Origin of the sequence: Caulobacter sp. 1776, from assembly GCF_040545685.1 — a bacterium.
GTDB lineage: Bacteria > Pseudomonadota > Alphaproteobacteria > Caulobacterales > Caulobacteraceae > Caulobacter.
The window spans coordinates 335,407-388,506 of sequence record NZ_JBEPMI010000003.1; the positions used below are offsets into that span (position 1 = coordinate 335,407).

A 53,100-nucleotide genomic window follows, 5' to 3' on the forward strand; every position below is an offset into this window, starting at 1 on the left:
TCGCCGCCGACGGATGCCCCGCCGGGGCGAAGGCGCCGCCGAAGAAGTCGCCCTTCTTCCAGACCGGGCGGGCCGGGGTGTTGGCCAGCTCGCGAGCGATCTCGTAGTTGACCAGCGCGAACTTGGCGGCCGCCTGGTAGTCGATCGGCTGGTTCAGGTCGTCGCCCGGGTGGTGGTAGTTGGTCTTCAGGAAGGTGGTGAAGGCCTTCTCGCCGCCGTTCTGGAAGCCGGTCATCAAAAAGACCGCAGGAACGCCCTGCTCGACGAAGCGGTAGTGGTCCGAGCGGGTGAACAGGCCTTCTTCCGGCAGCGGGTCGCCCGACAGGGCCACGCCCACCCGGCCGGCGGCGTGCTTGACCGCCTCGCCGATGGTCGAGCGGTCGGCGCCGAACGCGATCACGTCGGTGAACGGATACAGCAGCACCGGCATGTCCAGGTTCACGTCGGCGGCGATGTCGGCCTTGGTCACCGTCGGGTTGTTGGCGAAGTAGTCCGAGCCGACCAGGCCCTTCTCTTCGCCGGTGAGGGCCAGCAGGATGATCGAGCGCTTGGGGCGGGCCTTGGTGTTCTTGAAGCCGCGCGCGACCTCCAGCAGGGTCGCTATGCCCGAGGCGTTGTCGAGCGCGCCGTTGTTGATGCGATCCTCGCCGGGCTTGGCGTTGTCCTTGATGCCGATGTGGTCCAGGTGGGCCGACAGGATGACGGTCTGGGCCTTCAGCGTCGGGTCCGAGCCCTCGATCATGCCGACGACGTTGCTGCTCTCGCGCTTCTCGATCTCGGTCTTCAGCACGACATTGGCCTTGGTCGCCAGGGCGAAGCCCTTGACCGCGCCGGCCGGGGTCTCGGCCTCGGCCAGGACCGAAGCCAGCGGCGTCGGCGCGCCGGCGAACAGCTTCTCCGCGCCGGCCAGGCTGAGCGTCACCAGGCTGGGGGCGCCGGGCGCGCGGATGGCGCCGACGTCCTGAGCGTTGCGCCAGATCACCCGCCATTCCTTCATGCCGGCCAGGCCGCGCGCGAACGGGCGGCGCTTCTCGCCGCCGGTGGTCGGCATGATCATCACGCCGACGGCGCCGCGCTTGGCGGCCTCGGCGCGTTTGACATTGGGGTTGCTGAAGTGGGCGCGCTCCTCGGTCTGGATCGCGATCGGGGCGCCGGTCAGCAGGACGACGATCTTGCCCTTGACGTCCAGGCCCGCGTAGTCGTCGCGGCCGCGGCTGGGATCGACGACGCCGAAGCCGGCGAAGACCAGCGGCGCGTTGACGGCCACGTCGGCGGCCTGGGCTTGGGCGCCGGGCAGGTAGTCCTCGCCATATTTCAGAGCGGTGGTCTGGCCGTCGGCGCCGGTGATCGCCACCGAGCCCTCGCCCGCCGGACGGAAGGCGATCAGCGGCACATGCTGCTGATAGGAGACGCCGGTCGCCGTCTTGTCGCCGGCCGGCTTGACGCCCAGCAGGGCGTATTGGGCGGCGACGTAGTTGGCGGCGATGTCGTAGCCGCGCGTGCCGGCCTCGCGCCCTTCCATGGCGTCGTCGGCCAGGAAGGTCATGTGGGCCTTGATGGCCTCGGGCGACGGCGTGAAGTCCGAGACCGCTTTCTTGGTAGCGGCGGTGGCGGGCTTGGCGGGCGCGGCCGCGAGGACCGGCTGCGCGACCATGAGCAGGGCGGCGCTGGCGAGCGCGGCGCGACGCGTGAACGACATATCTTGAGCCTCTTGGGAAAGCGGGCCGCCCCCGGCCCGCGTGTGGCCGAACCATGTCGGTGTGCTGACGGCTTGTCGAGACGGGCCTGTCTGAAGGTTTTGTAATGTTGGGCAGGATTTGTCGCGGAGAACGGCGTTCTCGCAATGGTCGCCCATCGCCTTGCCGGACCAAGGCCAGCACCGGCCTCGCCCGGTTCGGTTAGCGACAGATTCACCCTGTTGGGGCGCGCCAGGCCGGGCCTTCGACATGGTTAACCGACGCTAAAAAAGATGACCAATTCATGAATTTTACCATTTTTGGTTGCATCTCCTTAACCGAGCTGGCGCGAAAACCAACATCAAGAACGCAACGCCAGAGGGGACATCCCATGCAGGCTCTCTCGATCGCCGCCGCCGGAATGATGGCCGCCGCCGACCGGCTGCAAGCCAGCGCCCAACGCGTCGCTTCGGCGGGGGCGCAGGCCGAGCGGGCCGAGACGCTGGGTGATGTCGATTACGTCCAGGAGCGGGCTGGGCAGATCAGCGCCGCCACCGACTTCAAGGCCAATGCGGCGGTGATCCGGACCGCCGACGAGATGACTGGCGCGCTGCTCAACATGAAGGTCTGAGCACCGCCCAACGACGTTAGAGCCTGGCCAGTCGGTTCGGTCTTCCACCGGGCTGAACGGGCTCTAGCCGCCGGACGCTCAATGCGCGCCCCCCTTGCAGCGGGCGTTCGGCAGCCGCCTCCCGCTTTGCCCCCTAGTCTTGCGGGAGGCGGCCCCCAGTTTTTCGTTTCCTTAGTTCCCGCGCGTCGGCGTCTAGGCCTTCTTCGATTTCGCCGCCACGTTGCGCGCCACGGCCGCCTGGAACAGCGCCTTGAACGCCGCCGCGTCGATCTCCGCGCCTTCGGGAAAGTCGATGGCCCGGCGGACATTGCCGTCGAGGCTGGAGTTGAACAGGCCCTTGGGATCGGCGATCGCCGCGCCGTGGGCGAAGGTGGTCTTCACGTGGGCCTTGTAGACCTCGCCGGTGCAGATCAGGCCGTCATGCGACCACACGGGCTTTCCCCACTTCCACTCCTCGACCACGTCGGGATCGGCTTCGTGGATAAGGGCGCGCATGCGGGCCAGGGTCTGGCCGCGCCAGTCGGTGAGCGCGCCGATCGCGCGGTCGATCAGTTGCGAGGCGGGAACGCCGACGTCTTCGGGGGCGGTCTTCTTCATGGTTCGTCCTTGATCACATCTTTTCGCCGGGCAGCCGGCTGGCCTGCTTCACCCAGTCGATGAACTGGCCCTCGTCGAGCGGGGCGTCTTGCGAGACATGCAGATAGCGCACGTCCTTCTGCTTCGAGCCGACCGGCGGCGGCGGGTCCAGCGCCGCGCCGCGGAAGAAGGCCACCTTAACGTACTTGGCGACCACGTGGACGCCCAGGAACCAGCCCAGGCCCTCGACGCCGTACAGCGGCGAGTTCCATTTCACCGCCTTGGCCACGCCGGGGACGGCCGCCGCGATCAGGGCGTCGAGCCGCGCGCCGACGTCGCGCTTCCAGCCGGGCAGGGCCGCGATATAGGCCCGCACCGGCGCGTCGCCGTAGCCCTTGGCGATCTGGGGATTGCCCCCGGAGAGCAGGACCGGCTCGGTCATGGCTTCCTCGCTAGGCGTTGACGCGCCGCGCGGCGCGCCACTTCACGGCGTAGGGCAGCACGAACATGTACAGCCCCGTGGCCAGCAGCAAGATAAGCGGGATCAGCGCGAAAAGGCCAACCCAGTAGGGCGGCTGGCCCTGGGTCATGACGGCGATATAGCCGAGCACGCCGGCCGTGAAGGCGATCGACAGCCAGCGGTGGATCTGGCGGATGGTGTTGCTCATGGCGGTCTCCTCTGGTCGCGGCCGGGTTCAGTCGGCCTTGGCCAGCAGCTGGTCCAGATTGTCCAGGAAGGTCTTCCAGCCGGCGTGGGCGCCGCCGAAGGCCTGCTTCTGGTCGGGGCGGAAACCGGCCTGCTCCATGCGCAGGTGCGTGCCCGTCGGGGTCGGAGTCAGGGTGAAGGTCACCACGCTGGTCAGGTCGTAGGCCGGGTCCTCGTGCTTGAAGTTCCAGGTGTAGGACAGGCGCTTCTGCGGCTCGATGGCCAGCACCTCGCAATCCAGCACCCCGCCCCACTCGCCGCGCAGGTTGAAGCGGTGGCCGACCTGGGGCTTGAAGTCGTTCTTCATCAGCCATTCCTCCATCAGGTGGGGCTGGGTCAGGGCGCGCCAGAGCTTTTCCGGCGCATGGGCGATGTCGCGCTCGACGATGACGGAGCGGGTGGCGGTCGTGGTGTCGGTCATTGATCCATCCTTTTCAAAAGATCCTCGAGCGCGTCGAACCGGCCTTCCCAGAAGCCGGCCATCTGGCTCGTCCAATCGATCAGCGGGGCTAGGGCGCTCAAGTGCGCGCTGTAGTGTGTCTGACGGCCTTCGTGGCGATCGCTCACCAGCCCGGCCGCCTTCAGGACGCCCAGGTGCTTGGAGACCGCCGGCTGCGAGACCCCGGCCTGGGCCGTCAGGGCCCCGACCGTCTGCTCGCCCTGGCGGCACAGGCGCTCGAAGATCGCCCGACGGGTCGGGTCGGCCAGAGTCCTGAAGATGACGTCGTGGGCGTCGGGCATCGAAATCCATAACCTTGTGGCTATGGGTTATCTCATAACTCCAGGGTTATGAATTAGTCAAGCGCGCGCGATGTGAATCCAAACCGGCCCCTCAAACTCATCCGTCATTCCCGCCCTTGTGGCGGGAACCCCTCTGTCCGCCGCAAGGGCAGTGGTGTGGCGGGCTGGCCCGCCAATGCGCTTCACGTGTCAGCTGAACCAGGGGTTCCCGCCACAAGGGCGGGAATGACGGTGCTGGAGGAGGGATTTCGGATACCGGCCCCTAGTGCGCCGCGCGGCCGGCCAGGGCGTGATCGATCACGGCGCGGACCTTCGGCGACAGCTGGCGGGTGGCCGGATAGAGGGCGTAGAGCTCGCGGTCCTCGGCCTTCCAGTCGCCGAAGCTCAGCTCGACCAGGTCCGGGAACCGCATCGCCAGGCCGCGTGGCAGGTAGGCCGCGCCGAGGCCCTGGTTGGCGGCCAGGGCCCCCATCGACAGGTCGTCGACCGAGGTCCCGATCGTGCGGGGCGCCGCCGCATAGGTCTCGCCGCTCGTGTGGACGAACCGCCAGTTCAGGATCGGCGGCGTGACGACGACGGGCAGGCGGGCCAGCCGCCGGGGGTGGTCCAGGCTGGCGGCCTCGGGATGGCGCGCCAGGAAACCCTGGCTGGCGTAAATGCCGTAGAGCGAGGTCCACAGCTTGCGGGCCACGTGCCGGCCCTCGGGCAGCGGGGCCAACTGGAAGGCGACGTCGATCCCTTCCTCGATCAGGTCTGGCGCGCCATTGGTCAGGCGAAGGTCCAGCGTCAGGTCTGGATGCTGGGCGGCGAAGGCCAACAGGTGCGGGGCGAAGGTCTCGTTGCAGACATGATAGGGCGCGGTGACGGTCAGCTTGCCGGACAGGCGCGCGTCGCAGACGTCCAGGCCCCGGGCGGCGGCCTCCAGCTCGTCCATCGCCGCCGCCGCGCGGTCGACGAAGGCGCGGCCGTCCTCGGTCAGGGCCACGGCGCGAGTGGTCCGGCGCAGGAGCTGAGTCTTGTAGCGGTCCTCGAGGGCGGCGACCCGGCGGCTGACCGAGCTGGTCGGCAGGCCCAACGCCTTGGCGGCGGCGACGAAGCTGCCCTCGCGCGCCACCTTCAGGAAGATCGCCACGTCGTCATAGCCCAGCATGGCGCCCTCGCTCGAAATGCCGCGATCGGAGATCGGCGCCGGTCGGGTCCGGCGCAAGGTCGCCGATTGTCCCGGATGCGGAAAACAGAGCTCCCGGAGGCGCGATTGTCCCGTCGGGCGGCGGCCCGCATCTGACGCTCCGGCTCACGGCGACCGTGGGCGGCAAAGGAGTTTTGGCCATGAAAGCGCTCGTTCAGGACCGCATCGGTTCGCCCCTCGACGTCGTGGAGCTGCGGGATATTCCCCAGCCCGAGCCGGGTCCGGGCGAGGCCCTGGTGCGGATGGTCGCCGCCGGCATCCATCCGGGCGACTTCTTCTACACCCAGGCTCAGTATCCCGAGGCCAAGCGGCCCAGCCTGCCGGGCCAGGTGGTCGGCAACCACGGGGTGGGGCGGGTGGTCTCGACCGGCGGTCGCGCGGACCTCTCGCCGGGCCAGTTGGTGGCGTTCAGCGCCACGCGGCTGTGGGCCGAGTTCGTCACGGTCGACCCGGCCTACCTGGTCCCGCTGCCCGACGACTATCCGGTCGAGCGCGCCGCCCAGCTGATGCCGGCGATCACCGCCCGCGACCTGCTGGAGGCCAGCGAGGTCCAGGCGGGCCAGTGGCTGGCCGTGACGGCGGGCCATTCCCTCGTCTCCACCCTGCTTATCCAGATGGCCCGGCGGCGCGGCGTGCGGGTCGTGGCGATCGTGCGCAAGACGGTCGAGGGGCGCGACCTGAAGGCGCTTGGCGCCGAGGCGGTGATCGCGCTTTCGGCGCTGGAGATCCCGCTGGCCGAGGCCGTCCGCAAAGCGATCGGCGGCGCCAATCTCGCCGGCGTGGTCGACGCGATCGGCGGGGCGGTGCTGACCCAGCTGCTGGAGGCCCTGGGCTTCCTGGGCCGCGCGGTGATCGTCGGCGCCTACGATCTGGCGCCGTTCCAGACCAACGCCCTGAAGGTGCTGATGGAGGGCCAAGTCATCCGCGCCTACATCTACCGCTACTTCTTCGACGCGCCGCCGCCGGCGGACGCGGCCTGGCTGAAGAGCGTGCTGGACGAGCTGGCCGATCCCGCGACCGAGGTGCTGATCGCGGGCCGGCGCGGCATCGACGACTTCCGCGCGGCGCTGGAGGACACGGTGCGGGCGCCGGAAAAGGGCAAGCAGGTGCTGGTGTTCGACCAGGCCTGACTCCTTTCGCCCGTCCCATCCGTCTTCCTCGGGCGACGACAAAGGAGTGCGCACATGACCCTGAAGGACAAGACGGTGGTGGTGACGGGCGGATCGCGCGGGCTGGGGCTCGGCGTGGTCGAGGCCGTGGTCGCGGCGGGCGCGAAGGTGACCGTGGTGGCGCGCGACGCCGCGGACCTGGCGGCGGTCGCCGGCCGCTTGGGCGTAGCCACCGAACGCGCCGACATCACCGACGCCGAGGCGGCCGCCGACATTGTCGGGCGGCTGCGACCCGATATTCTGGTGCTGAACGCCGGGGCGGTCCCGCCGATGAAGCCGTTGGACCAGATGACCTGGGACGAGTTCTCGACCACGTGGGAGACCGACGTGAAGGGCGGGCTGTACTGGATCCAGGCCGCGCTGAAGGCTCCGCTGGCGCCGGGCAGCCGGGTGCTGGTCGGCTCCAGCGGGGCGGCGGTGCAGGGTTCGCCGCTATCGGGCGGCTATGCCGGGGCCAAGCGGATGCTGTGGCTGATGGCCAAGTACGCGGGCCGGGTCTCCGACCAGCGGAGCCTCGGCCTACGCTTCCAGGCGATCATTCCCCGTCAGATGATCGGCGGCACCGGGGTCGGCGACGCGGGGGCGGCCGGCTACAGCCGCGCCCAGGGCGTGACGCCGGAAGCGTTCCTGGCCGGCTTCGGCGAGCCGATGCCGCCGCGCCGCTACGGCGAGCTGGTGGTCGGGTTCCTGCAGGACGACGCCCTGGCCTCGGCGCCGGCGGTGACTTTCCGGGGCGACGCCGGGGCCGTCGCGCTGGACGACGCGGCCTAGATGGCCGGGGCGAACGGGGCAGGCGTGGACGAGGCGGCCTTCATGGCCGAAGCGGCCGCCCTGCGCCCGGCCCTTCACCGCTACTGCGCTCGCCTCCTGGGCTCGGTGCTCGACGCCGAGGACGTGGTCCAGGACGCCCTGGTCCGCGCGCTGGTGGCCTTGCGCGGACTGGACGCGCCGCCCGAGCCGCGCGCCTGGCTGTTCCGCATCGCCCACAACCGGGCCCTCGACCTGCTGCGGAGCCGCACCGTGCGCGCGGCCCAGCCGATCGAGGCCGCCGACGACCTGGCCGATCCCGACCATGAGCCGGCCGACGAGACCCTGATGCGCCAGGAGGCCGTCGGGACCGCGCTCGACCGCTTCCAGGGGCTGCCGGTGATCCAGCGCAGCGTGGTGATCCTCAAGGACGTCCTGGGGCAGAGCCTGCAGGAGATCGCGGGCCTGCTGGACCTGACCGTCGACGCGGTCAAGGCGCACCTGGCTCGCGGGCGGGCGCGACTGAGGACGATCAACGCCCAACCGCCGGCCGCCGTCCCACCTGTTCGGCCCGTCTCACCGGCGGTGGCGCGGTACGCGGCCCTGTTCAACGGCCGCGACTGGGAGGCTTTGCGCGCCCTGTTGGTCGACGACGTGCGCCTCGCGCAGTCGAACCTGCCGCCCCGCGTGGGCGCGGCCGATGTCGGGATGTTCTTCGGGGCCTATGCGCGGTTGGAGCCGGTCTTCCTGGCGCCGGCCTGGCTGGAAGGGCGCGAGGTGCTGGCGGTGTTCGCCGCCGAGGGCGACGCGCGGCCGATCTACCTGATGTGGCTGGACTGGCGGGACGGCGGCATCGCCTTCATCCGCGACTACCGCTACGTGCCCTATGTGATCGAGGCGGCGGACCTGAGGCTGGCGCCCTGATCCTCACGCCAGCCGCTCCAGGGTCAGCGGATCCGCCGCGCCGGCGAAGTACTTGTCCAGCGCCTGCTGGAACGCCGGCTCGCCCGGATCGGCTTCGCGGAACAGGGTCAGGCTCGAGCGCAGCTTCAGGTCGTCGGGCGAGCCGAACACCGCGTGGGCGTCGCGGCCGGGCAGGGCGAGGAGGGTCTCGACGGCCTCGACCAGCCGTGGACCCAGCACCGGATGGCCCAGATAGGCGCGGGCCTCGGCCAGGTCGGCGATGGCGTAGAGCCGGGCCGTCGGGCTGTGGCCCAGGCCAGCGATCTGCGGGAAGATGAACCACATCCAGTGACCGGTCTTCTCGCCGCGCCGCAGCTCGGCCAGGGCCGCGTCATAGGTGGCGGTCTGGGCGTCGATGAAACGCGCCAGGGGGCGTTCCGGCGGCGGGTCGAGACGGCGGGGCTGGGCCATGCCGTTCAAACGCGCGAACCGCGCCGAGGCTTCCGATCAAGCGATATCTGTCATCCCGGCCAAGCGCGAAGCGCGCCGAGCCGGGACCGCCGGAAGCGCCGAGCTTCTTGCGGTCCCGGCTCTCCGCTACGCTACGGCCGGGATGACAGAGATTACGCCCCAAACCGCCTCGCCGCCCACTCGATGAACACCCGCACTCGCGGCGAGAGCTGGCGGCTCTTCGGATAAAGCAGCGACACCGGGGTCGGGGTCGGCGGGAAATCGGCCAGCACCTCGACCAGCCGGCCGTCGGCCAGGCAGTCCTCGACCCGGTAACGGGGGATCTGGATCAAGCCCAGGCCCAGCAAGCCCATGGCCACGGTATTCTCGGCCGAGTTGATGACCACGTCGGCCGCCACGGCGATCTGGCGGACCTTGCCCTCGATGGTCAGCTCGAGCGGGTAGGGGTGTCCGGTCCCCGCCTGCAGGAAGCCGACCATGCGGTGAGCGGAAAGGTCGTCGGGCGTCTTCGGCGTTCCATGTCGTTCCAGATAGGCGGGCGAGGCGCAGGTGACCTCGGGCAGCAGGGCCACGCGGCGGGCGACCATGGCGCTGTCGGCCAGGTCGCCGACCCGCAGCACGCAGTCGACGCCCTCGCGCACCAGGTCGACCAGCCGGTCGCCCTCGGTCAGCTGGATCTTCAGCTCCGGATAGCGGGCCAGGAACTCGGGCAGGCCGGGCAGCACGAAGCGGCGCGCCAGGGCGCCCTGGACGTCCACCCGCAGCAGGCCGCGCGGCGTCCGCTCGCGGAACGCCCCCTCGGCCTCCTCCAGGTCGTCCAGCAGGCGCAGGCAGCGTTGGTAGTAGGCCTCGCCGTCCAGGGTGGGGCTGACCTGGCGGGTGGTGCGCTGGAGCAGCCGGACGCCCAGCCGCGCCTCCAGCTGCTGCACCGCCTCGGTGGCGGTCGAGCGGGGCAGGTCGAGGTCGGCGGCGGCTCGGCTGAAGCTGCGGCGGTCCACGATCCGCGCGAACAGCCGCATCGCCTCGAACCGATCCACCCGCCGCGCTCCTATTATTCGGATAAGCGAATAGTCATGTCGCGAATGGCTGAATTATTCAAGTCAGGCGAAGGCGCATGGTCTCCATGCCGACACGAGGTCGGCCCCGAACGCAGGGGAACGGAGACTTCAGATGATTCAAGACAATCCAACCAAGGTGGCGCTGGTGACCGGCGCCTCGGGCGGCATTGGCGCGGAAACGGCCAAGCGTCTGGCCCGCGACGGCTTCGCCGTGATCGTCAACTTCGCCGGAAACGTCGCGCCCGCCGAGGCGGTGGTCCGCGAGATCGAGGCGGCCGGCGGCAAGGCCGTCACGGCCCAGGCCGACGTCTCCGACCCGGCCGCCGTGCGCCGGCTGTTCGACAACGCCGAGACGGCGTTCGGCGGCGTCGACGTTCTGGTCAACAACGCCGGGATCATGAAGCTGGCCAGCCTGGCCGACAGCGACGACGCCCTGTTCGACCAGACCCTCGCGGTGAACCTGAAGGGCGTCTTCAACACCCTGCGCGAGGCCTCGCGCCGCCTGCGCGACGGCGGTCGGATCATCAACCTGTCTTCCAGCGTCGTGGGCCTGCGCCCCGAGACCTATGGCGTCTACACCGCGACCAAGGCGGCGGTCGAGACGATGGGCCAGATCCTGGCCAAGGAACTGCGTGGCCGGAGCATCACGGTCAATGCGATCGCGCCCGGCCCCACCGCGACTAAGCTCTTCCTGGACGGCAAGCCGGCCGAGGTCGTCGACCGCCTCTCCAAGGCCGCGCCGCTGGAGCGCCTGGGCCAGCCCGAGGACATCGCCGGAACCATCGCCTTCCTGGCCGGTCCGGACGGCGCCTGGGTCAACGGCCAGGTCCTGCGCGTCAACGGCGGGATCGTCTGAGCCCGCGCCCCCATCCCCATCATCCGATCAGAAGGAATGTTCCCATGAGCCCGCAAGTCATCCTCGTCACCGGCGCGTCCTCGGGCTTCGGCGCCCTGACCGCCCGCGCGCTCGCCGACGCCGGCCACACCGTCTACGCCTCGATGCGCGAGACCGCCGGCCGCAACGCCCCGCAGGTCGCGGCCGCCGCCGACTATGCCGACAGCCACGGCGTCGACCTGCGCACGGTCGAGCTGGACGTCGGCTCGGACGCTTCGGTCCGGGCCGGGATCGCCGAGATCGTCGCCGCCAACGGCCGCCTGGACGTCATCGTCCACAACGCCGGCCACATGAGCTTCGGCCCGGCCGAGGCCTTCACGCCCGAGCAGTACAGCCAGCTGTTCGACGTGAACGTGCTGTCGACCCAGCGCGTCAATCGCGCCGCCCTGCCGATCCTGCGGAACCAGGGCAAGGGGCTAGTGGTCTGGGTGTCGTCCAGCTCGACCCGGGGCGGAACCCCGCCGTTCCTGGCCCCGTACTTCGCGGCCAAGGCGGCGATGGACAGCCTGGCGGTCTCCTACGCCAGCGAACTGACGCGCTGGGGGATCGAGACCTCGATCATTGTGCCGGGAGCCTTCACCAAGGGCACCAACCACTTCGCCCATGCGGGCAAGCCGGCCGACGCGGCGGTCGCCGCGGCCTATATGGACGGCCCCTACGCCGGGGTCGCCGACGCGGCGCTGGGCGGCCTGGCCGCGCTGGAGCCGGCCGACGCCGACGCGGGGGAGGTGGCGCGGGCCATCGCCCGGGTCGTCGACACGCCGTTCGGCCGGCGTCCGTTCCGGGTTCACATCGACCCGTCGCGGGACGGCGCGGAGATCGTCAACGGCGTGGCCGACCGGGTGCGCGCCGAGATGTTCCGCCGGATCGGGCTGGAGGATCTGCTGAGCCCGGTGGTTCGCTAAATCCCATCACCAAATACCGTGTCATCCCGGGCGGCGAAGCCGACCCGCTGCGGCCGGGATGACACGTCTTTTTGCGAGTTCAATAATTTCAGGGGCTCCTTGAGCCACACGACCCGCATCCCGCTGGCCACGTGGACTCCCGCGAAACCGAGCGACGTTCCGTCGGTTGACTCCCGAAGATACTGTGTGACATACAGTGTGCGTCACACACCATGTGATGCACACTATGTGGCGCACACCCCATGCCGACCGATACGGACATCTTTGAATCGCTCCGCCAGGAGCTGCGGCGGGGGACCCTGATCCTCGCCGTCCTCGCCCAGCTGAGGGAGGAGCGCTACGGCTACAGCCTGCGCCAGGCCCTCTCGACCGTGGGCGTGGAGATCGACGAAGGCGCCCTCTATCCGATGCTGCGCCGGCTGGAGAGCCAAGGGCTCCTGGCCAGCGAATGGCGCGAGGAAGACAAGCGCAAGAAGCGTTTCTACCAGCTGTCGGAAGAGGGCCGGGCCGTGCTGGCCCGCCTGGCCGACGAATGGCGCGCGATCAACGCCGCCCTCGAGCCGCTGCTGTGAGCGCGGCCTCTCACCATTCTCAAGGGGACAAGACCATGAGCGATCTGATCGATCGTTACCTCGCCGCTGTCGCGGCGCTGCTGCCGAAAGCCTCGCGCCAGGATATCATCGCCGAGCTGCGCGACCTGATCATGAACCGCGTCGAGGAGCAGGAGGCCAAGCTGGGCCGTCCGCTCGACAAGCGCGAGACCGAGGCCTTGCTGCGCGACGTCGGTCACCCGATCGCCGTCGCCGGCCGCTATGGCCCGCGCCAGTCGTTGATCGGGCCGGAGATCTATCCGTTCTGGCTATTTGGCGTGAAGGTGCTGCTGGCCATCGCCGCCCTCGCCACGGTGGTCCCGGCCGCCGTGCTGCTGGTCACCGGCCAGGGCAGCCCTCACACCATCACGGGCCTGGTCAGCGATTTCATCCAGACCGCGCTCAGCCTGATCGGCTGCGCCACCCTGATCGGGGCGGCGATCGAGCGCGGCTGGATTAAGGTGGGGGAAATGAGCCAATGGAAGGCCAGCGACCTGCCGCAGATCCCGAGCGGAAGGAAACTGTTCGTGAAGAACCGCTTCGAGGCCGTGTTCGAACTGGTGATGACCGTGGTCTTCATCCTGTGGTGGACCGGCCTGGTGCATTTTCCCCTCGACGGCATTGTCCAGGTGGGGCGGCACGGCGACCGCACGGTCCTGATCATTTCCAAGGTGTTCCAGACCCTGCACCTGCCGATCCTGCTGCTGGCGGTGATGCAGGCGGTTTCGGCCCTGATCATGATCATCAAGCCGGCCTGGGTGCGCGGACGCGCCGCCGCCGAGATCGTCTGCTCGCTGGGCGGCCTGGCGCTGTCGGCGGCGCTGTGGGCCGCGCTTCCCCTGTTTCTTCTCATCCCGGACGCCGGCGACGCGCCGGACTTGGAGGCCCTGCAGCGGACGCTCGACATGACCTTCCAGATCATCCTGGTCGTGACCGTCGCGATCAATGCGACCAAGGTCATCGTCGAAGGGCGACGGCTGGTGGCGGGACGGTAACGCCCCCATCCGCGCTCCCCAGCGAAGGCTGGGGCGCGCGCTTCTCCCGCCCCGTTCGGCCCTCATGGTTAAGGCCAAACGTTAACCTTCGTGTCCTCGTCGAGTAACGATGCGGACTCTTTCAGCTTCCGCCAGGTTCGGTTGAGCACAGCCCTGGCAAGGCTTTCGCGCCGGCAAAAAAACGACGATCGCTCTTGTCGAGCTTTTCGCGAGGATTCAACGCGTTAACAATTTAACTGTGCGACCGTTGCGCACACAGAGCATGTTGCAGCGCAGCAAGTGCTTGCGAGTCGGTCACCGATACGTCATAAGCCGATATCAGCAGGAACTTGGCCACGTCGTGATACGGCCGGTTCCCCGCTCCGAAAGGCTCCCCGCCAGTGCTTTTACCGGGGGAATTCGGGGCGTTTTTGTCGGGGGGCCCGAGCGCCCTCGCCGCGCAGGACACGAGTTTTGTATATCAAGTCGCAGACGCGCGCGGACGCGCGCGGGCTGGTCGGCGCCGTATTGGTCGGATCCATCACGGGTCTGGCCCTGGGCGGCGTTTACCTCATGGGTGGCCTGGCGCAATCGGCCTCCACCCACGCCCGCGTCGCCCGCTTGGCCGACGGCGCCTCGGGGAGTTTCTCCGACGCCGCCCTGGTCAGCGCGGCTACGCGTATGGACCCCGGCGCCCTCGCCGTGGCCAAGCGTCATGATCCTTATCTGTTCGCCGCCGTGGACCAGCGCGACCACCAGTCGCAAATGCTGGCCGCCCGCCTCGAAGGCGCCGGCGCGGCGAACCTGCTTCCCGGACAGAGCGGCCGCAGCGGCCCGCTGATGCTCCGGGCCAGCTTCGGTTCCGCATTCAACGTCGGCGCGCCCTCCTTGTTGCAAGGTGGCCCGTTCCAACTGGGCAACGCTCTGGAGAGCTCGCGCGAGCTCGAATGTCTGGCCGACGCCGTCTATTACGAGGCCCGTGGCGAGACCCCCAGCGGCCAGGCGGCCGTGGCCCAGGTGGTCATGAACCGCGTGCGCCACCCGGCCTTCCCGAAGTCGATCTGCGGCGTCGTGTTCCAGGGCGCCTATCACCGCACCGGCTGTCAGTTCAGCTTCGCCTGCGACGGCTCCATGCGCCGCGCCCGCGACATCGGCGCCTGGGCCCGGGCCCGCAAGGTCGCCGCGCGCGCCCTGGCCGGCACGATGTCCAGCGAGGTCGGTTCGGCCACCCACTTCCACACGATCAACGTGTCGCCCGGCTGGGGTCCGCGCCTGCTGCGCGTCGCCCAGGTCGGCATGCACATCTTCTATCGTTTCGGCCGCCAGGGCGGCGCCTCGAGCTTCTCGCCGTCGCGCCTGCCTACCGCCGACGACATCGCCCCGTCCGAAATCGCCAGCCTGACCGCCGACGGCAAGCCGCCGGTCGTCTATGCCGCCAGCGCGCTCGGCCGGATCGAGCCTGTCTCGCCGATGTCGGGCAATGCGCCCGGCATGGGGGGGCCGGTCGGCGCGGCGGTGACCGAGCCGGCCTCGGCCCCGATCGCCACGGCCGCCAAGGCGAGTTCGCCGGCGACCGACAAGGCGGCCGCCGCCAAGCCGATCCCGGTCTCGTCCGATCGCCAGCCGCTGGAAGGCCTCAAGACGACAGTAGGGGCCGGGAGCGGAGCTGCTTCCTGACGACGCCTGGCATGTGGCTGGTGGCGAAGCGCATCTGCTTCGCCCGCTTGCCCACGAAATAGTGCAGCGCCTTGCCGTGCGCCGCCTCCCAGACCACCTGGGCGGCGTCCTCCACCGGATAGACCTCCAGCCCGCCCTTGCGCAGCGCGTCGGCCATGTTCTCGTTCGTGCCTGAGGCGCCGGCGGTCAGGATCGGCGTTTCGACAAACCACGGCATCACGCAGGCGACGCTGATTCCGCGCCGGGCGTATTCGACGTCCAGCGCCTCGGAGAGGCCGCGCACCGCGAACTTGGTGGCCGAATAGACCGCCAGCTTTGGCGAGCCGTACAGCCCCGCGCACGAGGCGATGTTGATCAGCCGCCCGCCGGCCGCCTCCAGCAGCGGCAAGCTGGCCCGCGCGCCGTTGATCACGCCCTTGATATTGATGTCGATCTGGATGTCGCAGTCGGCGTCCGACAGATCTTCCAGCACTCCGAACCGCGCCACGCCGGCGTTGTTCAGCAGGACATCGGCCTTGCCACCGGTCTCCTTGCCGAAGTCGCCCAGGGCGTTGGCCCAGGCCTCGCGATCACGAACGTCCAGCACGTGGACCGAGCCGTTGGCGGCCCCGATCGCCTCGTGCGCGGCCTTCAGCCCCGCCTTGTCGATGTCGGACAGACCCACGAACCAGCCGCCGCCGGCGAAGCGCTTGGCGCAGGCCAGGCCGATACCGCTGGCGGCGCCGGTGATGAAGATGGATTTGCGACCCTCGGCGGCCATGACGTCCCCTCCCGTATCATTGTTATCAATGATCAGAGACCTGGGAGCGGGGAGGGGTCAAGTTAGATCCTCCCCCGCGCCGCGGGGGAGGTGGCCCAGAGACCGGAGGGGGCTGGCCGAGCCTAGTCCGTTTCGTCGTCGGTCGGCGCGTCCGGGCCGTTCTTCTTGATCGACTCGATGGCGTTCTTGGCCGAGGCTTTCGAGGCATAGCCTTCGGTCCAGAAAATGCTTTCGCCGTTGTAGGTGAAGTAGGCGACGAACTCGCCCGCCTTGTTCTTCTTGATCAGAAACTTGTGGGCCAAGACGCTTCTCCGAAATCAAAGGGTTGCACGATCGTCGGCCCCACCCAACGGCCAAGCCTCGCGCGGCGAGCGCGGGCGTGTCAATCCTAGCGCGTCCGGAGACTCCCATGACCAATAGTGATCGCCTCGACCAACTTTCCCGCGAACTGCTGGATGTCCCCTATGCCGAGCTTACCGACGTCCAGAAAAGCGTCATCGACCTGATCTGCGCCGAAGCGCCCACGGGTTTGAACAAGGCGTTGGTCAGCGACGACAGGACCTTCTGGGATCGATTGGCGGACGGCGTGGCCAAGGTTGGCGGGTCGTGGGCCTTCATCGGCGGGTTCAGCTTGGCCCTCTTGATCTGGACCGGCGTCAACATCGTCCTCAAGCCGATGAACCTGGCCTTCGATCCCTATCCCTTCATCTTCCTGAACCTGATTCTGTCCACGGTCGCGGCGCTGCAGGCGCCGGTGATCATGATGAGCCAGAACCGCCAGGCACTGAAGGATCGCGAGAACGCCGAGCACGACTATGTCGTCAACTTGCGCGCCGAACTGGAAATCATGCACCTGCACGACAAGCTGGACGCCCTGCGCGAGCGGGACATCGTCGAGCTGAGCCGCCAGAACGCCGAGGCCCTGGGTCGGCTCGAGGCGCAGGTGATGGCGCTGGGCGCCAAGCTCGAGGCCAGGGGATAGGTCGCCATGGTCCTGACCGTGGCCACGGCCCAATTCGGGGTCGGCGCCGATGTCGAGACCGGCGCGATCGAGCGTCTGGTGCGGCAAGCGATCGCGGGACCGGACGGCGGTTTAGAGCTTCAGCCCCAGCTTTGGTCCGGCCCAGACCATCGCCGCGTACAGCGCCATGGTCAGACCGCATCCCACGATCAGCGCCGCCCAGAACGGCGCGCCGCGTTTCAGCATCGCGGGGATCAGCAGGAACATCGGCAGCGACGGCAGGACGAACCAGAAGGTGCCCGTCGCGTGATCGGCCAGGCGGATGGGATCGCGCGTGTCGCGCCACAGCCAGATCATGCCCAGCACCGAGACCAGCGGCAGCGAGGCGACAAGGCCGCCCAGGCCCGGATAGCGCTTGGAAATCTCCGCCACGGCGGCGACGATGACGCCCGAGATGGCGGCCTTGATCGCGAGATACAGCATGCCGCCAGCCTGGACCGATCCGGCGGCCAGGCCAAGCGAGGAGGCGGCCATGACCATCCTGGCGATCGAGCACGTGCAGCTGGCCATGCCGGCGGGCGAGGAGGAGAAGGCGCGGGCCTTCTACCGCGACCTGCTGGGCGTCCGCGAGACGCCGAAGCCGCCGCACCTGGCCGCGCGCGGCGGCTGCTGGTTCGAGGACGGGGCGGTGAAGATCCATCTGGGCGTCGAGGCCGACTTCCGTCCGGCGCGAAAGGCCCATCCCGCCCTGGTGGTCGACGACGTCCTGGCGCTGGCCGAACGCCTTAAGGCCGCCGGCGTTCGGGTGGTCGACGACGAGCCGCTGGAGGGCTGGGACCGCGTCTATGCCGACGATCCGTTTGGCAACCGCATTGAGCTGATGACGCCGCGTTCCTAACTAGGGGCGAAGGAGGCTTGGCCATGCGGATCGCGGTGCTGACATTCGACGGTTTCAACGAGCTGGACTCGTTCGTGGCGGCGGCGATCCTCAACCGGCTGAAGGGGCGGGGCTGGAAGGCCGAGATCGCCGCGCCGACGCCGACGGTGACCTCGATGAACGGCGTGACCGTCCAGCGCCAGCAGCCGCTGGAGTTCGCCGCCGAGGCGGACGCGGTGATCATCGGCAGCGGCGTCAAGACGCGCGAGGTGGCGGCCGACGCCGACCTCCTGGCGCGCATCCGCCTGGACCCGTCGCGCCAGCTGATCGCGGCCCAGTGCTCGGGAGCGCTGGTGCTGGCCAAGCTCGGCCTGGTCGGCGACCTGCCGGCCTGCACGGATCTGGTGACCAAGCCCTGGGTGATCGAGGCCGGCGTCCAGGTGCTGGACGCGCCGTTCGTCGCCCACGGCAATGTCGCCACGGCCGGCGGCTGCCTGGCCTCGCAATATCTGGCGGCGTGGATCATCGCGCGACGCGCCGGCCTGGCCGAGGTCGAGGCGGCGATCGGCTATGTCGCCCCGGTCGGCGAGACGGAAACCTATGTCGCCCGGGCGATCGCGGCGGTCTCGCCGTTCCTGCCGGCCAAGACCTTCGAGGCGGCCTGAACCTTAGGAACGCGTGTGGGCGGGGCGGGTTACGCCGAGACCCCCTGCCGTAGGAGCGTCCAATGCCGACCATCAACGCGAACGATCAGGACGAGAAGGCCGAAGAGGCCGTCACCAAGGCCAATACCGATCTGAAGGACCAGGGCGATATCGCCGCCGACGACGCCGGCGGCACGGCCGCGGCCCATCGGGTCGACGAGGCGCTAAGCAAGACGCCGATCGCGCCGGATTGAGGAGGTCCGTCATCCCGGTTCGGCGGGCTACGCGCTTGGCCGGGACGACGGTTCCTACGCTTACCGCCAGGTCCAGTAGCAGACCCGTTCGCGGTGATGATGCCGCCACTCGCGATGGCAGACCTTCACCTTGTGGCCGCGGTGGCGTCCGCGGTCATGGCGGGCGCGATCGTAGCCGCCGCGATCGTATCGGTCGTAGCGATCGTACCGGTCGCGGTCGTACCGGTCGTGAGCGCCGGCGACGGTAGGAACGCTGACCGCCAAGGTGGCGGCCGCCAGGGCCGAGACGCCCAGCACTTTCATGACGGACATGATGTCCTCCAAGGATCGATGTCCCTCGATCCAGGCCACGATCCTTGCGTCATGTGTCCGGACTATGTCTGGATCGTACAGTCCAGCTTCGCGGCGTCGGGTCCGAAGTTCAGCTGGCCTTCGCCGCGCGCCGCAGCGCCTGGGGCGGCTGGCCGAACGCGCGGATGAACGCGCGGCGCATCCGTTCGCTGTCGCCGAAGCCGGTCTCCAGGGCCACGTCCTCGACCTGCAGCGGGCCGCTGTCCAGCAGAGCGCGGGCGGCCTCGACCCGCAGGCGCTCGACGGCCTTGGCCGGGGTGACGCCGGTCTCCTGGGCGAACAGGCGGGCGAAGTTGCGCGGGCTCATGGCGGCGCGGTCGGCCAGCTGCTCGACGCTAAGGGTCTCGGCTAGGTTCTGTCGAGCCCAGGACAGCAGGGCGTCGAACCGGCCGGGGCGCAGGTCGATCAGGGCCGAGAACTGCGACTGGCCGCCGGGGCGGTGGTGGTAGACGACCAGCTGCTGGGCGGTGCGACGCGCCACGGCCTCGCCCTCGTCGGCGCCGATCAAGGCCAGGGCCAGGTCGATGCCGGCGGTGATGCCGGCCGAGCTCCAAATCGCGCCGTCCTGGATCCAGATGCGGTCGGGCTCCAGCTTGACGCCCGGAAAGCGGCGCTGGAAGTCCTGGGTCCGGCTCCAGTGGGTGGTGGCGCGCTTGCCCTCCAACAGGCCAGCGGCGGCTAGGACATAGGTCCCCGAGCAGACCGAGGCCACGCGGCGCGACGACTGGGCGGCCTCGCGGACGAAGGCCAGGGTCTCGGCGCAGGTGGCCGGAACCTTGACCCCGTCGCCGCCCGAGACCAGCAGGGTGTCGAGGCGCGGACAGTCGGCCAGCGCCGTGGTCTGGATCGCCACGCCCGACGAGCTGGGAGTCAAGCCGCCGCGCAGCGACAGGAAGTGCAGGGCATAGGCCCCCGGCGCCAGGCGGCCGGCGATCTCGAAGGCCGCGATGGGGCCCGTGGCGTCCAACAGCTGGAAGCCCGGATAGACCAGGAAACCGATCGTGCGAGGCATGGCTGGAACCGTGGGATCTATGTCATTTCCGCCAGACGGTAATCGAACCATGTTCTCCCCGTCAATCGTGACGGAGACCATCCCATGAGCCAGCCCCTTCAGATCGTCATCGCCCTGTTCCCGGGCGTGACCCACCTGGATTTCACCGGCCCCCACCAGATCCTGTGCCGCCTGCCCGGCGCCAAGGTCACGGTGGCCAGCCTGCTCGGCGGCGAGATCGAGGCCGACGGCCTGGTCTTCGCTCACCTGCCGAAGCTGTCGGACATCGATCGCTGCGACGTGCTGATCGTGCCGGGCGGCTTCGGCGTCACCGAGGCGATGGGCGACATGGACTTCATCGCCGAGATCCGCCGCCTGGCCGACGAGGCGAAATATGTCTGCTCGGTCTGCACGGGCTCTCTGGTGCTGGGCGCGGCGGGCCTGCTGAAGGGCAAGCGCGCGGCCTGCCACTGGGCCTGGCGCGACCAGCTGGAGTATTTCGGCGCGATCCCCGATCCGTCGCGGGTGGCGCGGGACGGGCGCTATATCACCGGCGGCGGCGTGACCGCCGGCATCGACTTCGCCCTGACCGTGGTCGCCGAACTGGCCGGCGACGACATGGCCCAGAGCATCCAGCTGGCCGTCGAATACGCCCCCGCCCCGCCGTTCAACGCCGGCCGGCCGGAGACGGCGCCGGAGCAGGTGCTGCGGCGGGTATCGGCGCTGTATGGCAAGGCGATGGACGAGCGCGTGGCGGCCGCGAAGAAGGCGGCGGAAGTGATGTGACCAAAAGCGCCCCCTCCGTCACGATGCTGCGCATCGCGCCACCTCCCCCGTTTCACGGGTGAGGAGGGTGCGGCTTCCATCCTCCCCCGTGCAACGGGGGAGGTGGCGCGGCGCCGATAGGCGACGTGACGGAGGGGGCGCTTCGCGTGCTCACCCCACCATCACCCCGGTCATCGAAATCGCCGCGAACACGTCGTCGGTGAAGAAGCTCACCGGCTCGCCTTTCGTCTGCGCGCCCAGCACGTACAGCAGCGGCAGGTAGTGCTCGGCGCTGTTGATCGAGGCCTCGGCGTCGGGGCCCAGCGAGCGCCAGTCGATCAGCGGATCATGGTCGCCGGCGATGATCAGCCGCTTGGCCGTCTCGTTGAAGCGATCGGCCCAGGGCAGGGTCTCGGGCCGGCGGAAGTCGATGGCTCGCAGGTTGTGGACGATGTCGCCGCTGCCGACGATCAGCACGCCCTCGTCGCGCAGCGGAGCTAGGCGCCGGCCGGCTTCGTAGTGCCAGCGGTCGGGGCGGCCGCGATCGAGGCTCAGCTGCACCACCGGCACGTCGGCGTCCGGATACATCGGCCGCAGGACGCCCCAGGCGCCGTGGTCGAGGCCGCGCGTCGGATGCTGGACCACTGGATCGGGCGACAGCAGCGCGGCGACCCGCGCCGCCAGGGCCGGATCGCCGGGCGCGTGGTACCGGACGTCGAACAGCGCCTGGGGGAAGCCGCCGAAGTCGTGGATGGTCTCCGGCGCGGCCGAGGCGCTGACCGCCGCGGCGCCGCGCGTCTCCCAGTGGGCGCTGATCATCAGCACCGCCTTCGGGCGCGGCAGCTCGCGGCCCAGGCGCGCCCAGTCGCGGCTCCAGGCATTGTCCTCGATAGCGTTCATCGGCGAGCCGTGGCCGAGGAACAGGACGGGCAGGCGAGACATCGTGATGTCCTATTAGAAACAGTATAAGTTACAGATAGTGGCCGCGACGCCATACCGCAAGACGACCGTCCGCTGACGGCTTTCCCGGGGGCGGCGCCTTTGGTATGCCGCCCGCCGTGACCGTCCCGCTTCCCCAGATTCCTTCGGGTGAGACGCCCGTCGCGGAGCCCGCTTCTCCAGAGCTTGAGGGCTTCCGCCCCGGCAAGGAGGCCGTGCGCGGCGGGGCTCTGGATTTCCTGCGCTTTCTCGCCTCGCTGTTGATCGTCGTCTACCACTACGGCGCCGAGAGCCCGATGCGGATCGAGCGCTTCGGCCAGGTGTTCTCGCGTGGCTTCCTGGCCACCGACTTCTTTCTGATGCTGTCCGGCTACGTGCTGGGCCGGGCCTATGGCGCCTCGACCCTGAGCGGGCGCCTCAGCACGCCGCGCTTCTGGGCCCGCCGGGCGGCGCGGATCTGGCCGGGACACCTGATCGTGCTGGCCATGCTGGCCGGGCTGGTCTTCCTGCTCAACACCGTCGGCACCGACGCCCACAAGCCTAGCCGCTTCGCCTGGGACCAGCTGGTCACCCAGGCCTTGCTGATCCACGCCTGGGGCTTCCCCAGCGACGGTTGGAACCTGCCCAGCTGGTCGCTGTCGGCCCTGATCGTCTGCTACGCCCTGTTCCCGATCTTCTGGCGCGCGGTCAGCAAGGTGCGTCACGCCTGGCTGCTGCCCGCCGGCGCGGCCGTGGTCCTGGGCGTGTTCGAGATCATCGCCCGCAAGGTCTTTCTGCATCCGCTGCCCGACCTGCAGTTCCAGTTCGGCGTCGTGCGCGCCCTACCGCTGTTCGTGCTGGGGGTGTGCCTGGCCCGCGCCGTCGACATGCGCTGGCCGTCCGAGACGATGGCCAAGGTCCTGCTGTGGGGCGGCGTCGCCCTGCTGGTGATCACCCAGCCGCTGGACCGCTACGCCCTGCCGGATCCCTGGCTGTTCGACGCTCCCTCGCTGCTGGCCATCGCCGCCATCGTGCTGGGCGCCGGCCGCCTGCCGGTCAAGAACCCCAAGCCGTGGATCGAGGAGGGCGCCAAGCTGTCGTTCGCCCTGTTCATCACCCACATCTTCGTCGGGGTGATCTATTGGAGCGCGGTGCACAAGCTGATCGAGACCGTGCCGATCGGCATCGGCTGGCAGTGGCTGATGTGGCTGGCCGGCTTCCCGATCGCCTATGGCGCGGCTTGGCTGTTCCACACCTATATCGACCAGCCGATCCAGGATCGCATCCAGCCGCTTTTGAGACGGTAAGGACCCCATGACCCGCCACATCCCCCTCCAAGGCGTCGAGAACTTCCGCGATTTTGGCGACTACGCCGCCGGGGCGGGACGGCTGAAGAAGGGGGTTCTGTTCCGGGCCGCGCACCAGGCCGAGGCGACCGACGCCGACCTCGCGGTCATGGCCGCCCTGGGCATCGTCGCCCTGGTCGACCTGCGCCGTCCCAACGAGCGCGAGCGCTCGCCGTCGCGGCGCTGGACCGGCTTCGCCGCCCGGGTGATCGACAACGACCTGGGCATGACCGGCGAGGACCCCTGGCACACCTTTCTGAAGAGCTCGGACCTCTCGGTCGGTTCAGTCCATGACTACATGGACGCCTACTACCGCCGCGCCCCGTTCAAGGAACGGCACCTCGACCTGTTCGGCCGCTACTTCCAGGCGGTGGCCGAGGGGCGGGGCGCGGTGCTGATCCACTGCGCGGCGGGCAAGGATCGCACCGGCCTTCTGGCGGCCCTGACCCACCACATCGCCGGCGTCGCGGACGACGACATCGTCGACGACTACCTGCTGACCAACGACCCCGGCCGTTTCGAGCGGCGCGGCGCGACGTTCATGACCCACATCGAGGAGCTCACCGGCCGCCGCCCGACCGAAGCCGCCATGCGCGCGGCCATGGGCGTCGAGGCCCGCTACCTCGCGGCCGCCTTCGACGAGATCAAGGGCCAGTACGGGTCGCTGGACGGCTATCTGGAAAACGCCGTGGGGTTGGACGCGGACACGCGCGAACGGGTGCGGGCGCACATCCTGCTGTAGGACTCACCAAATCCGTAAGGTGACAAACGCCCGTTTAAGGTCCAGCCTCGCGTCACGGTCCCGGTAGAGGGCCGAGCGTCATCAGGGTGTGGCATGAGCGAGTTGACGGGCGCGGCTCCGGGCATGAGCGACGTCGCGGGCGATGATGTGCTGGTTCCGCCGCCGAAGACACTCTCCCGAGGCGCGCTCAGTTGGATCCTGCACCAGGGCTCGCGCGACCCCTACGTGATCCTGATCACCATCTACATCTTCGCGCCTTACTTCTCGCGGGTGCTGGTCGGGGATCCGGTGAAGGGCCAGGCGGCCGTCGCCGACATCTCCACCATCTACGGCCTGATCACCGCGATCACCGCGCCGCTGCTGGGCGCCTCGATCGAGCGGTTCGGGCCGCGCAAGCCGCTGCTGGGCCTGATCGTGGCGATCATGGTTCCGGTGCTGTTCGGCCTGTGGCTGGCCAAGCCGGGCGGCCTGCCGGTCTCGATGGTCGGGGCGGCGCTGATCGTGCTGGGCGTCGTCTACAACTGGGGCGACGTGCTCAACAATTCGCTGCTGTCGCGCGCCGCTGGCAAGGGGCAGGAGCCGGTGCTGTCGGGCCTGGGCTACGCGGTGGCCAACGGGCTGTCGGTGTCGCTGCTGATCTTCATGATGTGGGGCTTCGTCCTGCCCGGCGTGGTGCCGTGGTCGTTCGTGCCGGCCGCGCCGCTGTTCGGGATCAACCAGGCCGAATACGAGCCCGCCCGCCTCGCCGGACCGATGGCGGCCAGCGTCATGCTGCTGGGCCCGATCCCGTTCTTCCTGTGGACCCGCGACGCCCCGCGCACCGGCGTCTCCTTTCTGGCCTCGCTGAAGGAGGGCGTGAAGCTGATCGGCGACACCTTCGCCAATCTCAAGGGCCACGCCGACGTCGCCAAGTTCCTGGGCGCGCGGATGCTCTATTGCGACGGCATGACCGCGCTGCTGATCTTCGGCGGCCTGTTCGCGGCCGGGCTGATGAAGTGGGGCGAGCTGGAGATGCTGGCCTATGGCATCTCGCTGTCGATCTTCGGCGTGCTAGGCGGGCTGATCGCCCCGACCCTGGACCGGACGCTGGGGCCCAAGCGCGCGGTCCAGGTCGAGGTCGGGATCTGTGTCCTCATCCTGCTGGGCACCTTGGGCATGGGGCGCGAGAAGATCCTGTTCTTGTGGACCTGGGACGCGGCCACTCACCCCGCCATCTGGAACGGCCCGCTGTTCCGCACCCTGCCCGAGATCGTCTATCTCTGCATGGGCCTGCTGATCGCCGTTTTCGTCACCGCGCAGTACGCCTCGAGCCGCACCCTGCTGGTGCGCCTGGCCCCGCCGGACCGGATGGCGGCCTTCTTCGGACTGTTCTCGCTGTCGGGCACGGCGACCGTGTGGCTGGGCTCGCTGCTGGTCGCCATCGCCACCAAGGTCTTCGCCAGCCAGGTCGCCGGCTTCATCCCGATCGCAGGGCTGCTGGCCCTGGGACTGATTGGGCTGTTCGCGGTGAAGGGCGGCGAGCGGGAGGCGTAGTAGCGCTCCCTCGGGCCCTCCGGGCACCTCCCCGCTTCGCAGGGGAGGTGGGTTTCATCCTCCTCCGTGACACGGGGGAGGGGGACCGCGAAGCGGTGGAGGGGGCGCTGCCGCCCTGCTAAACCCCGTCCCATGCGCCGCGTCGCCATCCTTACCGCCCCCTGGCGCGAGCCGGTCTGGGCGTTGGCCCCGTTCCGGGACGAGCCCCATGCCTGCGCCCTGGTCACCGGCGGGGCGGGGCGGTGGTCGTACCTGTTGCGGGCGCCCGATGAGACCTTCAGCCTTTCCGCCGCGGATCGCGCCGACCCATTCGCGACGCTCGCCGAACTGATCGGGCCGCGCTTGGCGGCCGACCCTGACGGCCCGCCGTTCCAGGGCGGCGTCATCGGCCTGGGCGCCTACGAGCTGGGCGACCGGGTGGAGGCGCTGGGTTTGGGCCGCACCGACTGGCCGGACCTGGTTTGCGCCCGCTATCCGGCCCTGCTGGCCTTCGACCACCACGCGCGCCGGGTGCTGGCCGTGGGGCGGGGCGACACCGAGGGCGAGGCCCGCGCCCGGGCCCGCGCCGCCCTGGCCTGGCTCGACGTCCCCGCCGCCGACCGCCCCGAGCCCACCGGCCCGCTGTGCCCGGACTTGGCCGCCAGCGACGGCGACGCCTACGAGATCGCGGTGGCCGGGGTCGTTGCGCGGATCGTCGACGGCGAGATCTTCCAGGCCAATATCGCCCGCGCCTGGACCGGCCGCCTGGCCGCTGGCGCCGACCCGTTCGACCTGTTCGTTCGCCTGCGAAGCCAGAGCCCCGCGCCGTTCTCGGCCTACTGGCGTCTGCCGGATCGGGCCCTGGTCTCCAACTCGCCGGAGCGCTTTCTGAAGCTGGACCCAAACGGCGCGATCGAGACCAAGCCGATCAAGGGCACGCGGCCGCGCGGCCGCGACGCCGCCGAGGACCGGGCCCTGGCCGCCGAGCTGCTGGCCAGCGACAAGGACCGGGCCGAGAACCTGATGATCGTCGACCTGATGCGCAACGACTTGGCCCGGGTCAGCCCGCCGGGCAGCGTCAAGGCGCCCGAACTGTTCAAGGTCGAGAGCTTCGCCAATGTCCATCATCTTGTTTCAACGGTGACCGCCCAGCTGGGCGGTGGCCGCACCGTCGCCGACCTGCTGCGCGCCAGCTTTCCGCCCGGCTCGATCACCGGGGCGCCCAAGGTCCAGGCCATGAAGGTCATCGCCGGCCTGGAGCCCCCGCGCGGCCCCTATTGCGGCGCGCTGTTCTGGGCCGGCTTCGACGGCGCGTTCGACAGCAGCGTCCTGATCCGCACGGTCGGTCTCGTCGAGGACGGACAGGGCTGGCGGCTCGAGGCGCGGGCCGGGGCGGGGATCGTCGCCGACAGCGATCCGCGCGGCGAACGCCTTGAGACCGAGGCCAAGATCGCGGCGCTGAAAAGGGCCCTGACGGAATGACCCCTGATGACGCCATGCCCTTGGACGACCGGGGCCTGCTCCTGGGCGATGGGCTGTTCGAGACCATGCTCGCGCTCGACGGAACCCTGCCGCACATGGCCGCCCATCTCGACCGGATGGCGGCCGGCTGCGAGGTCCTGAACCTGCCCTTCGCGCGGGACGAGGCCGAGCGATTGGTCCGCGCGGCGGCGCCGGCCGGGGGCCGGTTCGCCGTCCGCCTGACCCTGACCGCCGGCTCGGGCGGGCGCGGCTTGGATCGCCCCGCCGCGACGGTTCCGCGCCTGTTCGCCACGGCCGCGCCGTCGGCGCCGCCCACGACGCCCGCGACCCTGATCGTCGCCGAGACCCGCCGCAACGAGGGCTCGCCAACTGCGCGGCTGAAGACCCTGGCTTATCTCGACAATGTCCTGGCCCGGGCCGAGGCGCGGGCGGCCGGAGCCGACGAGGCGCTGATGCTGAACAACCGCGGCGAGGTCGCTAGCGCGGGCGCGGCCAATCTGTTCTGGATCGAGGGCGGCCGGCTGTTCACCCCGCGCCTCGACTGCGGCGCGCTGGCGGGGATCACCCGCGCGCGGCTGATGGCGCTGCGCCCCGTCGAGGAGCTCGCCGCGGGGCTCGAGGCCTTGGACCGAGCGGAGGCGGTGTTCCTGACCAACAGCCTGATCGGGCTTCGGCCGGTTTCACGGTTGGGAGCGCGGACGTTCGGGGAGCACCCGCTGGTGGAGCAGCTGAGGGCGTTGTTGGATTGCTAGCCAACAGCTCGAAGCCCCCAATTTTGTCTTCCTAGGCCTTGTGCCTAGGATCCATGGTCTGGCTTCCGCTGCGTGGGCCGAGCCTGGCGCCGTCCCTCATGGCTCCCTTTACTCACAGCCTTGCGGCGCCATGGATCCTCGCCACAAGGGCGAGGAAGGCAGTTTGTATTGCTTATAATTGTAGCTCTCGCGCATGCTCCCCTTATGCGCGAGGAACGCTACATCGCCGTCTAAATCATGGCCAACCATCGCCTTGGCACGCTGTACATCGGCGCCAGCGGTTATCTGAATCGCCGGATCTGGGAACATCGCGAAGGTCTGATCCCAGGCTTCACCAAGACATACGGGCTGAAGCGCCTGGTCTGGTACGAGCCGCACGAGGACATGTCCTCGGCCTTCCAGCGCGAACGCAGCCTCAAGCGATGGCCGCGACAATGGAAGATCAACCTGATCGAGCGCGAGAACCCCGACTGGGACGATCTCTCCGCGGGCTTGACCTAGCCTCAGCTGCTCGCGTTCCACAGCACCGCGTCGGACTTGCGCGGTTTCAGATAATAGGTGCGCGAGAAGGTCATGTTGCTGGGCAGCATCAGCTTGATCGGCGAGGTGTAGGCGTAACTGGCTCGGGCCAGGATGACTGTTTGGCTGGCGGGCAGCACGCCGACCGGCACGTCGGTCAACACCGCCCCGGCCGCGGGGCAGGTCGACATGGTGGTCGAGGCCTTGGACCAGACCACGGTGTCCTTGCCGGTGGCGTCCGAGGCGACGCTGGCGACGCACATCTTCAGGGTGGAGGCCGGGAACGGCGCCATGATCGTGTTGCCGATCGTGAAGATGTCGGCGATCTTGAGCGGGCCGGTTTGGGTCCCTTGGGCGACCAGGTCGCCGATCGACGAGGTGATGTTCGACAGGCGCCGCTGGGCCATCATCGCCTGGGTCAGCTCGGCCATGCCGCAGTACATCACGATCAGGATCGGAGCGATCAGGGCGAACTCGACGGCCGACACGCCGCGCCGATCAAGCCAGAAGCCATTCAAGCGGCGGAGGCGGGGGATCCGGCGGCTCATTGTTCGTCGTACGGTTCGTTGGTGAAGGCCGTGGCGGCGTAGATGACCCGTTTGCCGCTCGAGTTCTGCAGGCCGGTTTGCAGCAGGGGCGTGATCAGCGGCCAGGTGTAATAGGCGCGCACCAGCACGATCGACCCGCCGGCGCCCGGGTTCCAGGCCATCGAGGTGGGGACGGTGTTGTTGGTGGCCGAGGTGTTGCTGGTGGCGAAGTCGCTGAAGGTGCGCACGTCGATCTGCAGCGCGCCCGAACAGGTCGTCGCCCCGAGCCAGTTCATCTTGTTGCAGACGGCGGTCTTGAAGCTGGCGGCCGTGCCGCCGGTGGTCTGAACCTGGCCGGTGCGGATCGTGCGGCCCACGTCGATGACGGCGCTCTCCAGGGTCAGGGAGACCAGGAAGACCAGGCCCAGCTCGAGCAGAGCGAAGATCAGCATCAGGAAGGGGATGGCGACGATCGCGAATTCGACCGCGGTGGCGCCCTGCTCGGCGCGCACGAAGCGGCCGGCCATTCGGGCCAGCCGGCGTCGGGCGCGATCGAGGACGAGGCTGTAGACCATGCGGCGGGCGTTCCCTTGGATCCCTGGGTCCCTGGATATCGGGGATCGGCGGCCAACCTAGCCGAACGATCCTAATCACAGGTTAGGGCGCGCCCGCGCGTAGGTGAGCGTCCGTTAGGGCGTGCCGGCCGGCGCGCCCAGGCGCGTGCATTGCGCGGCGCAGGCGTAGTTGCTGGCGGCGGCGCCGCGATAGACGGTGACCGCTCCGCCGCCGTTCTCCGAGACGACGACCTGGCGGTCGGCCAGGGCGCGGCCGCCGGCGCCGAAGGCCAGCAGGCTGGTGACGCCCGGGCGCTTGCCCAGAACCACGAGGGTGCGGTTGTTGACGACACTGACGTCGGCGATGGTTGGGTCGCCGACCACGACGTCGCGCACCGCGCCGGCGAGGTTGACGTAGGAGGCCTGACCGGCGGCGACCGGCAGGTCGGTCGGGGTGTCCACCGGCAGGCTCGCGATCGGAAGCGCTCCCGTGGAGACGGCCCGGGCAGCGGTCTGGGCGCTGGCGGCGCCTCCCGAAAGGGTCAGGGCGGCGGTGATGACGAGCGAAAGGCGGCGCATGAAGGTTTCCGATCCCGGATCCGAACAGCCCCCAGCATCACTTTCTTTGGTCAACAAAAGACTAAAGCGCGGCTGCATGCGGCCAAGCGTCGCTTGAGAAAGTCCTTGATTCAAAAGGGGTTGAGCGAGGTCGAGGTGCTCGTGGTTAAGAATAAATAATGGTAAATACAAATAAACCAAAAGAAAATACGCGAAAACTATTCGCTGTTTACTGGCCATTAAGTGAGTTGGGCGAAATTGATCGTGTTTTCGGGGGTAAGCAAGTCGAACGGCTTGAGAGCCTCAAATCAACTAGCTCTGGTTTTTGGAGACCAAGTCATGACCAAGTTCGTCACTCGCTTCCTGAAGGATGAATCGGGCGCCACGGCCATTGAATACGGCCTGATCGTCGCTCTGATCGCCGTCGTCATCGTGACCGCCGTCACCACGCTGGGCACGAACCTGAACGCCAAGTTCAAGCTCGCCTCGGACAAGGTCGCCGCCGCCGGCACCTGATTTCCGCTGCTCTCTCGAAAAGAAGAGGGTCGAGACTTCGGGTCTCGGCCCTTTTTCTTTGCGTGGCGCCCAGGCTACGGACCGAACGCACGCGCCGCGTAGCCCCGGGGAAACGTTTGCTTCACTCGTCCGCCCCAGAATGGCGTGATCCCGAACGCCCCGGAACAGGAGCAAGAGCGTGCAAGCCATCCAGATCTCGCTGCTGCTGATCTTTCCGGTCCTGGCGATCGTCGGGGCGCTGAAGGACCTGACCAGCTACACGATCCCCAACTGGATTTCGCTGACCCTGATCGCCGCCTTCGTTCCGGCCGCCCTGGCCGTCGGCGCGCCGCTTTCGCAGATCGGCCTCTGCCTGGCCGTCGGCCTCGGCGGCCTGGTGCTGGGCATGGGAATGTTCGCGGCCGGCTGGATCGGCGGCGGCGACGGTAAGCTGTTCGCGGTCTGCGCCTTGTGGCTGGGGTGGCCGGCGGCTCTGCCCTTCATGCTCTATACGGGTCTCGCCGGCGGCGTCCTGACCATGGCGATCCTGACCCTACGATCGGGCTGGTTGGCGCCGGTCGTCGCGGGTGGCCCGGCCTGGATACGCAAATTGGGTACGGACGGCGGCGACCTGCCCTATGGCGTCGCCATCGCCGTGGGCGCCCTGGCGGCCTTCCCACAAGGGGCCTTGGCCCTTGGAATCCTGGGCTAGAGCCCAGCTTCCGCGGCAAGTGGCGCGACAGCCTGTCGCGTATCCCTTCCGTCTCCGCGTTAAAAACTTTTAGCGGGCGTTAACCATGCGCGAGCCAGCATGGAACGCGGCCAGAAAGGCTGACTGACGAATCGTGCGTGCTCGCCGGACGGCGACCGTGCGGCTCCCCATTGAGTTTTCAGCCCGCGCCATGAGCCCCGTACGCCTCCTGATCGTTCTGGTCGCCGCGATTTCGGCTATCGGCCTCGCCGTGGTCCTGCAGCGCGCCTTGGGCGGCAAATCGGCCGCGCCGGCCGCCATGGCCGCGCCCGCGCCGTCGCCGGGCAAGCCGATGACCCAGGTCCTGGTCGCCAAGCGCGACCTGCCGATCGGCACGCGCTTGGTGGCCGCCGACGTCACCTGGCAGGCCTGGCCGTCCGACGCCATCAACGGCGCCTTCATCACCAATGGCGCCGCGCCGCCGAAGCCGGACGGCAAGGTCGACGCCGCCAAGGCCGCCGTCGCCGCCACGGCCGACCAGATGATCGGCGGCGATCCGGCCAAGGTGGTCGAAGGCGCGATCGTTCGCGACCCGATCCTGACCGGCGAACCCATCACCCCGCGCAAGATCGTCCGGGGCGGCGAGGGCGGCTATCTGTCCGTCGTCCTGACTCCCGGCAAGCGGGCCATGGCCGTGCAGGTCACCTCCGACACCGCCGTGGGCGGCTTCATCCTGCCCGGCGACCGCGTCGACGTGCTGATGACCCACGACGTCCAGGCCAGCGGCTCCAGCGACGGCGCCGCCGCGGCCAGTCGCGCCGTGGTCGCCGAGACCGTCCTGCAGAACATCCGCGTCCTGGCCCTGGACCAGAGCACCGCCGCCGAGAAGGACGCCAAGTCCATCGTCGCGGCCACCGCCACCCTCGAGGTCGGCCCGGTCGAGGCCGAGGCCCTGGCCCGCGCCAAGGCGGCCGGCGCCGTCTCCCTGGCCCTGCGCGCCTATACCGATCTCGGCGGCCCGTCGGGCATGACCAGCCCAGTCGCCGCCAATGACACCACCGTCCGCATCAATCGCGGCGGAACCACCACCAGCGTGGCGGTGCGCCCATGAGTCGCCCCCCTAAGCATCGCCCGGTGAACGCTCCCCTGAAAGCCCGCATGTCCCAGACGCGCCGACTCCTGACGGTCCACGTGGCCGCCCTGCTGGGCCTCTCCTGGACCGCCCCGGCGTTCGCCGACGGTCCGGTCGCCGGCTCGCACGTCTATCGCCCCGCCGCCCGGGTCTCGCGCCCGGCCCCGCCGCCCGCGCCGATGGCGTTCGCGCCGCCGGTCAGCGACGTGACGCGGATCGCCCTGACGGCCGACCAGACCGCCACGACCCTGGAGCTGGCCAAGGGCAAGTCGGCGATCATCGAGCTGCCTAGCGACGTCCGCGACCTGCTGGTCACCAACCCGGTCATCGCCGACGCCGTGCTGCGCGACAAGCGCCGCATCTATGTCGTCGGCTTGAGCGAGGGCACGACCGACGCGGCGTTCTTCGACGCCGCCGGCCGCCGCATCCTGTCGCTGGCCATCCGGGTTTCCCAGCCGGTCGATCAGCTGGCCGACACCCTGGTCCGCGTCCTGCCCGACGCCAAGATCCGCGTGCAGCCGATCCGCGACAGCGTCGTGTTGAGCGGCGTCGTGCGGACCGCCGCCGATTCCGAGGCCGCCTCCCGCATCGCCGCGCAGTTCGTCGGCAAGCCGGAGAACGTGCTGAACATGCTCAGCATCGCCGGCAAGGACCAGGTGATGCTGCAGGTCCGCATCGTCGAGGTGCAGCGCAACGTCGTCAAACAGCTGGGCGTGGACCTGAACGCGGTGCTCGGTCAGCTTGGCCGAGACCAGTTCAAGTTCGGCTTCTCGCCGACCTACGGCGTCAACGGCAGCCTGCTGGGCGGCGTGACGGGCGGCTACAACCTGGACACCACCAAGGTCCCGGTGATCAGCCGCGACGTGAAGGTGCCGATCACCACGTGTAGTGCGACCGGCTGTACGACGTCCGAGACGCTGAAGGCCTACGACTTCGTCGATCCGAAAGATCCGCTTTCGACGATCCGGAATTCAGCCGGCAGCACGGGGATGAACCAGGCCAAGAGCATGATTCAGGCTTTCGAGCGCGTCGGTCTGGTGCGCACCCTGGCCGAGCCGAACCTGACGGCCGTATCCGGCGAGGCCGGCCACTTCCTGGTTGGCGGCGAATTCCCGGTTCCGACCGGCAGCGACACCAGCGGCAAGATCTCGATCGAGTTCAAGCCATACGGCGTGGGCCTGGGCTACACCCCGGTCGTGCTGTCGGGCGGCCGCATCTCGCTGAAGATCTCGACCGAGGTCTCCGAACTGTCCAGTCTCGGGGCGTTCACGATCGCCTCCGGTTCGGCGGCGGCCAACCTGACGGTGCCTGGCCTGTCCGTGCGCCGCGCCGAGACGACCGTCGAGATCCCGTCGGGCGGGTCGCTGATGATCGCCGGCCTGTTGCAGCAGACGACCAAGCAGACCATCGATTCGATCCCCGGCATGACCTCGATGCCGATTCTGGGCACGCTGTTCCGTTCGCGCGACTTCCTGAACGGCCAGACCGAGCTGGTGATCATCGTCACCCCGTACATCGTCGACCCGACCCGTCCGCAGGACCTGCAGACCCCGGCCGACGGGCTGGTGTTCGCCAGCGACATGAGCACGGTCCTGCTGGGGCGGCTCAACAAGGTGGTCAAGGCGCCGGCCGGCGCCAACGCGGGGCGCGCGTACCAAGGCCCCGTCGGCTATGTGATCGAGTAGGACGCCGCCATGACGCACAAAAACCTCGTCAAGATCGTCCTGAAGAGCCTGCTGCTGAGCACGGCGGTGGCCGGCCTGGCCGCTTGCGCCTCGGCCCCGCCGGAACAGGCGCCGTCCAGGACCGCCGCCACCGAGACCCAGCAATGGGTCGACAAGATCAAGGTCACCTCGGCCCCCGACGAGATCGTGCTGGCGCCGCACGCCACGGGGCTGTCGACCAACCAGGGCTCGGCCCTGGAGGCCCTGGTCGGCCGCTGGCTGGAAGCCGAGGGCCGCGAACTGGTGGTCACCGCGCCCAACACCGCCGGCGCCATGGCCACCCAGATCCGCGATCGCCTGGTCCTGCTGGGCGCGCCAGGCGCACGCGTGCGGATCGTCGGCTTCAATCCGATCGGCCCGGATGACAACACCATCCGCGTCGGCTTCCTGCGCTACGAGGCCGAGCCGCTGAAGTGCGGGCAGCGCTGGGAGAATCTGACCGCGACCCGCAACAACACCGCCTATGACAACTTCGGCTGCGCCATGGCCGCGAACATCGCCGCCCAGGTCGCCAACCCCGAGGACCTGATCCGACCGCGCGACATGACGCCAGCCGACGCCGGCCGCCGCGACACGGTGTTCGACAAGTATCGCAAGGGTGAAGTGACCAGCTCGGCCAAGGACGACCAATCCAGCGGCGCCATTTCGAAGGCGATCCCGTAATGCGGCCGACCGACAGCGACCCCTTCGATCTGGGCTTCGACGCCGCCGACGAGTTCACGACCGGCGCGTCCGATCCCTGGCGCGCATCCGCCCCGCCGTCGTTGAGCCCGGTGGGCGGCTTCGACGACCCGTTCGCCGAGTTCCCGCCGGCTCGTCCGCGCGAGGAGGCGCCGCGCGCACCGCAACCCCGCGCGCCGCAACCCCTCGCGTCTCAGGCCGCCGCGCCGGCCATCCGGCCGACGCCCCAGGCCCAGGCTCAAGCCGCTCAGCGTCGCGCGCCGCAGCCGGTCGCCGCCGCGCCGGTCGATGACGACCGCGACCTCGACATTCCGGCCGAGGCGCCCGTCGCCGCGGCGCCGACCTATCACGAGCCCATCGCCGACGACGGTCTGGGCGACGCGGCGATCCCGCGCATCACCATCCACGCCTTCTACGCCCGGCCCGAGACGGCCGCGCTGGTCGAGAAGGCCGCCGCCGACCGCCGCATGGCCCGTGCTTCGACCATCGTCCGCGAGGGCGGGCTGGAAGCGGCCGTCGAGTACTACCAGAACCAGCCGACGCCCTCGCTGGTCATGGTCGAGACGACCGACGGCGCCCAGCGCCTGCTGCACCTGCTGGACAGCCTGGCCCAGGTCTGCGACCCGGGCACCAAGGTGGTCGTGGTCGGCCAGACCAACGACATCGCCCTCTATCGCGAGCTGATCCGCCGCGGCGTCAGCGAGTATCTGACCCAGCCCCTGGGCCCCTTGCAGGTGATCCGCGCCGTCGGCGCGCTCTATGCCGACCCGTCGGCGCCGTTCGTCGGCCGCCAGATCGCGTTCGTCGGCGCCAAGGGCGGGGTGGGGGCCTCCACCCTGGCCCACAACTTCGCCTGGTCGATGGCCGAGAAGATGCAGACGGCCACCGTGCTGGCCGACCTGGACCTGGCCTTCGGCACCGCCGGCCTCGACTTCAACCAGGATCCCCTGCAGGGGATGCTGGACGCCCTGACCCAGCCCGACCGTCTGGACCCGGTGCTGATGGACCGCATGATGGTCCGCTGCGGCGACCGCCTCTCGCTGTTCGCCGCCCCGGCCTCGCTGGACGACGACTACGAGATCGACGCCGACGCCTACGAGGAAGTGACCCAGAAGATCCGCGGCGCGGCGCCGTTCGTGGTGCTGGACATCCCGCACGTCTGGAACGCCGCCATCCGCCGCGTGCTGGTCGGCTCGGACGATCTGGTCGTGGTGGCGACGCCGGACCTCGCGTCCCTGCGCAACGCCAAGAACATCATCGACCTGGTCAAGGGTTCTCGGCCCAACGACGTGCCGCCGCGCCTGGTGCTCAATCAGGTCGGCGTGCCCGGCCGTCCCGAGATCCCGGTCAAGGACTTCGGCGAGGCCCTGGGCGTCCAGCCCTCGCTGGTGCTGCCGTTCGATCCCAAGCCCTACGGCCAGGCGGCCAACAACGGCCAGATGCTGGCCGAGGTGGCGCCCAAGTCGAAGGCCGCCGAAGGGCTCGAGCACCTGGCCCGCCTGATCAGCCGCCGCGAACCGCCGGCCGTTCAGAAGTCGTCCATGCTCTCGGGCCTGTTCAAGAAGAAGTAGATGTTCGGCAAGCGCGATCCGTCAGCCTCCGCCGAACAGAAGGCGCCGCCCCCCGCCCCGGCGGGCGGCGCGGCCATCGCCACGCGTCCGCAGCGGGTCGAGCCCGCGGCCGATTCCAGCGTTTCTGGGCCCAAGGCGCCGCCGCCCAAGGTGAGCAGCCCCGCGAAAGGTCCCGCGCCCAAGGCGACGCCGGGCCTGGACCAGCTGCGCGCCGCCCAGGGCTTGGCCGCCGCCCAGACGACCAACATCGTCCGCGAGCAGAGCGACTACTACCACGCCACCAAGACGACGATCTTCAACGCCCTGCTGAACACCATCGACCTGAGCCAGCTGGCCCAGCTCGACGTCAAGGCGGCGGCCGAGGAGATCCGCGACATCGTCGCCGAGCTGGTGGCGATCAAGAACGTCTCGATGTCCGTCGCGGAACAGGAGCACCTGGTCCAGGACATCATCAACGACGTCCTCGGCTACGGTCCGTTGGAGCCCCTGCTGGCCCGCGACGACATCGCCGACATCATGGTCAATGGCGCCCATCGGGTGTTCATCGAAGTGGGCGGCAAGGTCCAGCTGACCAATGTCCGCTTCCGCGACAATCTGCAGCTGATGAACATCTGCCAGCGGATCGTCAGCCAGGTCGGCCGCCGCGTCGACGAAAGCTCGCCGATCTGCGACGCCCGCCTGCCCGACGGCAGCCGCGTCAACGTCATCGCGCCCCCCTTGGCTCTGGACGGTCCGACCCTGACCATCCGGAAGTTCAAGAAGGACAAGCTGACCATGAAGAACCTGGTGGAGTACGCCTCCATCAGCCCCGAAGGGGCGCGGGTTCTGGGCGTCATCGGCGCCTGTCGCTGCAACGTGATCATCTCGGGCGGCACGGGCTCGGGCAAGACGACCCTGCTCAACACCATGACCGCCTTCATCGACCCCACCGAGCGGGTCGTGACCTGCGAGGACGCGGCCGAACTGCAGCTGCAGCAGCCGCACGTGGTGCGCCTGGAAACCCGGCCGCCGAACCTGGAAGGCTCGGGCGCGGTGACCATGCGCGACCTGGTCAAGAACTGTCTGCGGATGCGTCCCGAACGCATCATCGTCGGCGAAGTCCGCGGCCCGGAGGCGTTCGACCTGCTGCAGGCCATGAACACCGGCCACGACGGCTCGATGGGCACGCTGCACGCCAACAGCCCGCGTGAGGCCATCAGCCGCGTCGAGAGCATGATCACCATGGGCGGCTACGGCCTGCCCTCGAAGACCATCAAGGAGATGATCGTCGGCTCGGTCGACGTGATCATCCAGGCGGCCCGCCTGCGCGACGGTTCGCGCCGCATCACCCACATCACCGAGGTCGTGGGCCTGGAAGGCGACGTGATCGTCACCCAGGACCTGTTCGTCTACGAGATCACCGGCGAGGACGAGGCCGGCAAGGTGGTGGGCAAGCACCGCTCGACCGGCATCGCCCGTCCGCGGTTCTGGGATCGCGCGCGCTATTACGGGCTGGAGCGCGAGCTGGCCGAAGCCCTCGACGCGGCGGAGTAGGCGGCCATGCTGTTCATCGTGGCCGGGATCCTGGGCTTCATCACCATCGCCGGTCTCGGCTTCGCCTTCGCCGGCGGCGACGGCGGCTCGGCCAAGGCGGCCAAGCGCGCGCAGATGATCGCCGGCGGCGGCGAGCGCCAGGCCAGCGTCCGCGCCAAGGCCGCGGCCAACACCCCCGACGCCCGTCGCCAGGCCATTCTCAAGTCGCTCAAGGAACAGGAGCGCAAGCAGAAGAAGGCCTCGCTCAGCATCGGCGCGCGGATGCAGGCCGCGGGTCTGGGCGAGAACGTCCGGATGTTCTGGATCATCAGCGGCGTGCTGGGCGTGTTCATCACCCTGATCTTCCTGCTGCTGGGCCAGCAAGCGCTGGTGGCCCTGGGCGCGGGCTTCGCCGCCGGGGCGGGCCTGCCGCGCTGGGTCCTGGGCTTCCTGGCCAAGAGCCGCACCCACAAGTTCACCGAAGCCTTCTCGGACGCCATCGACATCATCGTGCGTGGCATCAAGTCGGGCCTGCCGGTCCATGACTGCCTGAAGATCATCGGCAAGGAGTGCCCCGAGCCCCTGGCCGGCGAGTTCCGCACCCTGACCGAGAACGTCGCCATGGGCGTGCCGATGGATGCGGCCCTGGAGAAGATGTACGAGCGCATGCCGACCAGCGAGCTGCGCTTCTTCGCCATCGTGCTGGCCATCCAGGCCAAGACCGGCGGCAACCTGGCCGAGGCCCTGGGCAACCTCTCCACCGTGCTGCGCGCGCGCAAGCTGATGAAGGAGAAGATCAAGGCGCTGTCGGCCGAAGCCATCGCCTCGGCCTTCATCATCGGCTCGCTGCCGCCCGGCGTCGTCATCCTGATCAGCGTGACCTCGCCCGCCTATATGAAGCCGATGTTCTCCGATCCGCGCGGCCACCTGATGCTGCTGGCGGGCGGGATCTGGATGAGCCTGGGCATCTTCGTCATGCGCCGCATGATCAACTTCAAGTTCTAGGGGGAGGATCGTCATGCGCTCCCTCACCCCGCTCTCCCCGGCGAAAGCCGGGGCCCAGATTCAGCCCGAGCATCTTGGGCAGATGCGTTTGGCCGCGCCGTCCGGCGCTCAAGCGCTCGCGGGTTCGATCTGGATCCCGGCTTTCGCCGGGACGGTCGGTTCTGCACGGGGGAGGTCCGCGTGAAGATCGTCGACACCCTGACCGACCCCACGAACCTGCTGACCGCCTTCATCGCGATGGTGGTGTTCGCCACCATCATCACCCTGGCTTCGCCGGCCCTGCGCGACAACAACCTCGAGGGCCGCCTGAAGTCGGTGGCCAACCGCCGCGAGGAACTGCGCCGCCGCTCGCGGCAGAACATCGCCCAGCGAACCGGCGCCGGCTCGCTGCGCCACCAGGACGAGGGCCTCTACAAGAACGTCGTGGAGCGGCTGCAGCTGTCGCGGCTGCTGGAAGACCCCAAGGTCGTCGACAAGCTGGCCCAGGCCGGCTTCCGCGGTCCGCGCCCGGTGACCACCTTCTACTTCTTCCGCTTCGTGATGCCGTTCGTGTTCGGGGCGGTCGTGGCCTTCTACCTCTATGTCGTGAACGGCTTCGGCCTGCTGCCCGTCCAGAAGATGTGCGCCTGCGTGGCTTTCCTGGCGCTCGGCTACTACGCGCCGAACGTCTACATCACCAACATCGCCCAGAAGCGCCGCGAGTCGATCGTGGCGGCGTTTCCCGACGCGCTGGACCTGCTGCTGATCTGCGTGGAAAGCGGCATGTCGATCGAGGCGGCGATCCAGAAGGTCGGCTCGGAAGTCGGCGCCTCGTCGATGGAACTGGCCGAGGAACTGTCGTTGCTGACCGCCGAGTTGTCGTACCTGCCCGACCGGCGCCTGGCCTATGAGGGTCTGGCCCGCCGGACCAACCACCCGGGCATCAAGTCCGTGGCCACCGCCATGATCCAGGCCGAACGCTACGGCACGCCGCTGGGCGCGGCCTTGCGTGTCATGGCCAAGGAAAACCGCGAACTGCGTCTCTCCGCCGCCGAGAAGAAGGCCGCGGCCCTGCCGGCTCAGCTGACCGTGCCGATGATCCTGTTCTTCCTGCCGGTGCTGTTCACGGTGATCCTGGGTCCGGCGATCATCAAGATCCAGGACGTGCTCGGGAAGCACTGAGACTCGTCTTCTGGCGCCCGTCTTGCGCCGACCGCCCAAGGCATTTTCGTTTTGGGACAGGGCGCGTGGCGGGCAGGCACAGAAAGATCTCGGTCGAGTTCACCGAGGAAGAAAGGGGCGGCGCGGCCCTGGAGATGGCGCTGCTGCTGGGTCTGGCGGCGTTCTTCGCCTTCACCATGAAAAGCCTGCTGGCCATGCCGCTGCTGAGCGGCTTGGTGAGGGCGTCGGAGGTGTTGAGCCGGACGCTGGCGGGGTAGGGCTGGCGGCGGTTGGGATCACCGCCATCCCATCCCAATAACTCCCGTCATTCCCGCCCTTGTGGCGGGAACCCCTGGCTCGTCTGACACGTGAGACGCAGGCGAACCGCTGGCGGTTCGCCCCTCCCGCCCGTGCGGCCGATAGAGGGGTTCCCGCCACGAGGGCGGGAATGACGGGATTTTTTATTCTTGTATTGTTCTCCTTGGAAGAGGAGGACGTTATGGTTCCACGCGAGGCCTGGATTGCTGTCTACATGATGGCCGATCGCTATCGTGGGACACTCTACACCGGCGTCACGGGTCACTTCATCACCCGCATCACCCAGCACCGTGAAGGTCAGTTGAAAGGCTTCACCAAGCGGTACGGTCTCACCCGTCTCGTCTGGTACGAGGAGCACGATCTGATGGTCGAGGCCATCCAGCGGGAGACCTCGATCGAGCGCTGGCCCCGTCAGTGGAAAATCAACCTGATCGAGCGGGACAATCCGCGCTGGGATGACCTCTACGCGGCGATCTTCGAGTGGACGCCGGTTCCTCGCCAGATCTGAATTACTGCCCGCCGCCGCTCTTCAGCGCGTCCCAGCTCCGCCCGCTGCCGGCGTGGCCGATGGCGGCGCGGAGATAGGCTAGGTTGTTGTCGACCTGTTCGGGCGGCAGGTCGGCGCGGGCGAGCTTTTCGGCTTCCGGCAGGCGACCTTGCAGGCCCACGACCAGGGCGAGGTTTTGGCGCACCTGGATCCCGGCCGAGGGCAGGGCGACGGCGCGGCGCAGCTGGGCTTCGGCGCCGGGAAGATCGCCCTTGGCGGCCAGATGCATGGCGTAGTTGGCCAGCGGCGTGGCCTCGGTCGGGGCCAGGGCCAGGGCCTGGCGGTGGGCGGCGTCGGCCTCGTCGTCGCGCTGGGCCTGTTCGTAGGCCACGGCCAGCAGGGTCAGCGGACGCCAGTCCTTCGGCGCCAGGGCGGCGGCCTTGCGGGCCGGCTCGATGGCGTAGAAGCCCTGGCCGCGCGCGACATGAGCGCGGGCCAATTCCAACAGCAGGGTGGTGTCGTCGGGATGGGCGATCAGCGCCTTGGTCGCGGTCTCGACGGCGTCGTCGTTGCGGCCGAGGCCGCGCAGCGCCTGGGCCAGGCCCGCGCCCGCCTCGGCGTCGGCCGGGTCGGTCTCGAACTCGGCGCCCCAAAAGGCCGCGCGGGCCAGCGGGTCCAGCCGCCGCGCCTCGGCGCGCTGCTGTGGCGAGGCCTTGACCGGCTTGGGCGCAACCGCTTCCGGCGCGGGTTTGGGGGCGTCGGCGGCGAAAGCTCCCGACGCCATCAACAGGACGGCCGGGGCGAGAACGGTTGCGACGAGCGCGCGCTTGCGACACATGAAGGCAGGTCTCCCGAAGGTGCGCCCATGATCCGGGCGCGGCCTCAAGGAATCGTTAAGCATAATTTTAAAGGACTCCGCCGATGTCCGACGTGACGCATCCGATCCTGGCCACGGCCGAGGGCGCGGCGATCCCGATCCATCCGCTGACGGAGGGCGAGGTCGAGGGCTTCCTGGCCCAGAAGCGCGCGCCGATAAGGGTTTACGCCGCCGCCAACACGTTCTCGGGCAAGGCCGGACAGGTGCTGGCGGTCCCCGGCGCGAGCGGCGCGGTCGAGCGGGTGCTGCTGGGTCTGGGCTCGGGCCGCGCGGATCTGTCGCTGTTTCGCACCCTGGCGGGTAAGCTGCCGGCCGGCGAGTACGCCCTGACCAAGCTGCCCAAGGGGATCGATCCGTCCGAGGCCGCCCTGGCCTTCGCCCTGGGGACCTACCGCTTCGACCGCTACAAGAAGAAGGGCGAACCGATCGCCCGCCTGGTCGCGCCCAAAGGCGTCGATGCGGCCGCCGTCACCGCTACGGCCCACGCCTGCGCCCTGGCTCGCGACATGGTCAACACCCCCGCCAACGACATGGGGCCGCTGCAGATCGAGACGATCGCCCGCGAGATCGCCGCCAAGTACGGCGCGACGATCGCCGTCGTCACCGGCGATGATCTGCTGGGCCAGAACTATCCGGCCGTCCACGCGGTGGGCCGCGCCGCCGTCCCGGCTCGCGCGCCGCGGATGATCGAGCTCTCGTGGGGCCAGGCCGACCATCCGCTGGTGGCCCTGGTCGGCAAGGGCGTGGTGTTCGACACCGGCGGCCTCGACATCAAGCCGTCCTCGGGCATGCGGCTGATGAAGAAGGACATGGGCGGCGCCGCCCACGCTCTGGCCCTGGGCCGGATGATCATGGAGGCCCGGCTGCCCGTGCGCCTGGCGGTCTTGCTCCCCGTGGTCGAGAACGCCATCGCCGGCGACGCCATGCGACCGGGCGACGTGCTCCAGACCCGGGCCGGGCTTACGGTCGAGGTGGGCAATACCGATGCCGAGGGCCGCTTGATCCTGGCCGACGCTCTGACCCGCGCCGCCGAGCTGAAGCCGGCCCTGACCCTGGACTTCGCCACGCTCACCGGCGCGGCGCGGGTCGCCCTGGGCCCGTTCGTGATCCCGTTCTGGACGAGCGACGACCGGCTGGCCGCCCAGATCGAGGTCGCCGCGTCGTCGGTCGCCGATCCGCTGTGGCGCCTGCCGCTGACCGAGGCCTATCGCGACGCGCTGGACAGCGACATCGCCGACCTGAAGAACGACCCCGACGGCTGGGCCCAAGCGGGCGCCACCACGGCCGCCCTGTTCTTGCAACGCTTCGCGCCGTCTGGTCAGGATATCGGCCCCTGGGCCCACTTCGATGTCTTCGCCTGGAACCCCAAGGGCCGCCCCGGATTCCCCGTGGGGGGCGAGGCGCAGGCCATTCGCGCGGCCTTCGCCATGATCAAGGGCCGTTTCGCATGAGCTTCGACCGTCTTGGGGACCCCCGCGTCACCCTGGCCCGCCCCGACCTCGCCGACCTGCGCCTGGAGGGCCTGGCCCCGGCCGAGCGCTTCGAGGCCAGCGAGGCGATGGTCTGCGCCGTGCCCGCCACGGCGATCCGCGCCACGGCCTCGCGCGACGCCGAGCAGTGGGACCAGCTGTTGTTCGGCGAGGTCTTCCGGGTGCTGGAGGTCAAGGACGGCTTCGCCTGGGGCCAGGCGGCCCGCGATGGCTATGTCGGCTTCGTCGAGGCCTCGGCCCTGATCCCGCAAGGCGCGCCGCCCACCCATGCGGTGAGCGCGATCCGCACCTACGCGTTCAGCAAGCCCGACATCAAGTCGCGGCCCGAGGGCCTCTACAGTCTGAACGCCCTGGTCACGGTCGAGGCTCGCGAGGGCCGCTTCGCCAAGGGCGTCGGGACCGGCTGGTTCGTCGAGGCGCACTTGACCGCCATCGGCCATGGCGAGCGCGACTATGTCGCCGTCGCCGAGCGTTTCCTGGGCGCGCCCTACCAGTGGGGCGGCCGCGAGAGCCTGGGCCTGGACTGCTCGGGCCTTGTTCAGCAGGCGCTCTATGCCTGCGTCCGCGCCTGCCCGCGCGACACCGACATGCAGCGCGGCTTCTTCCCGGAGGTGGCCGAGGCCGAGCGCCGGCGTGGCGACCTGGTGTTCTGGAAGGGCCACGTGGCCGTCCTGCTGGACGCCGAGACCATCCTGCACGCCAACGCTCACCACATGGCCACGGCGATCGAACCCCTGGCGGAGGCGATCGCTCGGATCGAGGCCACGCCGACGGGCGCGCCGCTCGGCTATCGGCGGGTTTCGTGATCGCGCCGGAGATCATCCCGCTGGGCGCGGGCGCGGCCAATGCGCTGAACGGCGTCTGGCCCGACCGGGTCGTCGAGGTCGTTTCGCGCGGCGAGCTGCATGCCTATCGCGTCGCCAAGCCGCTGGGCCGGGTGCTGGTCTGCGCCGGCGGCGGCTATGTCCGGCTGATGTACGACCGCGAGGGCGCCCAGGTCGCCGAATGGCTGAACGGCCTGGGCTACGAGGCCGATGTTCTGGTCCATCGCCTGCCGGGCCAGGCCGACGGCGCTGGCGGCGTCTGGCCCAAGGACGTGGCCCTGACCGACGCGCTGGCGGCGCTTGGCCATATCCCTCGTGATCAGCCGCTGTTCCTGCTGGGCCTGTCATCCGGCGGTCACCTGGCCGGCGCTGTCGCCTGCCAGCCGGGCGTGGACGCCAACGGCCTGCTGATCGCCTACGGGCCGATCAACGCCAACCACAGCCGCTACAAGGCGCCGCCCGGCAAGCCGGACTATCCGCCGCCCCAGAAGCAGGCCTTCTACGACGACTGGCCGATCGGGCTGGCGGCCGAGCCGCACGGCGTGCCGCGCTGCCCGGCCTTCCTGGCCTACGCCCTGCATGACCAGTCGGTGCCGATCGAGCACGCGTTGAACTACATCAGGACCGCCCGCGACCTGGATCTGGACCTCGACGCCCACGTGTTCGGCAAGGCCCCGCACGGCTTCGCCCTGCGCGAACTGGAGGGATCCCAGGCGGCCTGGCCGGACCTGGCCGCGCTGTGGATGGCGCGCAAGGCTTCCCGCTAGCGGCGGCTGGACGGCGCGCACGAAAAAGGCCGCGGAGCCTTCGCTTCGCGGCCTCTTCCATCTCGAACCGCGCGAGGCGGCTTAGGCCTTCGGCGGGGCCGTATTGCCGCCGGCGGCCGGAGCGGCCGGAGCGGCGGCGGCGCCCGCGGCCGGAGCCGTCGTGCCGCCCGGCGCGGCCGGAGCCGCGGCGTCGGCGGCTGGAGCGCCAGCTGCCGGGGCGCCGGCAGCGGGAGCCGCGGCGGCCGGACGCGGCGGCGGCACCGGCAGCTTCGAACCGAGGCTGTGCAGGTAGGCGATCATCGCGATGCGGTCTTCCGGCTTCTTCAGACCCACGAAGGTCATGTTGGTGCCGGGGACGTCCTTACCGGGCGCCTTCAGGAAGGTGTACAGGGCGTCGTAGTCCCACACCGGGGTCTTGCCCGAGAAGTCCTTCATCGCGCCCGAATAGTTGTAGCCCGGGTGCGAAGCCGGCTTGCGGCCCAGCACGTCCCACAGGCCGGGGCCCGTGGCGTTGGCGTTCGAGGCGTCCAGCTTGTGGCAGGCGGCGCACTTGGCCGAGACGGCGGCGCCGGCGGCGACATTGGCCGGGGTCAGGACGGCGGCCCAGTCGGGCGGGGTGTCGGCGGCTTCGCCGCCGCCGGCCGATTCTTCCTGGACCGCGATCTCGTAGCCGGCCTTCTCGACTTCATGCTTCTTGAAGACGATGTCCGACGCTTCACGCAGACCGAAAATAACGAGGCCGGTCAGCAGCACGCCGCCAGCGATCTTGTTGAACGTCAGGTCGCTCATTTCAGCCTAGTCAGCCTCTTGTCGGCCCACCCCAGGGCGGGCTTGAAACCAGCGCATCGGAATCGCGAGAACGAGTCCCCGACGCGCGTCATGTTGCGCTCGCGTCTCTTACACGCTACCGCCCCTCGCGCAACCGGGCAGCAAACAATTGAGGCCGCGAACCTTGCCATGAACCCGATCGTCCTGATCCCCGCGCGGATGGCGGCGACCCGTCTCCCGGGCAAGCCGCTGGCCGGCATCGGCGGCGTCCCGATGATCGTCCGGGTGCTGAACCAGGCGCTGAAGGCCGGGATCGGTCCGGTGGCCGTGGCGGCCGGCGATCCCGAAATCGTCGAGGCGGTTCAAAAGGCTGGCGGTTTGGCGGTGCTGACCGACCCCGACCTGCCCTCCGGCTCGGACCGGATCCTGGCGGCCTTGGCTGAACTCGATCCGGGGTTCGAGCATGACGTCGTGATCAACCTGCAGGGCGACATGCCCTTCGTCGATCCGGCGGTGCTCAGCGATTGCGCGCGCGTACTTAAGGAATTCGAGGACGCCGATATCGCCACCGTCGTGGCGCCCGAGGCCTCTCCGGCCGATCGATCGAACCCCGACGTGGTCAAGGCGGTGCTGGCCATGGAGGACGACGGCCAAAGCGGCCGCGCGCTCTACTTCACCCGCTCGACCCTCTATGGCGACGCGCCGGTCTGGCGCCACATCGGCATCTATGGCTATCGCCGCGAGGCGCTGGTGGTGTTCAACGACGCCGCGCCCTCGCCCCTCGAAAAGCGCGAGAAGCTGGAGCAACTGCGCGCCATGGAGCTGGGTCTGACCATCCGCGCCGCCGTGGCCAGCGAAGCCCCGATCTCCGTCGACAATCCTTCCGATCTCGAAGCGGCCCGCGAGCAGGCCCAGGAATCCCAATGAGCATCCTCAAGAAGATCGCCTTCCAGGGCGAGCCCGGCGCCAACAGCCACGAGGCGTGCCGGACCTATTTCCCGGACTACGAGGCCTATCCCTGCAAGACGTTCGAGGAAGCTTTCGACGCCATCAAGACCGGCGTCGCCGCCCTGGGCATGATCCCGATCGAGAACTCGATCGCCGGCCGGGTCGCCGACGTCCACCACCTGCTGCCGGCCTCGGGCCTGAAGATCATCGGTGAGCGCTTCAAGCCGATCCGCTTCCAGCTGATGGCCAACAAGGGCGTCAAGCTGGAGGATGTGAAGGTGGTCAGCTCGATGCCGATCGCCCTGTCCCAGTGCCGCAACAGCCTCAAGAAGCTGGGCGTCGAGACCGAGGCGGCCGGCGACACGGCCGGCGCCGCCAAGGCCCTGGCCCTGAAGCCCAACCCGACCCACGCCGCGGTCGCCCCGGCCCTGGCCGCCGAGATCTACGGCCTGGACATCCTGGCCCGCGACATCGAGGACGAGCGCCACAACACCACCCGCTTCCTGGTGATGACGGCCGACAAGAGCCCGCCCGCGCCGGACTTCGTGCACCGCTGCGTGACCAGCTTCGTGTTCCGCGTCCGCAACCTGCCCGCGGCCCTCTACAAAGCCCTGGGCGGCTTCGCGACCAACGGCGTCAACATGACCAAGCTGGAAAGCTACATGGAAGGCGGAGCCTTCACCGCGACCTTCTTCTACGCCGAGGTCGACGGCCGGCCCGAGGACCGCTCGCTGGCCCTGGCGCTGGACGAGCTGAAGTTCTTCTCCGAGCGCTTCGAGATCCTGGGCGTCTATCCGGCCGATCCGTTCCGGGACCGGGGGAGCTAGGCTTTGAGGCTGTCATCCCGGCCAAGCGCGTAGCGCGCCGAGCCGGGACCGCCGGAAGCTCTGAGCTTGTTGCGGTCCCGGGTCTCCGCTGCGCTCCGCCCGGGATGACAGGGCTTAAGAATACGCCTTCCCCAAACGTCACCATTTCCGATAACATCGTTCTCTGATTAGCTCCCCGGGTCAAACGAGAGTCCCGGGGAGGGAACCGATGCAGAGTTCGATGGTCGCGCCGGTCATGGCGCTGGTGGCGTGGTCGCTGGTGATATGGCTCTGGATGTACATCCAGCGGATCCCGGCGATGCAGAAGGCGGGGGTCAAGCCGCAGGACGCGCGGTTCCCGGGCTCGCTGGACATCCTGCCCGCCACGGCCCGCCAGGCGGCCGACAACTACAACCATCTAATGGAGCAGCCGACCATCTTCTACGCGGCGGCCCTGGCCATCGCGGTCGCCGGACACGCGGACCCGCTGGCCGTGCATTTCGCCTGGGTCTATGTCGGGGTGCGCGTTCTGCACAGCCTGCTGCAGGTCAGCATCAATCTGGTGCCGCTGCGGTTCCTGCTGTTCGTGATCTCGACCGGCGTGCTGGCGGCGATGGTGGCGCGCGAGCTGATGAAACTCTTCTAGTTCCAAAATCCGTGTCATCCCGGCTGCAGCGAAGCGGAGAGCCGGGATGACACGTCATTTGCGAGGGAGCTGGCCTTGCCGCTAGGCGGCGTCCAGCCCGATATCCAGCACCGGCGCCGAGTGGGTCAGGGCGCCGACGCTGATCACGTCCACCCCCGTCTCGGCGATGGCTCGGACAGTGGTCAGGTTCACGCCGCCCGAGGCTTCCAGCACCGCCTTGCCCTTGGCCAGGCGTACGGCCGTGCGCAGGTCGTCGAGGCTGAAATTGTCCAGCATCACCACGTCGGGCCCATGCTTGAGGGCCTCGTCCAACTGGTCCAGGCCGTCGACCTCGACCTCGACCTTGACCAGGTGGCCGGCGTGGGCGCGCGCCCGGCGGACGGCCTCGCCGACCCCGCCGCAGGCGACGACGTGGTTGTCCTTGATCAGGATGGCGTCATCCAGGCCGAAGCGGTGATTGACCCCGCCGCCGCAGCGGACGGCGTATTTCTCGAGCGCCCGCAGGCCCGGCGTGGTCTTGCGGGTGTCGACGATCGTCGCGGCCGTGCCCTCGACCAGGCGGACATAGGCGCGGGTCAGGGTGGCGATCCCCGACAAGCGGCCCAGTAGGTTGAGGCCCGTGCGCTCGGCGATCAGCACGGCGCGGGCGTCGCCTTCGGCCCTGGCTAGGACCGCGCCCGGCAAGACGTTGGAGCCGTCCGGCGTCACCACCTCGAAGCAGGCGGTCGGGTCCAGGGCGGCCAGGGCCAAGCGGGCGCAGGACAGGCCCGAGACGCGGCCGTCCTGGCGGCTGACCCAGGCCACCGACAGGCGGGCGTCCGGATCGATACAGGCCTGGCCGGTGATGTCGCCGGCTCGCCCCAGGTCCTCGGCCAGGGCGAGATCGACGATCGGACGGACGAGCAGGTCGTCCAGAGGCTGAATGGTCATTCGGCGGCGTAGCGGACGGCGGCGTCCGCGCTCTCCAAGGTCACGAAGGTGCGGGTCGGCTCGGCGGTCGCCGGGAAGTCCGAGCGGAAGTGGCCGCCCCGGCTTTCGCGACGGGCCAGGGCCGCCTCGACGATCAGCCGCGCGGCGACAATCGTGGGGCAGGGGCCGTAGGCCGGCTCCAGCGCCTCGATCTGGCTCAGCAGACGGGCCAGGCCCCAGGCGTCGCGGATCACCCCGGCGTCGCGGCTCATGGCCTTACGCAGGGTCTGCAGCGCCGCGTCGGGCAGGTCGGGCAGGGGCGCCAGGCTGACGGGCTCGCCGCCGGCCCGGCCTTCCGCCGCGGCCGCGCGGCCGGCGCGGGCCCCGAACACCGCCGCCTCCAGCAGGCTGTTGGAGGCCAGGCGGTTGGCGCCCTGCACGCCGGTGGAGGCGCACTCGCCGGCGGCGTAGAGGCCCGGCAGGCTGGCGCGGCCGTCCAGGCCCGTGGCCACGCCGCCCATGTGATAGTGCACGGCCGGCGTGACGGGGATCATCTCACGGCGCGGGTCGATCCCGGCGCTCTGGCAGGCCTCGAACACGGCCGGGAACTCGTGCGGGAAGTGGACGCCGACCGCCTCCGTCGCATCCAGGAAGGCGCCTCGGCCGGCGGCGCGCTCGGCGTGGATGGCGCGGGCGACCACGTCACGCGGCGCCAACTCCTTGGCCGGGTGGTAGTCGGCCATGAAGGCCTTGCCATCGGCGTTCCTGAGGATCGAGCCCTCGCCGCGCAGGGCTTCGGTGGCCAGGGGGGCGGGATCGCGGCCGATGTCGATGGCGGTGGGGTGAAACTGCACGAACTCTGGATCGGCGATCGTCGCGCCGGCCAGTGCCGCCAGGCCCAGGCCTTCGCCACGCACCTCGGCGGGCGTGGTGGTCACGGCGTACAGGCCGCCGACGCCGCCGGTGGCCAGGATTACGGCATGGCTACGGATCTCGACCAGGTCGCCGTCGATCTCGGCCAGAACCCCGACCACGCGGCCGGTGTCGTCCTGCAGCAGGCGACGGGCGCGGGCGTGCTCGCGGACCTCGATCGCCGGCGTGGCGCGCACGGCGGCGATGACGGCGGCCATGATCGCCGCGCCGGCCCCGTCGCCGCCGACCCGCGCGACCCGGGCCTTGGCATGGGCGGCCTCGAGGCTGAGCACGAACGCGCCGTCGGCCTTGCGGTCGAAGGGCGCGCCCAGGGTGGCCAGATCGCGGACGGCCTGCGGGCCCTCGCGGGTCAGCAGCGCGACGGCGACCGGATCGCAGAGCCCCGCGCCGGCGGCCAGGGTGTCGGCCGCGTGCAGGGCCGGACTGTCCTCGCCCGACAACGCCGCCGCCATGCCGCCCTGCGCCCAGGCGCTGGAGCAGCCGGTCGCCAGCGGGGTCGGCGACAGGACGAGGGCCTTCTTCCCCGTTCCCTTCGTCGCGGAGAGGGCGGCGGTGAGGCCGGCGAGACCGGCGCCGAGGATGACGGGGCCGTCGAAGATCAAGCGATACTGGGTCATCTCACGCTCCACTCCACTTTCCGACTGTCATCCCGGGCGGAGACCCGGGACCGTCGGAAACACGGCGCTTGCCGCGGTCCCGGCTCGGCGCGCTGCGCGCTTGGCCGGGATGACAATTTTCGAGGCCCTCAGATCAACTCGACATCCACGTGATGCCGGGCCTTGACCAGGTCGTACCGCGCCGGGACCGCCGGCGGCGGCAGGTCGATCATCCGCTGCACGGCCAGGCGAGCGCGCTCGATGACGCCGGCGTCGACCGTCACCTCGAACTGCTCGTGGACGAGGGCGTCGTGGATGTTTTGCAGGGTGATCCGCTTCATGTGCGGGCACATGTTGCAGGGGCCGATGAACTGGGTCAGCGGGCTTTCGGCCTGGACGTTGCTGGCCATCGAGCACTCGGTGATCAGCACCACCTGGGCCGGCTTGCGGGCCGCGACATAGTCGTTCATCGCCGCCGTGGAGCCGGCGAAGTCGGCCGCCTCCAGGATCTCGGCCGGGCACTCGGGGTGGGCCAGCACTTCCGCGCCGGGCCAGGCCGCGCGCATGTCGGCGATGTCGCTGGCGGTGAAGCGCTTGTGCACCTCGCAATGACCGGCCCAGGCGATGATCTTGACGCTCGTCTGGCGCGCGACGTTGCGGGCCAGGAATTCGTCGGGGATCAGGATGACCTTGTCGGTTCCCCACTCGCGGGCGGCCCACTCGACCACCTGCACCGCGTTGGCGCTGGTGCAGCAGATGTCGGTCTCGGCCTTCACGTCGGCCGTGGTGTTGACGTAGGTGACGACCGGCACGCCCGGATAGCGCTGCTTGATCAGCCGCACGTCGGCGCCGGTGATCGAGGAAGCCAGGCTGCAGCCGGCCTTCAGGTCCGGGATCAGGATCTTCTTCTGGGGCGAGAGGACCTTGCTGGTCTCGGCCATGAAGTGCACGCCGGCCTGGACGATGATCGCCGCGTCGCTCTTGGCGGCCTCGCGGGCCAGGGCCAGGCTGTCGCCGACGAAATCGCCCACACCGTGGAAGATGTCCGGCGTCATGTAGTTGTGGGCCAGGATCGCGGCGTTCTTCTCGCGCTTGATCCGATTGATCTCGGCGATCAGCGGGGCCTGGACGCGCCACTCCATCGGCGTGACGTGATGCTTGACCTTGTCCCAGATCCCGGCGGTCTCCGCCTCGATCTGGGCGGTGAATTCAAGCGGAGCGGCGAACCCGTCAGCCATCTGATACTCCGTTATGCTCAAAGTGAGCATTTCCAGGGCCTCAAAAAACGCCGGGGCCATCTAGAGCGCTTCCGAGGAGGCTCCTGGGCGGTCCGGCGCCCTGGTTATGCTGAAAGTGAGCATAACCTTCCTGACACATATAGACCTTAGGCGGCAGAATGCAAACCCGGCTTATTCTGAAAGCGCGGCGCCTTTTTCTGAGGCGAAAGCGTGGCCTTGGCGATGGCCGGAAGCGGGTGCGGCCATCGGTGGCGACGGTCCGTCCTTGCCAAGACCTGCAGTGAGGCCGCCAGGTTTCCTGCTTACATATCCGTAATGTGGAAGAAAAATACCGTCACCAGTCCGGATACGCGGAAACGTATGTGCGCCAGGCGACAATTCAAATGTACAGTATTTTATATACAAGTAAAAAGCAGCGCGCTTGGTGCATCGAAAATCGGTGATGAGTGGTTATTTTTATTACCGGAAGTAGTAAACTGCTCTTGAAAGCTATTCTCCGGCGCTGGATAGGTTCGCACATTACCGTTCGACGGGTATGTGACTTTAATGAGACAGCCGTTTGGCGTCGCATTTCACCCTCGCAATGTTCGTTGACCTCAGATCGATTAAGTTCGTAGCTCCCGGCCAGCTGGACTCCAAACCGTGAGTCCGGATCGCGCATGCCCGCATGCGCACGCAGAGACGCTGGGGAGTTTACCTTGAATACGAAGACCATCCGGGAGCGCTTGCTCGCTTCCACCATGATTTGCGGCGCCGCCGTGGCCGTGCTGGGCGCCAGCCAAGCCGCCGCGCAGACCGCACCGGCCGCGCCGGCCGCCGACCAGACGCAAGTTGAGGAAATTGTCGTCACCGGTTCGCTGTTCCGCCGCACCGACACCGAAACCCCGTCGCCGGTCACCGTGCTGACGTCGGAAAACCTGCAGCACGCCGGCATCAGCACGGCTTCGGACGCCATCCGTTCGATCTCGGCCGACGGCGCCGGCTCGATCGGCACCGGCTTCCAGAGCGGCTTCAGCGCCGGCGGTTCGGCCGTCTCGCTGCGCGGCCTGGGCGTCTCGTCGACCCTGGTTCTGGTCGACGGCCTGCGCTCGACCAACTTCCCGATCAACGACGACGGCCACAACGCCTATGTCGACCTGAACTCGATCCCGTTCAGCCTAATCGACCGCATTGAAGTCCTGAAGGACGGCGCTTCGTCGTCGTACGGCGCCGACGCCATCGGCGGCGTGGTGAACCTGAAGCTGAAGAAGCAATTCGTCGGCGTTAAGGGCAGCATGGAAGCCGGCGAAAGCGATCGCGGCGACGCCGAGCATCGCCGCGCCGACATCACCCTGGGCTACGGCGACTACGCCGAGAGCGGCTGGAACGTCTACGTCAACGCCGAGTATCAGACGAACGGCCGGGTCTCAAGCCACAGCCGCGGCTTCCCGTACAACACCCAGGACCTGAGCTCGATCGGCGGCCTGGACAACAACACCGCCGACCAGGCCCTGACCACCGCCACGCCGAACGCCGTCGTGACCCGCGTCAGCCAGTCGGACCTGAACAACCCGCTCGCGGGCAAGGTCGGCGCTCCGCTGACTACGGCCTACCAGTCGCTGAACCTGAACTGCGCCAACGGCACCTACACGCAAGTGTCGGCCTCGGCCAACGGCACGGGTTGTAAGTGGAACCTGGTCGACGCCTACAGCCAGATCGCGCCGAAGCAGAAGCGTTACGCCTTCAACGGCCGCATCAGCGCCCGTCTGAGCGAGAACATCGAAGCCTACGCCACCGGCAGCTACTCGAAGTCGGAAGTCGACATCATCAGCGCTCCGCGCGCCCTGCGGGCCACGCAGCCCTTCGGCGGCGCGCCGTCGCTGGCCTCGTCGAACCCGGGCATCGTCCTGCCGGTCTACATCTGCGCGGCGGGCGTCAACTGCGCCACCGATCCGACCCACACGCTGAACCCGAACAACCCGTTCGCCGCCGCCTTCGCGGCCGACCCGGCCAACGGCGCGGCGCGCATCTACTACCTGTTCGGTGACATCCACTCGGGCAGCAACCGCCAGAACGAAGTGATCCGCGGCACCTTCGGGTTCAACGGTTCGTTCGGCGACGACTGGAACTGGCGCATCGAAG

59 protein-coding genes and 3 pseudogenes (2 of these 62 cut by a window edge) are annotated in these 53,100 nt (G+C 69.1%); 39 read left to right on the top strand and 23 right to left on the bottom strand.

The annotated features are described in order from the left end of the window. Positions 1-1,699 carry the 5' portion of a M28 family peptidase gene (locus tag ABIC66_RS10150; RefSeq protein WP_354069900.1) on the bottom strand. Its footprint begins 5 nt before the window's first position, so the window shows 1,699 of its 1,704 coding nt (coding positions 1-1,699); it begins with the start codon at positions 1,697-1,699; its stop codon lies off the left edge, out of view. A gap of 368 nt (positions 1,700-2,067) precedes the next feature. On the opposite strand from ABIC66_RS10150, the gene ABIC66_RS10155 reads away from it, so the two are divergent. After that, the gene (locus ABIC66_RS10155) at positions 2,068-2,307 is read left to right on the top strand and encodes a flagellar basal body rod C-terminal domain-containing protein (RefSeq protein WP_354069901.1); all 240 of its coding nucleotides are present in this window, start codon (positions 2,068-2,070) and stop codon (positions 2,305-2,307) included. A 94-nt stretch (positions 2,308-2,401) separates the two neighbouring features. Then, a pseudogene (locus ABIC66_RS24210) lies at positions 2,402-2,473 on the top strand (endonuclease domain-containing protein); the annotation flags it as partial. Between the two features lie 26 nt (positions 2,474-2,499). Here ABIC66_RS24210 and ABIC66_RS10165 read toward each other — a convergent pair. The 6 genes from ABIC66_RS10165 to ABIC66_RS10195 all read right to left on the bottom strand — a co-directional run bounded on the left by ABIC66_RS10165 (position 2,500) and on the right by ABIC66_RS10195 (position 5,537). Next, positions 2,500-2,904: a DUF1801 domain-containing protein gene (locus ABIC66_RS10165; protein ID WP_354069903.1), complete on the bottom strand. Its 405-nt coding sequence runs from the start codon at positions 2,902-2,904 to the stop codon at positions 2,500-2,502. 13 nt (positions 2,905-2,917) lie between these two features. After that, positions 2,918-3,325, bottom strand: coding sequence for a DUF1801 domain-containing protein (locus tag ABIC66_RS10170; RefSeq protein WP_354069905.1), 408 nt, complete (start codon positions 3,323-3,325; stop codon positions 2,918-2,920). 10 nt (positions 3,326-3,335) lie between these two features. Further along, the gene (locus ABIC66_RS10175; protein ID WP_354069906.1) at positions 3,336-3,551 is read right to left on the bottom strand and encodes a hypothetical protein; all 216 of its coding nucleotides are present in this window, start codon (positions 3,549-3,551) and stop codon (positions 3,336-3,338) included. Between the two features lie 27 nt (positions 3,552-3,578). Beyond that, positions 3,579-4,010: an SRPBCC family protein gene (locus ABIC66_RS10180; RefSeq protein ID WP_354069908.1), complete on the bottom strand. Its 432-nt coding sequence runs from the start codon at positions 4,008-4,010 to the stop codon at positions 3,579-3,581. Next, positions 4,007-4,330, bottom strand: a complete 324-nt coding sequence (locus ABIC66_RS10185) for an ArsR/SmtB family transcription factor (RefSeq protein ID WP_354069910.1) — start codon at positions 4,328-4,330, stop codon at positions 4,007-4,009. The genes ABIC66_RS10180 and ABIC66_RS10185 overlap by 4 nt, the downstream gene beginning before the upstream one ends. A 262-nt stretch (positions 4,331-4,592) precedes the next feature. Continuing rightward, on the bottom strand, positions 4,593-5,537 hold the full coding sequence (locus tag ABIC66_RS10195; RefSeq protein ID WP_354069912.1) for a LysR family transcriptional regulator: 945 nt from the start codon (positions 5,535-5,537) through the stop codon (positions 4,593-4,595). A gap of 122 nt (positions 5,538-5,659) precedes the next feature. Here ABIC66_RS10195 and ABIC66_RS10200 point away from each other — a divergent pair, with 122 nt between their 5' ends. The 3 genes from ABIC66_RS10200 to ABIC66_RS10210 are packed head-to-tail and all read left to right on the top strand — an operon-like array spanning position 5,660 to position 8,359. Then, on the top strand, positions 5,660-6,649 hold the full coding sequence (locus tag ABIC66_RS10200) for a quinone oxidoreductase family protein (protein ID WP_354069913.1): 990 nt from the start codon (positions 5,660-5,662) through the stop codon (positions 6,647-6,649). Between the two features lie 54 nt (positions 6,650-6,703). Further along, positions 6,704-7,459, top strand: coding sequence for an SDR family oxidoreductase (locus ABIC66_RS10205; RefSeq protein ID WP_354069914.1), 756 nt, complete (start codon positions 6,704-6,706; stop codon positions 7,457-7,459). Beyond that, a complete protein-coding gene (locus tag ABIC66_RS10210) occupies positions 7,460-8,359 on the top strand; it encodes a sigma-70 family RNA polymerase sigma factor (RefSeq protein WP_354069916.1) in 900 nt (299 codons plus the stop codon). Positions 8,360-8,362: 3 nt separating this feature from the next. Here the strand turns inward: ABIC66_RS10210 and ABIC66_RS10215 are convergent, their stop codons facing one another. Further along, positions 8,363-8,809, bottom strand: a complete 447-nt coding sequence (locus ABIC66_RS10215) for a DUF1810 domain-containing protein (protein WP_354069917.1) — start codon at positions 8,807-8,809, stop codon at positions 8,363-8,365. A 152-nt stretch (positions 8,810-8,961) separates the two neighbouring features. Beyond that, positions 8,962-9,846: a LysR family transcriptional regulator gene (locus tag ABIC66_RS10220; protein WP_354069919.1), complete on the bottom strand. Its 885-nt coding sequence runs from the start codon at positions 9,844-9,846 to the stop codon at positions 8,962-8,964. Between the two features lie 133 nt (positions 9,847-9,979). Here ABIC66_RS10220 and ABIC66_RS10225 point away from each other — a divergent pair, with 133 nt between their 5' ends. From ABIC66_RS10225 to ABIC66_RS10245, 5 genes are all read left to right on the top strand, one after another. After that, the gene (locus ABIC66_RS10225) at positions 9,980-10,723 is read left to right on the top strand and encodes an SDR family oxidoreductase (RefSeq protein WP_354069921.1); all 744 of its coding nucleotides are present in this window, start codon (positions 9,980-9,982) and stop codon (positions 10,721-10,723) included. Positions 10,724-10,767: 44 nt separating this feature from the next. After that, positions 10,768-11,667, top strand: coding sequence for an SDR family oxidoreductase (locus ABIC66_RS10230; protein ID WP_354069923.1), 900 nt, complete (start codon positions 10,768-10,770; stop codon positions 11,665-11,667). A 242-nt stretch (positions 11,668-11,909) separates the two neighbouring features. Beyond that, the gene (locus ABIC66_RS10235; protein WP_354069924.1) at positions 11,910-12,239 is read left to right on the top strand and encodes a PadR family transcriptional regulator; all 330 of its coding nucleotides are present in this window, start codon (positions 11,910-11,912) and stop codon (positions 12,237-12,239) included. A 35-nt stretch (positions 12,240-12,274) separates the two neighbouring features. Next, the gene (locus tag ABIC66_RS10240; RefSeq protein WP_354069926.1) at positions 12,275-13,252 is read left to right on the top strand and encodes a hypothetical protein; all 978 of its coding nucleotides are present in this window, start codon (positions 12,275-12,277) and stop codon (positions 13,250-13,252) included. Between the two features lie 453 nt (positions 13,253-13,705). Continuing rightward, entirely contained in the window at positions 13,706-14,908 is a 1,203-nt protein-coding gene (locus ABIC66_RS10245; protein ID WP_354069927.1) for a cell wall hydrolase, read from the top strand. Here the strand turns inward: ABIC66_RS10245 and ABIC66_RS10250 are convergent. Both ABIC66_RS10250 and ABIC66_RS10255 read right to left on the bottom strand, forming a co-directional pair. After that, positions 14,868-15,697: pseudogene (locus ABIC66_RS10250) on the bottom strand (SDR family oxidoreductase). The gene ABIC66_RS10245 and the pseudogene ABIC66_RS10250 overlap by 41 nt on opposite strands. A 93-nt stretch (positions 15,698-15,790) precedes the next feature. Continuing rightward, a complete protein-coding gene (locus ABIC66_RS10255; protein WP_354069929.1) occupies positions 15,791-15,970 on the bottom strand; it encodes a YegP family protein in 180 nt (59 codons plus the stop codon). Positions 15,971-16,077: 107 nt separating this feature from the next. Between ABIC66_RS10255 and ABIC66_RS10260 the strand changes: the two genes are divergently transcribed. Further along, the gene (locus ABIC66_RS10260) at positions 16,078-16,650 is read left to right on the top strand and encodes a DUF1003 domain-containing protein (protein WP_354069930.1); all 573 of its coding nucleotides are present in this window, start codon (positions 16,078-16,080) and stop codon (positions 16,648-16,650) included. Between the two features lie 111 nt (positions 16,651-16,761). Here the strand turns inward: ABIC66_RS10260 and ABIC66_RS10265 are convergent, their stop codons facing one another. Continuing rightward, positions 16,762-17,163 (bottom strand): DUF3147 family protein, encoded by a 402-nt coding sequence (locus tag ABIC66_RS10265; protein ID WP_502910336.1) that lies wholly within the window; start codon positions 17,161-17,163, stop codon positions 16,762-16,764. Here ABIC66_RS10265 and ABIC66_RS10270 point away from each other — a divergent pair. The 3 genes from ABIC66_RS10270 (at position 17,162) to ABIC66_RS10280 (ending at position 18,404) form a co-directional block, all read left to right on the top strand. After that, the gene (locus tag ABIC66_RS10270) at positions 17,162-17,527 is read left to right on the top strand and encodes a VOC family protein (RefSeq protein WP_354069932.1); all 366 of its coding nucleotides are present in this window, start codon (positions 17,162-17,164) and stop codon (positions 17,525-17,527) included. The two genes, ABIC66_RS10265 and ABIC66_RS10270, sit on opposite strands and share 2 nt — an antisense overlap. A 23-nt stretch (positions 17,528-17,550) precedes the next feature. Continuing rightward, positions 17,551-18,171 (top strand): DJ-1/PfpI family protein, encoded by a 621-nt coding sequence (locus tag ABIC66_RS10275; RefSeq protein WP_354069934.1) that lies wholly within the window; start codon positions 17,551-17,553, stop codon positions 18,169-18,171. A gap of 62 nt (positions 18,172-18,233) precedes the next feature. Continuing rightward, complete coding sequence (locus ABIC66_RS10280) at positions 18,234-18,404, top strand: hypothetical protein (protein WP_354069936.1); 171 nt, start codon at positions 18,234-18,236, stop codon at positions 18,402-18,404. A gap of 60 nt (positions 18,405-18,464) precedes the next feature. On the opposite strand, the gene ABIC66_RS10285 is transcribed toward ABIC66_RS10280, so the two are convergent. Both ABIC66_RS10285 and ABIC66_RS10290 read right to left on the bottom strand, forming a co-directional pair. Further along, a complete protein-coding gene (locus ABIC66_RS10285; protein ID WP_354069937.1) occupies positions 18,465-18,716 on the bottom strand; it encodes a hypothetical protein in 252 nt (83 codons plus the stop codon). Positions 18,717-18,825: 109 nt separating this feature from the next. Next, the gene (locus ABIC66_RS10290; RefSeq protein ID WP_354069939.1) at positions 18,826-19,767 is read right to left on the bottom strand and encodes a GlxA family transcriptional regulator; all 942 of its coding nucleotides are present in this window, start codon (positions 19,765-19,767) and stop codon (positions 18,826-18,828) included. 84 nt (positions 19,768-19,851) lie between these two features. Between ABIC66_RS10290 and ABIC66_RS10295 the strand changes: the two genes are divergently transcribed. Continuing rightward, positions 19,852-20,532: a DJ-1/PfpI family protein gene (locus ABIC66_RS10295; protein ID WP_354069941.1), complete on the top strand. Its 681-nt coding sequence runs from the start codon at positions 19,852-19,854 to the stop codon at positions 20,530-20,532. Positions 20,533-20,682: 150 nt separating this feature from the next. Here ABIC66_RS10295 and ygiD read toward each other — a convergent pair whose 3' ends face one another. Further along, positions 20,683-21,453, bottom strand: coding sequence for a 4,5-DOPA-extradiol-dioxygenase (ygiD, locus tag ABIC66_RS10300; RefSeq protein ID WP_354069942.1), 771 nt, complete (start codon positions 21,451-21,453; stop codon positions 20,683-20,685). A gap of 116 nt (positions 21,454-21,569) precedes the next feature. On the opposite strand from ygiD, the gene ABIC66_RS10305 reads away from it, so the two are divergent. The 6 genes and pseudogenes from ABIC66_RS10305 (at position 21,570) to ABIC66_RS10330 (ending at position 27,764) form a co-directional block, all read left to right on the top strand. Further along, on the top strand, positions 21,570-22,736 hold the full coding sequence (locus tag ABIC66_RS10305; protein ID WP_502910339.1) for an acyltransferase family protein: 1,167 nt from the start codon (positions 21,570-21,572) through the stop codon (positions 22,734-22,736). Positions 22,737-22,743: 7 nt separating this feature from the next. Continuing rightward, positions 22,744-23,517, top strand: coding sequence for a tyrosine-protein phosphatase (locus tag ABIC66_RS10310; RefSeq protein WP_354069946.1), 774 nt, complete (start codon positions 22,744-22,746; stop codon positions 23,515-23,517). A 93-nt stretch (positions 23,518-23,610) separates the two neighbouring features. Beyond that, positions 23,611-25,050, top strand: coding sequence for an MFS transporter (locus tag ABIC66_RS10315; RefSeq protein WP_354069947.1), 1,440 nt, complete (start codon positions 23,611-23,613; stop codon positions 25,048-25,050). Then, positions 25,043-26,511, top strand: a pseudogene (gene pabB, locus ABIC66_RS10320) (aminodeoxychorismate synthase, component I); the annotation flags it as partial. The gene ABIC66_RS10315 and the pseudogene pabB, both read left to right, overlap by 8 nt. Then, on the top strand, positions 26,508-27,263 hold the full coding sequence (locus ABIC66_RS10325; RefSeq protein WP_354069950.1) for an aminotransferase class IV: 756 nt from the start codon (positions 26,508-26,510) through the stop codon (positions 27,261-27,263). The pseudogene pabB and the gene ABIC66_RS10325, both read left to right, overlap by 4 nt. 237 nt (positions 27,264-27,500) lie before the next feature. Beyond that, positions 27,501-27,764: a GIY-YIG nuclease family protein gene (locus ABIC66_RS10330; protein ID WP_354069952.1), complete on the top strand. Its 264-nt coding sequence runs from the start codon at positions 27,501-27,503 to the stop codon at positions 27,762-27,764. 2 nt (positions 27,765-27,766) lie between these two features. Here the strand turns inward: ABIC66_RS10330 and ABIC66_RS10335 are convergent, their stop codons facing one another. The 3 genes from ABIC66_RS10335 to ABIC66_RS10345 all read right to left on the bottom strand — a co-directional run bounded on the left by ABIC66_RS10335 (position 27,767) and on the right by ABIC66_RS10345 (position 29,442). After that, on the bottom strand, positions 27,767-28,330 hold the full coding sequence (locus ABIC66_RS10335) for a TadE/TadG family type IV pilus assembly protein (protein WP_354069954.1): 564 nt from the start codon (positions 28,328-28,330) through the stop codon (positions 27,767-27,769). Next, the gene (locus ABIC66_RS10340) at positions 28,327-28,884 is read right to left on the bottom strand and encodes a TadE/TadG family type IV pilus assembly protein (protein ID WP_354069956.1); all 558 of its coding nucleotides are present in this window, start codon (positions 28,882-28,884) and stop codon (positions 28,327-28,329) included. The genes ABIC66_RS10335 and ABIC66_RS10340 overlap by 4 nt, the downstream gene beginning before the upstream one ends. A 114-nt stretch (positions 28,885-28,998) precedes the next feature. Further along, on the bottom strand, positions 28,999-29,442 hold the full coding sequence (locus ABIC66_RS10345) for a pilus assembly protein N-terminal domain-containing protein (RefSeq protein WP_354069958.1): 444 nt from the start codon (positions 29,440-29,442) through the stop codon (positions 28,999-29,001). A 318-nt stretch (positions 29,443-29,760) separates the two neighbouring features. Here ABIC66_RS10345 and ABIC66_RS10350 point away from each other — a divergent pair, with 318 nt between their 5' ends. From ABIC66_RS10350 to ABIC66_RS10405, 11 genes are all read left to right on the top strand, one after another. Further along, positions 29,761-29,937 (top strand): Flp family type IVb pilin, encoded by a 177-nt coding sequence (locus ABIC66_RS10350; protein ID WP_354069959.1) that lies wholly within the window; start codon positions 29,761-29,763, stop codon positions 29,935-29,937. A 178-nt stretch (positions 29,938-30,115) separates the two neighbouring features. Then, positions 30,116-30,628, top strand: a complete 513-nt coding sequence (locus ABIC66_RS10355; RefSeq protein WP_354069961.1) for an A24 family peptidase — start codon at positions 30,116-30,118, stop codon at positions 30,626-30,628. A gap of 190 nt (positions 30,629-30,818) precedes the next feature. Continuing rightward, positions 30,819-31,718, top strand: coding sequence for a Flp pilus assembly protein CpaB (cpaB, locus tag ABIC66_RS10360; RefSeq protein ID WP_354069963.1), 900 nt, complete (start codon positions 30,819-30,821; stop codon positions 31,716-31,718). Beyond that, positions 31,715-33,424 (top strand): type II and III secretion system protein family protein, encoded by a 1,710-nt coding sequence (locus ABIC66_RS10365; protein ID WP_354069964.1) that lies wholly within the window; start codon positions 31,715-31,717, stop codon positions 33,422-33,424. The genes cpaB and ABIC66_RS10365 overlap by 4 nt, the downstream gene beginning before the upstream one ends. A 9-nt stretch (positions 33,425-33,433) precedes the next feature. Beyond that, entirely contained in the window at positions 33,434-34,126 is a 693-nt protein-coding gene (locus ABIC66_RS10370; RefSeq protein ID WP_354069965.1) for a CpaD family pilus assembly lipoprotein, read from the top strand. Next, positions 34,126-35,715, top strand: a complete 1,590-nt coding sequence (locus tag ABIC66_RS10375) for a P-loop NTPase family protein (RefSeq protein WP_354069967.1) — start codon at positions 34,126-34,128, stop codon at positions 35,713-35,715. The genes ABIC66_RS10370 and ABIC66_RS10375 overlap by 1 nt, the downstream gene beginning before the upstream one ends. Continuing rightward, positions 35,716-37,248, top strand: coding sequence for a TadA family conjugal transfer-associated ATPase (locus ABIC66_RS10380; RefSeq protein WP_354069969.1), 1,533 nt, complete (start codon positions 35,716-35,718; stop codon positions 37,246-37,248). It begins immediately after the preceding gene. A gap of 6 nt (positions 37,249-37,254) precedes the next feature. Beyond that, the gene (locus ABIC66_RS10385) at positions 37,255-38,232 is read left to right on the top strand and encodes a type II secretion system F family protein (protein ID WP_354069971.1); all 978 of its coding nucleotides are present in this window, start codon (positions 37,255-37,257) and stop codon (positions 38,230-38,232) included. Positions 38,233-38,412: 180 nt separating this feature from the next. After that, entirely contained in the window at positions 38,413-39,393 is a 981-nt protein-coding gene (locus tag ABIC66_RS10390) for a type II secretion system F family protein (protein ID WP_502910337.1), read from the top strand. 65 nt (positions 39,394-39,458) lie between these two features. After that, positions 39,459-39,650 carry a hypothetical protein gene (locus tag ABIC66_RS10395; protein WP_354069973.1) on the top strand — a complete coding sequence of 64 codons (192 nt, stop codon included), beginning with the start codon at positions 39,459-39,461 and terminating at the stop codon, positions 39,648-39,650. A 221-nt stretch (positions 39,651-39,871) separates the two neighbouring features. Beyond that, complete coding sequence (locus ABIC66_RS10405; protein WP_354069975.1) at positions 39,872-40,198, top strand: GIY-YIG nuclease family protein; 327 nt, start codon at positions 39,872-39,874, stop codon at positions 40,196-40,198. Position 40,199: 1 nt separating this feature from the next. Here the strand turns inward: ABIC66_RS10405 and ABIC66_RS10410 are convergent, their stop codons facing one another. Then, positions 40,200-41,015, bottom strand: coding sequence for a tetratricopeptide repeat protein (locus ABIC66_RS10410; protein WP_354069976.1), 816 nt, complete (start codon positions 41,013-41,015; stop codon positions 40,200-40,202). A gap of 83 nt (positions 41,016-41,098) precedes the next feature. Between ABIC66_RS10410 and ABIC66_RS10415 the strand changes: the two genes are divergently transcribed. Genes ABIC66_RS10415 through ABIC66_RS10425 form a run of 3 tightly spaced genes read left to right on the top strand, consistent with a single transcriptional unit; the run spans position 41,099 to position 44,135 of the window. Beyond that, positions 41,099-42,505: a leucyl aminopeptidase family protein gene (locus tag ABIC66_RS10415; protein WP_354069978.1), complete on the top strand. Its 1,407-nt coding sequence runs from the start codon at positions 41,099-41,101 to the stop codon at positions 42,503-42,505. Further along, the gene (locus ABIC66_RS10420) at positions 42,502-43,350 is read left to right on the top strand and encodes a C40 family peptidase (protein WP_354069980.1); all 849 of its coding nucleotides are present in this window, start codon (positions 42,502-42,504) and stop codon (positions 43,348-43,350) included. Before ABIC66_RS10415 ends, ABIC66_RS10420 begins: the two co-directional genes overlap by 4 nt. Further along, positions 43,347-44,135 carry an alpha/beta hydrolase gene (locus ABIC66_RS10425; protein WP_354069982.1) on the top strand — a complete coding sequence of 263 codons (789 nt, stop codon included), beginning with the start codon at positions 43,347-43,349 and terminating at the stop codon, positions 44,133-44,135. Before ABIC66_RS10420 ends, ABIC66_RS10425 begins: the two co-directional genes overlap by 4 nt. Before the next feature lie 81 nt (positions 44,136-44,216). On the opposite strand, the gene ABIC66_RS10430 is transcribed toward ABIC66_RS10425, so the two are convergent. Further along, complete coding sequence (locus tag ABIC66_RS10430; RefSeq protein WP_354069984.1) at positions 44,217-44,924, bottom strand: c-type cytochrome; 708 nt, start codon at positions 44,922-44,924, stop codon at positions 44,217-44,219. A gap of 168 nt (positions 44,925-45,092) precedes the next feature. Here ABIC66_RS10430 and ABIC66_RS10435 point away from each other — a divergent pair, with 168 nt between their 5' ends. From ABIC66_RS10435 to ABIC66_RS10445, 3 genes are all read left to right on the top strand, one after another. Next, positions 45,093-45,830: a 3-deoxy-manno-octulosonate cytidylyltransferase gene (locus ABIC66_RS10435; protein ID WP_354069986.1), complete on the top strand. Its 738-nt coding sequence runs from the start codon at positions 45,093-45,095 to the stop codon at positions 45,828-45,830. Further along, on the top strand, positions 45,827-46,678 hold the full coding sequence (locus ABIC66_RS10440) for a prephenate dehydratase (RefSeq protein ID WP_354069987.1): 852 nt from the start codon (positions 45,827-45,829) through the stop codon (positions 46,676-46,678). Before ABIC66_RS10435 ends, ABIC66_RS10440 begins: the two co-directional genes overlap by 4 nt. A gap of 208 nt (positions 46,679-46,886) precedes the next feature. Then, the gene (locus tag ABIC66_RS10445; RefSeq protein ID WP_354069989.1) at positions 46,887-47,303 is read left to right on the top strand and encodes an MAPEG family protein; all 417 of its coding nucleotides are present in this window, start codon (positions 46,887-46,889) and stop codon (positions 47,301-47,303) included. A gap of 81 nt (positions 47,304-47,384) precedes the next feature. Here ABIC66_RS10445 and nadC read toward each other — a convergent pair whose 3' ends face one another. The 3 genes from nadC to nadA all read right to left on the bottom strand — a co-directional run bounded on the left by nadC (position 47,385) and on the right by nadA (position 50,979). After that, positions 47,385-48,233 (bottom strand): carboxylating nicotinate-nucleotide diphosphorylase, encoded by an 849-nt coding sequence (gene nadC, locus ABIC66_RS10450; protein WP_354069991.1) that lies wholly within the window; start codon positions 48,231-48,233, stop codon positions 47,385-47,387. Beyond that, positions 48,230-49,762 (bottom strand): L-aspartate oxidase, encoded by a 1,533-nt coding sequence (locus tag ABIC66_RS10455; RefSeq protein ID WP_354069993.1) that lies wholly within the window; start codon positions 49,760-49,762, stop codon positions 48,230-48,232. Before ABIC66_RS10455 ends, nadC begins: the two co-directional genes overlap by 4 nt. A gap of 128 nt (positions 49,763-49,890) precedes the next feature. Further along, the gene (nadA, locus tag ABIC66_RS10460) at positions 49,891-50,979 is read right to left on the bottom strand and encodes a quinolinate synthase NadA (RefSeq protein WP_354069995.1); all 1,089 of its coding nucleotides are present in this window, start codon (positions 50,977-50,979) and stop codon (positions 49,891-49,893) included. Between the two features lie 740 nt (positions 50,980-51,719). Between nadA and ABIC66_RS10465 the strand changes: the two genes are divergently transcribed. Then, positions 51,720-53,100: the 5' portion of a TonB-dependent receptor plug domain-containing protein gene (locus ABIC66_RS10465; protein ID WP_502910340.1), read on the top strand. It continues 1,541 nt past the right edge of the window; the window shows 1,381 of its 2,922 coding nt (coding positions 1-1,381); its start codon is at positions 51,720-51,722; its stop codon lies off the right edge, out of view.

Excerpts from the sequence above, each read along its gene's own strand:
- ABIC66_RS10155 (WP_354069901.1), top strand. The coding sequence starts at position 2,068 with ATGCAGGCTCTCTCGATCGCCGCCGCCGGAATGATGGCCGCCGCCGAC.
- ABIC66_RS10165 (WP_354069903.1), bottom strand. The coding sequence starts at position 2,904 with ATGAAGAAGACCGCCCCCGAAGACGTCGGCGTTCCCGCCTCGCAACTG.
- ABIC66_RS10170 (WP_354069905.1), bottom strand. The coding sequence starts at position 3,325 with ATGACCGAGCCGGTCCTGCTCTCCGGGGGCAATCCCCAGATCGCCAAG.
- ABIC66_RS10175 (WP_354069906.1), bottom strand. The coding sequence starts at position 3,551 with ATGAGCAACACCATCCGCCAGATCCACCGCTGGCTGTCGATCGCCTTC.
- ABIC66_RS10180 (WP_354069908.1), bottom strand. The coding sequence starts at position 4,010 with ATGACCGACACCACGACCGCCACCCGCTCCGTCATCGTCGAGCGCGAC.
- ABIC66_RS10185 (WP_354069910.1), bottom strand. The coding sequence starts at position 4,330 with ATGCCCGACGCCCACGACGTCATCTTCAGGACTCTGGCCGACCCGACC.
- ABIC66_RS10200 (WP_354069913.1), top strand. The coding sequence starts at position 5,660 with ATGAAAGCGCTCGTTCAGGACCGCATCGGTTCGCCCCTCGACGTCGTG.
- ABIC66_RS10205 (WP_354069914.1), top strand. The coding sequence starts at position 6,704 with ATGACCCTGAAGGACAAGACGGTGGTGGTGACGGGCGGATCGCGCGGG.
- ABIC66_RS10210 (WP_354069916.1), top strand. The coding sequence starts at position 7,460 with ATGGCCGGGGCGAACGGGGCAGGCGTGGACGAGGCGGCCTTCATGGCC.
- ABIC66_RS10215 (WP_354069917.1), bottom strand. The coding sequence starts at position 8,809 with ATGGCCCAGCCCCGCCGTCTCGACCCGCCGCCGGAACGCCCCCTGGCG.
- ABIC66_RS10225 (WP_354069921.1), top strand. The coding sequence starts at position 9,980 with ATGATTCAAGACAATCCAACCAAGGTGGCGCTGGTGACCGGCGCCTCG.
- ABIC66_RS10230 (WP_354069923.1), top strand. The coding sequence starts at position 10,768 with ATGAGCCCGCAAGTCATCCTCGTCACCGGCGCGTCCTCGGGCTTCGGC.
- ABIC66_RS10235 (WP_354069924.1), top strand. The coding sequence starts at position 11,910 with ATGCCGACCGATACGGACATCTTTGAATCGCTCCGCCAGGAGCTGCGG.
- ABIC66_RS10240 (WP_354069926.1), top strand. The coding sequence starts at position 12,275 with ATGAGCGATCTGATCGATCGTTACCTCGCCGCTGTCGCGGCGCTGCTG.
- ABIC66_RS10260 (WP_354069930.1), top strand. The coding sequence starts at position 16,078 with ATGACCAATAGTGATCGCCTCGACCAACTTTCCCGCGAACTGCTGGAT.
- ABIC66_RS10270 (WP_354069932.1), top strand. The coding sequence starts at position 17,162 with ATGACCATCCTGGCGATCGAGCACGTGCAGCTGGCCATGCCGGCGGGC.
- ABIC66_RS10265 (WP_502910336.1), bottom strand. The coding sequence starts at position 17,163 with ATGGCCGCCTCCTCGCTTGGCCTGGCCGCCGGATCGGTCCAGGCTGGC.
- ABIC66_RS10275 (WP_354069934.1), top strand. The coding sequence starts at position 17,551 with ATGCGGATCGCGGTGCTGACATTCGACGGTTTCAACGAGCTGGACTCG.
- ABIC66_RS10280 (WP_354069936.1), top strand. The coding sequence starts at position 18,234 with ATGCCGACCATCAACGCGAACGATCAGGACGAGAAGGCCGAAGAGGCC.
- ABIC66_RS10285 (WP_354069937.1), bottom strand. The coding sequence starts at position 18,716 with ATGTCCGTCATGAAAGTGCTGGGCGTCTCGGCCCTGGCGGCCGCCACC.
- ABIC66_RS10290 (WP_354069939.1), bottom strand. The coding sequence starts at position 19,767 with ATGCCTCGCACGATCGGTTTCCTGGTCTATCCGGGCTTCCAGCTGTTG.
- ABIC66_RS10295 (WP_354069941.1), top strand. The coding sequence starts at position 19,852 with ATGAGCCAGCCCCTTCAGATCGTCATCGCCCTGTTCCCGGGCGTGACC.
- ygiD (WP_354069942.1), bottom strand. The coding sequence starts at position 21,453 with ATGTCTCGCCTGCCCGTCCTGTTCCTCGGCCACGGCTCGCCGATGAAC.
- ABIC66_RS10310 (WP_354069946.1), top strand. The coding sequence starts at position 22,744 with ATGACCCGCCACATCCCCCTCCAAGGCGTCGAGAACTTCCGCGATTTT.
- ABIC66_RS10315 (WP_354069947.1), top strand. The coding sequence starts at position 23,611 with ATGAGCGAGTTGACGGGCGCGGCTCCGGGCATGAGCGACGTCGCGGGC.
- ABIC66_RS10325 (WP_354069950.1), top strand. The coding sequence starts at position 26,508 with ATGACCCCTGATGACGCCATGCCCTTGGACGACCGGGGCCTGCTCCTG.
- ABIC66_RS10330 (WP_354069952.1), top strand. The coding sequence starts at position 27,501 with ATGGCCAACCATCGCCTTGGCACGCTGTACATCGGCGCCAGCGGTTAT.
- ABIC66_RS10335 (WP_354069954.1), bottom strand. The coding sequence starts at position 28,330 with ATGAGCCGCCGGATCCCCCGCCTCCGCCGCTTGAATGGCTTCTGGCTT.
- ABIC66_RS10340 (WP_354069956.1), bottom strand. The coding sequence starts at position 28,884 with ATGGTCTACAGCCTCGTCCTCGATCGCGCCCGACGCCGGCTGGCCCGA.
- ABIC66_RS10345 (WP_354069958.1), bottom strand. The coding sequence starts at position 29,442 with ATGCGCCGCCTTTCGCTCGTCATCACCGCCGCCCTGACCCTTTCGGGA.
- ABIC66_RS10350 (WP_354069959.1), top strand. The coding sequence starts at position 29,761 with ATGACCAAGTTCGTCACTCGCTTCCTGAAGGATGAATCGGGCGCCACG.
- cpaB (WP_354069963.1), top strand. The coding sequence starts at position 30,819 with ATGAGCCCCGTACGCCTCCTGATCGTTCTGGTCGCCGCGATTTCGGCT.
- ABIC66_RS10365 (WP_354069964.1), top strand. The coding sequence starts at position 31,715 with ATGAGTCGCCCCCCTAAGCATCGCCCGGTGAACGCTCCCCTGAAAGCC.
- ABIC66_RS10370 (WP_354069965.1), top strand. The coding sequence starts at position 33,434 with ATGACGCACAAAAACCTCGTCAAGATCGTCCTGAAGAGCCTGCTGCTG.
- ABIC66_RS10375 (WP_354069967.1), top strand. The coding sequence starts at position 34,126 with ATGCGGCCGACCGACAGCGACCCCTTCGATCTGGGCTTCGACGCCGCC.
- ABIC66_RS10380 (WP_354069969.1), top strand. The coding sequence starts at position 35,716 with ATGTTCGGCAAGCGCGATCCGTCAGCCTCCGCCGAACAGAAGGCGCCG.
- ABIC66_RS10385 (WP_354069971.1), top strand. The coding sequence starts at position 37,255 with ATGCTGTTCATCGTGGCCGGGATCCTGGGCTTCATCACCATCGCCGGT.
- ABIC66_RS10405 (WP_354069975.1), top strand. The coding sequence starts at position 39,872 with ATGGTTCCACGCGAGGCCTGGATTGCTGTCTACATGATGGCCGATCGC.
- ABIC66_RS10410 (WP_354069976.1), bottom strand. The coding sequence starts at position 41,015 with ATGTGTCGCAAGCGCGCGCTCGTCGCAACCGTTCTCGCCCCGGCCGTC.
- ABIC66_RS10415 (WP_354069978.1), top strand. The coding sequence starts at position 41,099 with ATGTCCGACGTGACGCATCCGATCCTGGCCACGGCCGAGGGCGCGGCG.
- ABIC66_RS10420 (WP_354069980.1), top strand. The coding sequence starts at position 42,502 with ATGAGCTTCGACCGTCTTGGGGACCCCCGCGTCACCCTGGCCCGCCCC.
- ABIC66_RS10430 (WP_354069984.1), bottom strand. The coding sequence starts at position 44,924 with ATGAGCGACCTGACGTTCAACAAGATCGCTGGCGGCGTGCTGCTGACC.
- ABIC66_RS10435 (WP_354069986.1), top strand. The coding sequence starts at position 45,093 with ATGAACCCGATCGTCCTGATCCCCGCGCGGATGGCGGCGACCCGTCTC.
- ABIC66_RS10440 (WP_354069987.1), top strand. The coding sequence starts at position 45,827 with ATGAGCATCCTCAAGAAGATCGCCTTCCAGGGCGAGCCCGGCGCCAAC.
- ABIC66_RS10445 (WP_354069989.1), top strand. The coding sequence starts at position 46,887 with ATGCAGAGTTCGATGGTCGCGCCGGTCATGGCGCTGGTGGCGTGGTCG.
- nadC (WP_354069991.1), bottom strand. The coding sequence starts at position 48,233 with ATGACCATTCAGCCTCTGGACGACCTGCTCGTCCGTCCGATCGTCGAT.
- ABIC66_RS10455 (WP_354069993.1), bottom strand. The coding sequence starts at position 49,762 with ATGACCCAGTATCGCTTGATCTTCGACGGCCCCGTCATCCTCGGCGCC.
- nadA (WP_354069995.1), bottom strand. The coding sequence starts at position 50,979 with ATGGCTGACGGGTTCGCCGCTCCGCTTGAATTCACCGCCCAGATCGAG.